Source organism: Stenotrophomonas sp. 1337 (assembly GCF_031455455.1).
GTDB lineage: Bacteria > Pseudomonadota > Gammaproteobacteria > Xanthomonadales > Xanthomonadaceae > Stenotrophomonas > Stenotrophomonas indicatrix.
Genome location: NZ_JAVDSR010000007.1, coordinates 115,344 through 172,297, shown reverse-complemented (window position 1 = coordinate 172,297; position 56,954 = coordinate 115,344). Strand labels below are relative to the sequence as shown.

The window sequence follows — 56,954 nt, the reverse complement described above, 5'->3', positions numbered from 1 at the left end:
AGAAACGGGACGAGCCCGGGTCACCCTGGCGGCCCGAACGGCCACGCAGCTGGTTGTCGATACGACGCGATTCGTGGCGTTCGGTGCCGACGATGTGCAGGCCGCCGGCCGCCTTGACCGCGTCATGGCGCTTCTGCCACTCGGCCTTGATCGCGGCCTTCTGCTCGTCGGTCGCGCCTTCGCCCAGCTCGTGGATTTCCGCTTCCAGCGAACCGCCCAGCACGATGTCGGTACCGCGACCGGCCATGTTGGTGGCGATGGTCACGGCGGCCGGACGACCGGCGTTGGCGACGATGGTCGCTTCGCGGTCGTGCTGCTTGGCGTTGAGCACTTCGTGCTTCACACCCGCCTTGCGCAGGTGCTCGGACAGCATTTCCGAGGTTTCGATCGAGGTGGTACCCACCAGCACCGGCTGGCCGCGCTTGGCGCACTCTTCGATGTCGGCCAGCACCGCATTGAACTTGCCCTTGCGGTTGAGGAACACCTGGTCCGGGCTGTCCTTGCGGATGGTCGGGCGGTTGGTCGGGATCACCACCACTTCCAGGCCATAGATGCTCTGGAATTCGAACGCTTCGGTATCGGCCGTACCGGTCATGCCGGACAGCTTCTTGTACATGCGGAACAGGTTCTGGAAGGTGATGCTGGCCAGCGTCTGGTTCTCGCGCTGGACCGGCACGCCTTCCTTCGCTTCCACCGCCTGGTGCAGGCCATCGGACCAGCGACGGCCGGCCAGCGTACGGCCGGTGAATTCGTCGACGATGACCACTTCGCCATCGCGCACGATGTAGTCCACATCGCGCTGGTAGATGGCGTGCGCGCGCAGGGCGGCGTTGAGGTGGTGAACCACGGTCAGGTTCTGCGCCGCGTACAGGCCTTCGGTCTCGGCATCGAGGATGCCCGCTTCCACCAGCAGCTGTTCGGCGTGCTCCATGCCCGCCTCGGACAGGTGCACCTGCTTGCCCTTCTCATCGACCCAGAAGTCGCCTTCGCCGTCTTCCGCTTCCTGCTTGACCAGGTTCGGCACGATGCGGTTGACGCGGATGTACAGCTCCGGGGAATCGTCGGCCGGGCCGGAGATGATCAGCGGGGTACGCGCTTCGTCGATCAGGATGGAGTCGACTTCGTCGACGATGGCGTAGTGCAGGCCGCGCTGGTAGCGGTCAGCCTTGGACAGCGCCATGTTGTCGCGCAGGTAGTCGAAACCGAATTCGTTGTTGGTGCCGTAGGTGATGTCCGAACCATAGGCTTCGCGCTTGTCGCTGTGCGGCATGCCCGGGTAGACCACGCCCACGCTCAGGCCCAGCCAGTTGTACAGCTTGCCCATCTGCGCGGCATCGCGGCGGGCCAGGTAGTCGTTCACGGTGACCACGTGCACGCCCTTGCCTTCCAGCGCGTTGAGGTACACCGGCAGGGTCGCCACCAGGGTCTTGCCTTCACCGGTGCGCATTTCTGCGATCTTGCCCAGGTGAAGCACCATGCCGCCGATCAGCTGCACGTCGTAGTGGCGCATGCCCAGCACGCGGCGACCGGCCTCGCGGCAGACCGCGAACGCTTCCGGCAACACCTTGTCCAGGGCTTCACCACCGGCGATGCGCTGCTTGAATTCCGGCGTCTTGGCCTGCAGCTGCTCGTCGGAAAGCTTCTCGATCTCCGGCTCCAGCGCATTGATCTTGGCGACGATGCGGTTGAGCTGGCGCAGCTGTCGTTCATTACGACTGCCAAATACGCGGGTAAGCAGGCTGTTGATCATTGAGGGAACCGGGTTGGATGGAAATGCCGCACGGCTCCGGGAAGGATCCGTCCGCCGCAAACGAATCAGGGCGCCTGGCGCCCTGTCGATGGCAACACCCATTGTAGCTTGGGATGGGCCGCTGGGGTTTCAACCCTGTGGCGGCATTGGCATCCGAACATTCCGGTAGTGCCGGCCGCTGGCCGGCAATCCGCGATGTTGCCGAAGATCATGAGGTTGCCGGCCAGCGGCCGGCACTACCGCCCCCGGAGTACGGGGGCCCTAATCAACCGCGGGTGATGCGCCCGACCGGGGTATTGCCGCCATCGCCGAGGAACTTGCGCGGGTTGACCACGTTGCCGTTCTCCCACACCTCGAAGTGCACGTGGGCGCCGGTCGAACGACCGGTGGAACCGGCCTTGGCCACTTCCTGGCCGGCACGGACGAGGTCGCCGACCTTCACCACCAGGCGCGAATTGTGCGCGTAGCGGGTGACGTATCCATTGCCGTGGTCCACATCGACCACGTTGCCGTAGCCGCCCTTGACCCCGGAGAAGCTGACCACGCCGTCGGCCACCGACATCACCGGGTCACCGACGCGGGCGTGGAAGTCCATGCCCTTGTGGGTGGCGGCACCGCGACCGAACGGGTCGGCACGGGTACCGAAGCCGGACGTGACGTAGCTGTTGCGGATCGGCATGCGCGAGGGCACGGCGTTCTGCTGCAGCTGGTGGTCGAACATCAGCGATTCCATCACCGACAACTGGCGGCCTGAAGCAGCGAAGCGCTGCTCCAGCACCTGTAAGTCGGCGTTGACGTCCTTCACCGGGATGTCGGCGGTCGGGCCGCCGGCATCGCCGTCACCGAGGCCGGGGGTCTCGTTGAAGTCGAATTCGCCGTCTTCCAGCTTGCCCATCTGGGTCAGTCGCTCGCCCAGGGCGTTCAGGCGGGTGGCCTGCGCCTGCAGCTCGCCGAGGCGGGCAGCCAGCGCGTTGACCTGGGTCTGCGCATCACGCTGGACCTTGGCCAGTTCGGCCTCCTGGCGGTCGACCTTGGCCTGCAGGCGCGAGTCATTGAGCGCGCTGACGCCAATTCCACCGGCAAGGCCGATAATGCAACCTGCGCCGAGCACGCTGCCCAGCAGGGCTCGGGGGCGGTCCTCGAAGTAGAACCGCAAACGCGTGAGCGCCGATTTGGCCTGTCCTTCACGCGTTTTGATTACGATCTTTTTGAATGCCATCAGTGAGTTTTCATGTCTGAGCCGAAATCCAGCGTTCGTCCCGCATCCCGACCGAAACCGGCCCTGGATGCAGTGATGGCGGACAAAAGCGGGAACCCGCTGCGGCGTGCCCTATGGCTCGACGCGCTGGACCGTCAGTTGCGCCCCCAGTTGCCGCCACCCCTGCGCAGCCGTTGCCGGCTGGCCAATGTGGACGGGGAACACCTCGTTTTTCTCGTCGAGTCCCCGGTCTGGCATGCCAAGTTGCGGCTTGCCGAAGCCCAGTTGCTCGACGCGGCCCGGTCCATCGGGCTGAAGGCCACCAAGGTGACCGTCAAGACTGCGTCTCCCACTCCCACGCGCTCCCCAGCGCTCGACAACCGGAATGGACCCCACGCAGTTTCAGCCGCCACGCACAAAGGGCTACGCGACGCCTTGGCAGCTCTGCAGGACCTTCCTTCGAAACCGAAGCGGGAAACCTGAAAGCAGCGGAGCGTCCTGCTCCGCTCCCCGTCGCGCGTGTCACCGCAGCGTGAAACATTTCGGGGGCCGGGTCGCATCCTAGCTGGCCCCGGTGGGCCAGTCGTTAGATTGTTGTTAAAACAACGTTAAATTCAGGCTTCGGATCCAACAGGTTCACAAAACCGTGACCTCGGCCCGGCCGTCGCGTCACCAACTGCGCCAGTGCGTCAAACAACGCCGGAAACGCAGACGCCGCCCTGGAAGGCGGCGTTTTTGCATTAAAATTCAACAACTTGTGAAATCAGGCATAGGCCGGTGTGGCGTACACCACCGGGTCCGGCACGGCCGGCGAGTCGTAAGTGACCCATTCCCAAGCGGTGGCATCGGCCATCAACGCCCGCACCAGCTTGTTGTTGAGCGCGTGGCCGGACTTGAAGCCCTCGTAGGCACCCAGCACCTGGCCGCCGGCCAGATAGAGGTCGCCGATCGCGTCAAGAATCTTGTGGCGCACGAATTCGTCGGCGTAGCGCAGTCCGTCTTCGTTGAGCACGCGGAACTCGTCGAGCACGATGGCGTTGTCCATCGAACCGCCCAGGCCGAGATTGCGCTCGCGCATGTATTCCAGGTCGCGCATGAAGCCGAAGGTGCGCGCGCGGGAGATTTCCTTGGTGTAGGCCATCGTCGAGAACTCGATTTCCTGGCGCGACTGCTTGGCCGGGATCATCGGGTGGTCGAACTGGATGGTGAAGCCCAGCTTGTACCCCTCGTACGGGGTAAAGCGGGCCATCTTGTCGCCCTCGGTCACTTCCACGGTCTTCAGCACGCGGATGAAGCGCTTGGGCGCATCCTGTTCGACGATGCCTGCCGACTGCAGCAGGAACACGAACGGGCCGGACGAACCGTCCATGATCGGCAGCTCGGCCGAGGACAGTTCGACGATGATGTTGTCCACACCCAGGCCGGCCAGGGCCGACATCAGGTGCTCGACGGTCTGGATCTTGGCGTCGTTGCAGGTCAGGCCGGTGCACAGGGTCACTTCGGTGACCAGTTCGGCCTTCGCAGGCACTTCCACGACCGGGTCCAGGTCCACGCGCCGGAACACGATGCCATGGTTGACCGGCGCCGGGCGCAGGGTCATGTAGACCTTGTCGCCGCTGTGCAGGCCTACACCGGTGGCGCGGATCGTGTTCTTGAGGGTGCGTTGCTGGATCATGGGGGACGACCGGAAGTGACACAGTAGATTAACACGCAGGGTCCCCTACCCCGGCTGAAACGCCGGTGGGACGCGCGTGAAGCAGGGCAGCCGGGCCCATCCTGGCCCGGCGCCCGCGTTTTCAGGACATGGTGGCGCAACCCGGGGGGGACAAGCCCCGGGCAGCGTCGATCAGTCCGCCTGGCGGCGCAGGAACGCCGGGATGTCCAGGTAATCGTTCGGCAGTTCCGCCGCGGCCGGGGCCGAGGAGGCCGGAGCCGACGGGGTGGAAGCTGCCACGCTGTCGCTGCTGGCACGACGCAGGCCCAGGCCCATGCCGCCGACGGCCTTGGACACCGCATCGCCGCCGTTGTCAAACTCGCCGAACTCCGGCTGGCCGGTGGTGGCGTTGCGGACCAGCTTGATCGGTGCACGCTCACCCGGACGCTGGGTCTTGCTGGCCGAGACGCGGTTCAGGCCCGTGGCGACCACGGTCACGCGCACTTCGTCCTGCATGTCCGGATCGAGCACGGTACCCACCACCACGGTCGCGTCTTCCGAAGCGAAGCCGTCGATGGTGCGGCCGATCTCGTCGAACTCGGCCATGGTGAAGTCGGCACCGGCGGTGATGTTGACCAGGATGCCGTTGGCGCCAGCCAGGTTCACATCGTCCAGCAGCGGGTTCTGGATGGCCGACTCGGCCGCGGCCTGCGCGCGGTCATCGCCGCGGGCGGTACCGGTACCCATCATCGCCAGGCCCATTTCGGACATGACGGTGCGCACGTCGGCGAAGTCGACGTTGATCAGGCCCGGACGCACGATCAGGTCGGCGATGCCCTGCACGGCGCCCTGCAGCACGTCGTTGGCGGCACGGAAGGCCTGGATCATGGTCGCGTTGCGACCCAGCACGGTGATCAGCTTCTCGTTGGGGATGGTGATCAGCGAGTCGCAGTGCTGGCTCAGCTCTTCGATGCCCTTCAGCGCGACCTGCATGCGGCGGCGGCCTTCGAACGGGAACGGCTTGGTGACCACGGCCACGGTCAGGATGCCCATTTCCTTGGCCAGCTGTGCCACCACCGGCGCAGCGCCGGTACCGGTGCCACCGCCCATGCCAGCGGTGATGAACACCATGTCCGCGCCCTGCAGCGCGTCCATGATGCGCTCACGGTCTTCCAGCGCAGCCTGGCGGCCGACTTCCGGATTCGCGCCTGCGCCCAGGCCCTTGGTGACATTGGTACCCAGCTGCAGCTGCAGCTTGGCACCACAATTCTTGATGGCCTGCGAGTCGGTGTTGGCGGTGATGAATTCCACACCATCCACTGCCGAGTTGACCATGTGCGCCACGGCATTGCCGCCGCCGCCGCCCACGCCAACCACCTTGATCACCGCATTGGGTGCCATCTTTTCGATCAGTTCAAAATGCGCCATGTCCGTGTCCTCGTTGTATCCGCTTTCGATTGCATGGGCGTTCGGGCGTCCTGCCTTCGTGCTGCATGCCGTCGTTGCGGCTGTGTGGGTTATGAGTGTTGCCGGTGTAGCGTCGTGTTGCCGGTGTTGCAGCCGGGCAGCGCCCGGGTGGTACAGGTGCCGCGTCAGAATTCGCCGCGGAACCAGGTCTTGAGTTTCTTGAACATGCTTCCAGCGCGGCCGGTCGGCAGCGACGGCCGGCGCGGATGCTCGATCTGGCTGCCCATCAGCAGCAGGCCTACGCCGGTGGCATGCACCGGGTTGCCCACCACTTCGCCCAGCCCGGTAACGTGCTGCGGGATGCCCACGCGTACCGGCATCTGCAGCATTTCCTCGGCCAGTTCGACCACGCCTTCCATCTTCGAGGCACCACCGGTCAGCACCATGCCGGCGCGCACCAGTTCCTCGAACCCGGAGCGGCGCAGTTCGGCCTGCACCATTTCGAAGATCTCTTCGTAGCGGCCCTGCACGGCCTGCGCCAGCGCGTGGCGCGGCATGCGGCGCGGCGGACGATCACCGACCGACGGCACCTGGATGCTTTCCTCGGCGGTGGCCAGCTGGGCCAGGGCGCATGCATAGCGCACCTTGATCTGCTCGGCTTCCGGGGTCGGCGTGCGCAGCATGTGCGCGATGTCGTTGGTCACGTGGTCGCCGGCGATCGGCAGCGAGGCGGTGTGGCAGATCGCGCCCTGCACGAACACTGCGATGTCGGTGGTGCCGGCGCCCATGTCGACCAGCACCACGCCCAGCTCGCGCTCGTCGGCGGTCAGCACCGCCACGCTGGACGCCAGCGAGGACAGCACCAGGTCGTCCACCTGCAGGCCGCAGCGCTGCACGCACTTGCTGATGTTGGCCGCGGCCGACTGCGCGCACACCACTAGGTGCGCATGCACCTCCAGGCGCACGCCGGTCATGCCGACGGGATTGCGGATGCCTTCCTGCGAATCATCCAGCACGTACTCGCGCGGGATCGCATGCAGGATCTTCTGGTCGGCCGGAATCGCCACTGCCTTGGCCGCATCGAGCACGCGATCCAGGTCGCCCCAGGTCACTTCGCCGTCGCGGATCGGCACGATGCCGGGCGAGTTCTTGCACTGCACGTGGTTGCCGGAAATGGAGGCATACACCGAGCGGATCTCGCAGCCGGCCATCAGCTCGGCTTCTTCGACCGCACGCTGGATCGACTGCACGGTCGATTCGATATCCACCACCACGCCGCGCTTGAGGCCGCGCGACTCATGGGAGCCGATGCCGATCACTTCGATCGGGTTGCCCGGCGAATACTCGCCCACCAGCGCCACCACCTTGGAGGTGCCGATATCCAGGCCGACGATCAGCGATTTGTCACCCTTGCGATTCATGTTCTTTCCTGCGTCCTTCTTGCCGGGGTGCCCGGTGCATTGGCCGGGGCGGCCGGAGTGCCCCAGCTCAGCGTGAAACCATTGGTATATCGGAGGTCGGCGCGCTCGATCGGCGCGGCCTGGTTGGCCAGCTGCGGCAGCACGCGCACGAAGCGCTGCAGGCGCGAGCGGGCATCGTCGCGGCCGACCACCACTTCAGTGCCGTTGCTCAGCAGCAGCGACCAGCTGCCGCGCGCGTCCATCGTCAGCCGGCGCACGTCGACGCCTGCCGGCGCGAACAGCGCGCGCGAATCGTTGTACAGCTTGACCACTTCCTCGGTCTGGCTGTCCGGGCCATCCAGCTCGGGCAGCTGCAGGTCGGCCAGCTTCTTAGGCGTGGGGAACAGCTTGCCCTGCTCGGACAGCAGGCGATCTTCGCCCCAGCGCGCGAACGGCTTGTGCTCGACCAGCGTCACTTCCAGCACGTCCGGCCACTGCTTGCGCACCTGCGCGCTTTCCACCCACGGCAGCTTTTCCAGTGCGTCCTGCGCGTCCTGCAGCTTGACCGCGAAGAAGCCGGCATGCGCATACGGCAGCAGCACCTGCTGCAGCTGTTCCGGCGGCACCCGCTTGAACTCACCGTGCACGCGCAGCTTCGCCAGCGGCCAGCGCTCGGCGCCGACCCAGCCATTGACCACGGCCACCACCGGCAGTGCAACCACCGACAGTGCCAACAGCCAGACGAAGATGCGCAGCACCGCGTTCATGCGTGCGATGCCTCCAGGGTCTGTTCCAGCACGCGCCACACCAGCTCTTCGAAGCTGATACCGGCCTGCCCGGCCGCCTTGGGCACCAGCGAGTGGCTGGTCATGCCCGGCGCGGTGTTCACTTCCAGCAGGAAGAAGCGGCCGCTGCTGCGGTCACGCATCACGTCGACGCGACCCCAGCCACGGCAACCGGCCGCGCGGAAGGCAGCCAGCGCGATGCGGCGGATCTCGTCTTCGTCATCACCGTCCAGGCCCGGGCACAGGTACTGGGTGTCTTCGGCGATGTACTTGGCGTTGTAGTCGTACCACTGGCCCTTGGGCACGATGCGGATCGACGGCAGCGCAACGTCGCCGAGGATGGCCACGGTCAGTTCGTCACCGACCACCATCTGTTCCATCAGCAGCTGGCCGTCGTAGCGCGCGGCCAGGGCCACGGCTTCGTCCAGGCCGGCGTCGTCGGTGACCCGGCTGATGCCCACGCTGGAACCCTCGTTGGCCGGCTTGACCACCACCGGCAGGCCGAGCTCGGCCGCCAGCGCGTGGACATTCTTTTCGGCCGCTCCCGGCATCCTGCCTCCCGCGGCACTCGTACCTCCGTGTACTTCGCGGTACTGCGGGGTCGGCAGGCCCAGCGACAGCCACACCTGCTTGGTGCGGATCTTGTCCATGCTCAACGCCGAGCCCAGCACGTTGGAGCCGGTGTACGGCACGCCGAAGGCCTCCATCAGGCCCTGCACGATGCCGTCCTCACCACCACCATTGTGGCCGTGCAGGATGTTGAACACGCGATCGATGCCGCCGGCCGCCAGCGCCTTGGCCAGCGCCGGAATGCCATCGATGGCGATGGCATCGACGCCGCGCGACTGCAGGGCTTCGAGCACGTTGCGGCCCGAATCCAGCGACACTTCGCGTTCGCTGGAGCTGCCACCGAGCAGCACGGCGACGCGGCCGAACGCGGCCGGGTCGGTGCTGCGCAGCGGCGGGAAGGTCAGCGTGCTCACGCCTCGCCCTCCGCCTTGAAGCCTTCCACGGCAATGTGGCTGGCGACGGCGCCGATGTCGCCGGCACCCATCATCAGCAGCAGGTCGCCGTCCTGCAGCACGTCCGGCAGCACGGTGGCCAGCTCGGATGCCTTGCCAACCACCACCGGCTCGCTGCGGCCGCGCGCACGGATGGCGCGGGCCAGTGCATGCGAATCGGCGCCGGCGATCGGCTCTTCACCGGCCGGGTAGACCTCGCTCAGCACCAGTGCATCGACACTGGACAGCACCGCGGCGAACTTGTCGAACTGATCACGGGTACGGCTGTAGCGGTGCGGCTGGAAGGCGACCACCAGGCGCTTGTCGGCCCAGCCACCACGCGCGGCGGCGAACACCGCTTCCAGCTCGCTCGGATGGTGGCCGTAGTCGTCGATGATGCGGACCTTGGCACCGCTGGCGGTGGTCACTTCGCCCAGGTCATTGAAGCGGCGACCGACGCCAGCGAAGCTGGCCAGTGCACGCGCGATCGTGTCCGGGGCCACGCCCAGCTGCCAGCCGACCGCCGCAGCGGCCAGCGCGTTGAGCACGTTGTGCTTGCCCGGCAGCGCCAGCACCACTTCCTGGCTGGTGCCCTGCGGCAGGCGCAGGGTGAAGCGCATGCGCGAACCTTCCTGCACCACGTTCTCGGCGCGCACGTCGGCCTGCGGGCTCATGCCGTAGCTCATCACGTGGCGCGGGGTCTTGGCGGCCAGTGCGGCCACTTCCGGATCGTCGATGCACAGCACTGCCAGGCCGTAGAACGGCAGGCGCTGCAGGAACTCGGCGAACGCCGCCTGCACGCGGGCGAAATCGTTGCCGTAGTTCTCCAGATGATCGGAATCGATGTTGGTGATGATCGACATCAACGGATTCAGGCGCAGGAAGCTGCCGTCGCTCTCGTCGGCCTCGGCCACCAGCCACTGGCCACCACCGAGCTTGGCGTTGGCACCGGCCGCCAGCAGCTGGCCACCGATCACGAAGGTCGGGTCCAGCCCACCCTCGCTCAGCACCGCAGCGGTCAGGCTGGTGGTGGTGGTCTTGCCGTGCGTGCCGGCCACGGCGATGCCGCGGCGGAAGCGCATCAGTTCGGCCAGCATCGCCGCGCGCGGCATGATCGGAATGCGCTGGCTGCGCGCTTCCATCAGCTCCGGGTTGTCTTCGCGGATCGCGCTGGAGACCACCACGCAGTCGGTGCCCAGCACGTTGGCGGCCGAGTGGCCGCGCATGATGCGCGCGCCCAGGCCGGCCAAGCGGCGGGTCGCGACGTTGTCGGCGTTGTCCGAACCGGACACTTCGTAGCCCAGCGTCAGCATCACTTCGGCGATGCCGCTCATGCCGGTGCCGCCGATGCCGACGAAATGCACGCGCGGGAACGCGCGCACCAGATCGTTGGTGTCATGCAGGCGGCGGATCATGCGCGGCCTCGCGCAGGGCAGGCGCTGGAGCGTGCCTTCTTCATACAGCTTCCTCGAGAATGATATCGGCGATGCGCTCGGCGGCATCGACCTTGGCCAGGGCACGCGCGGCTTGCGCCATCTGCATGCGGCGGGCGGGATTTTCGGACAGATCACGCAGCAGCGCGGCAATGCCGTCTGCCAGCGTTTCGTCCTGCTTCAGCAATACGGCTGCATCGCGCTCGACCAGGTACTCCGCATTGCGGGTCTGGTGATCGTCGACAGCAGCGGGGAATGGCACCAGCACGCTGCCGATGCCGACCGCACAGAGTTCGGCCAGCGTGGACGCGCCGGAACGGCACACCACCAGGTCGGCCCAGGCGAAGGCTTCGGCCATGTCGGCGATGAACGGTGTGACCTCGCCCTGCACGCCGGCCTTGGCATAGGCCTCGACCGCTTCGGCATGCAGCTTCTCGCCGCTCTGGTGACGCACCACCACCGGCACCTGCGCACCCAGGCTGGCCAGTGCCTGCGGCACGCCACTGTTGAGCGCGCGTGCGCCCTGGCTGCCGCCCAGCACCAGCAGGCGCAGCGGACCGCTGCGATCGGCCAGCCGCTGCTGCGGCGGCGCGACGGCGGCGATTTCGGCGCGCACCGGATTGCCCACGAACTCTTCGCGTGCAGCGAAGGTGCCCGGGAAACCGGTCAGCAGGCGGCGCGCGTAGCGCGACAGGATGCGGTTGGTCAGGCCCGGCGCGCGGTTCTGTTCGTGCACGACCAGCGGTAGGCCGTGCAGGCGCGCGGCCATGCCACCGGGGCCGGAAGCGAAGCCACCGAAGGCGACCACCGCACGCGGCTGGCGATCACGAATGATCAGGCCGGCCGCACGCAGCGCGCGCATCAGGCGCCACGGCGCGGCCAGCAGCGCCAGCTTGCCCTTGCCGCGCAGACCGGTGATGGCCAGCGTATCAATGTGGATGTCGTGCTGCGGAACCAGGCGGGTTTCCATGGCGCCATCAGCGCCCATCCAGGTGACCGGCACGCCACGCGCGCGCAGCACGCGGGCCACGGCCAGGCCCGGGAAGATGTGCCCGCCGGTACCACCGGCCAGGATCATCACCGGCCGGTTGTTGTTCTGGGCCGCGCTCATCCGAGCCTCCCGAAGGTGGGTTCGACGCGCGACTGCAGGCGGCTGGTGCCACGCACGGCGGCCGGCTCGGCCGCGGCCGGTTCGGCAGCCATCGGCACGTTCTTCGCCACCGGTGCAGCAGAAGGCTCGGCGGCGGCAGGGCCGGCAACATCGTCGGCAGCGCCCATGCGCACGGCCTGGCGGCGCTCGGCGCGCTTGAGTTCATAGGACACGCGCAGCAGCAGGCCCATCGCCACGCAGGTCATCAGCACCGACGAACCACCCGACGAAATCAGCGGCAGGGTCAGGCCCTTGGTCGGCAGGATGCCCAGGTTCACGCCGATCGAAACGAAGGTCTGCATGCTGATCCACAGGCCGATGCCGAAGGCGATGTAGCCGGAGAAGTGGCGCTTCATTTCCACGCAGCGCATGCCCAGCCAGAAGGTGCGGCCGACCAGCAGTGCGTACAGGGCCACGATCACGCAGGTGCCCAGGAAGCCGAATTCCTCGGCGGTGACCGAGAAGATGAAGTCGGTGTGCGCCTCGGGCAGGTAGTACAGCTTCTGCACCGAATTGCCCAGGCCAACGCCGGTCCACTCGCCGCGGCCCACCGCCATCAGCGCGTTGGACAGCTGGTAGCCGTCGCCCTGCTGGTCGGCCCACGGGTCGAGGAAGGAGGTGATGCGGCGCATGCGGTACGGCTCGATGATCGCCAGCGCGCTCATGCCCACCAGGCCGATCACCACCGGCATCGACATGCGCGGCATGTTCACCCCGCCCAGCACCAGCATGCCGGCGGTGATCGCCAGCAGCAGGGTGGACGAGCCGAAGTCGGGCTGCAGCAGCAGCAGCACCACCAGCGCACCGGCCACGCCCAGCGGCTTGAGCATCGCCGGCCAGGTCGCGTTGACCTCGTCGCGGAAGCGCACCAGGTAGCTGGACAGCCAGACGATGTAGAGCACCTTCACCGCTTCGACCGTCTGGAACTTGGAGATGCCCAGGTTGATCCAGCGGCGGGCACCGTTGACGCTGCTGCCCAGGCCGGGCACGAACACCACCACCAGCAGCGCGAAGCAGCCCAGCAGCAGCATCTGGTTGTACTGCTCGATGGTCTTCAGCTCGGTACGCGCGGCGAAGATGGCCAGCACGATGCCGACCGCCAGGAAGATCAGGTGGCGGTTGAGGTAATAGAACGGGCTGCTCATCAACGCGATCGAGCTGGACGCCACCATCACCACGCCCAGCCCGGTGAGCGCGATCATCGCGCCGAGCAGCCACTTGTCGTAGCTGCCACCGATGGCCTCAAGGCGTGTTGCCTGGTGCGACAGGTCATTCATCAGCGTACCTTCAACGTGGCCAGGCCGATCAGCACCAGCACGACGGAGATGATCCAGAAGCGCACGATCACGCGCGGCTCCGGCCAGCCCTTCAGTTCGAAGTGGTGGTGGATCGGCGCCATGCGGAACACGCGCTTGCCGGTCAGCTTGAACGAGGCGACCTGGATCATCACCGACAGCGTTTCGATGACGAACACGCCGCCCATGATCACCAGCACCAGTTCCTGGCGGGTGATCACCGCGATGGTGCCCAGCACCGCGCCCAGCGACAGCGCGCCGATATCGCCCATGAACACCATGGCCGGATAGGTGTTGAACCACAGGAAGCCCAGCCCCGCGCCGGCGATCGCCGCACAGATGATGACCAGCTCACCGGCGCCCGGAATCTGCGGGATCTGCAGGTAGTTGGCGAACACCGCGTTGCCCGACGCATAGGCGAACACGCCCAGCGCGCAGGCCACCAGCACCGTCGGCATGATCGCCAGCCCGTCCAGGCCGTCGGTCAGGTTGACCGCGTTGGAGAAGCCGACGATCCAGAAATAGGCGATGGCCACGAAGCCGATGCCGGCCAGCGGCAGCGCCACCGACTTGAACATCGGGATGTAGAAGGTCAGCGCCGCCGGTACGTCGGCGGTCTGGAACAGGAAGATGCCCGCAGCCAGGCCGAAGATCGACTGCAGCAGATACTTCCAGCGCGACTTCAGGCCGTTCGGGTCGCGACGGACGATCTTGATCCAGTCGTCGTACCAGCCGATGGCGCCGAAGCACAGCATCACCGCCAGCACCAGCCACACGTAGCGGTTGCGCAGGTCGGCCCACATCAGCACCGACAGGGTGACGGTGAGCAGGATCAGCGAACCACCCATGGTCGGCGTGCCGGCCTTGGAGAAATGGGTCTGCGGACCATCGGTCCGGATCGGCTGGCCGCCCTTGAACTGGGCAAGCTTGCGGATCATCGCCGGGCCGAGCCACAGCGACAGGAACAGCGCCGTCAACGCGGCAAGGATGGCGCGGAACGTCTGGTAGTTGAACAGCCCGAACAGGCTCTCCAACTGCTGCAACCATCGAGCCAGTTCATACAACATGCGGGGATTCCTCTCCTTGCGCCAGCAGCGCTTTGACAATCGTGTCCATGGCGCTGCCACGGGAACCCTTGACCAGGCAGCGCACGCCGGCGTGCAGCGCTTCCTTCAGCGCCTGCGACAGCGCGTCATGGGTGGTGAAATGATGTCCGCCCTCGCCAAACGCAGCGGCGGCAGCGGCGCTGAGCGGGCCCAGCGCATACAGGCGCTTGAGGCCGGCGGCACGCGCGCGGATGCCCGCCTGTGCATGCAGCGCCTCGGCGTCGGCGCCCAGCTCGCGCATGTCACCCAGCACCAGCCAGCCCTCTTCCGGGGCGGCGGCCAGTGCGTCGATGGCGGCGGCCAGCGAACCAGGGTTGGCGTTGTAGCTGTCGTCCACCAGCACCGCGCCGTTGTGCAGCTGATGGGCGATCTGGCGGCCCGGCACCGGCTGCGCTTCCGCCAGGCCGGTGGCCACCAGTGACAGCTCGATGCCGGCGGCAAGCGCCAGGCTGGCGGCGGCCAGCGCATTGCTGATGTTGTGGCGGCCCGGCAGGCCCAGCACCACGCCCGCCTCGCCCATCGGCGTGACCAGGGTGAAGCGGCTGCCCTGCGCACCGGCGCGGATGTCGCGCGCGGTGACGTCGGCGGTGTGTTCCAGGCCATAGCGCAGCACCCGGCAACGTGCCGGGGTACCGATGAAATGCTGTTCGAACCAGCGCCCGTAGGCATCGTCGGCGTTGATCACGGCCACGCCATCGGCAGGCAGCGCGGCGTAGATCGCGCCCTTGGTCACCGCCACGCCGAGCAGGCTGCCCATCCGCTCCAGGTGGGCCGGGGCGATGTTGTTGACCAGGGCATAGCGCGGGCGCGCGATGTCGGTCAGGTAGGCGATGTCGCCCGGCTTGCCGGCGCCCATCTCGTAGACGGCGTAGTCGGCATCTTCCGGTGCGTCGATCACCGCCAGCGGCAGGCCGATCTCGTTGTTGCGGTTGCCCGGGTTGGCGTAGACCACCTTGTGCGCGTGCTGGGCCACCTGCTGCAGGATCGCCAGCAGCAGGCTCTTGACGCTGGTCTTGCCGTTGCTGCCGGTGATGGCGAACAGTTCGGTCGCGCGGTCGCGCTGCATGCCGGCGGCGATCTTCGCCAGCGCGCGCTCGCTGTCGGCCACCAGCACCTGCGGCAGGTCCAGCGGCAGCAGGCGTTCGACCAGCAATGCGCTGGCGCCACGTGCCTGTGCGTCGGCAGCAAAATCGTGGCCGTCGAAGCGTTCGCCACGCAGCGCCACGTACAGGCTGCCCGGGCCAAGGCTGCGGGTATCGTTGCTGACCGCGTCGATGGCCACGTCGTCGCCGTGGATCTCGCCACCGGCCCAGTGTGCGATCAGCGAAAGCAGGGTGCGCTTCATGCGGCGCCCTCCCCGGCCTGAGCGGCCAACACACCGGCCTTCGCAGCCAGCGCGGCGGCCGATACTTCGGTGTCGTCGAAGTCATGCCGCACGCCATTCACTTCCTGATAGGGCTCGTGGCCCTTGCCGGCGATCAGGATGATGTCGCCGGCACCAGCGCGCTTCACCGCCAGGCCGATCGCACGCGCGCGGTTGCGCTGCACGGTCACGGCCGAGGCATCGGTGAAACCGGCCAGGATGTCGGCCACGATCACGTCGCCGTCTTCGCCACGCGGGTTGTCGTCGGTGACGATGACCTGGTTGGCCAGGCGCTCGGCAATGGCAGCCATCTGCGGGCGCTTGCCGGTATCGCGCTCGCCACCGCAGCCGAACACGCAGAACAGCGTGCCCTGCAGGTGGCCGTGCAGGCTGTCCAGCGCCTGTTCCAGCGCGTCGGGGGTGTGTGCGTAATCAACCACCACGGTCGGCAGGCCATCTTCGCCGCCCAGGCGGTTCATGCGGCCACGGATCGGCTGCAGTGCCGACAGCACCTCGGCGATGCGCGGCAGCGGATGCCCCAGCGCATGCAGGCTGCCAGCCACGGCCAACAGGTTGTCCACGTTGAAGCGGCCCAGCAGCGGCGACTGCACCGCAGCGCGCTGGCCGTCGATGACCAGTTCGAAACCGATGCCGCGGCCATCCAGCTGCAGCGCTTCGGCGCGCACGCTGGCACCGTCGGCACCACGCGAGCTCAGGCCGATGGCCTGCACGCCCGCCGGCAGGCCGGCGAACAGCTGGCGACCGAACGCATCGTCAAGATTGATGACCGCCGCCTTCAGGCCCGGGCGATGGAACAGCCGCGCCTTGGCCGCGCCGTAGCTGGCCATGTCGCCGTGGTAGTCAAGGTGATCGCGGGTGAGATTGGTGAACACCGCCACGTCGTAGTGCACCGCATCCACGCGGCCCTGGTCCAGCGCATGCGAGCTGACTTCCATCGCCACCGCGCGCGCGCCATCGTCGCGCAGCTGCGCCAGCAGCGCATGCATCTGCAGCACCAGCGGGGTGGTGAAACCGGTCGGCTCGACCGCACCATAAAGTCCGGCGCCCAACGTGCCGATACTGCCACTGGGCGTACCGAGCAGGTGCCAGGCCTGGGCCAGCAGCTGCACGGTGGAGGTCTTGCCGTTGGTGCCGGTCACGCCAACCATGGTCATCGCCCGCGAAGGCGCGCCATGGAACTGGTCGGCCATTGCCCCCAGACGCGCGCGCAGGTCCGGCACGGCGATGGCATCGGCCGGTGCAGGCAGCTCGGCAGGCGCCGGCGCTTCGAACAGGATGGCGCCGGCACCGGCAGCACGCGCCTGCTCGACAAAACCCAGGCCATGCGCGCCGAAACCGGCGATGGCAACGAAGGCATTGCCGGGGCGCACGGCACGGCTGTCCAGCACCAGGCCGGTCAGAACGGGATCATGGCCCGCCAGGGCCACGTCCGGAAGCAACTGCGAAAGCAACATCGAAGGGCTCATTGCGTGCCTCCCGTGGCGGGCGGCACATGGGGGTGCGCGCTGGGCAGCGCGGCATCGAATTCAGCGGCGGCATCCACCGGCAGTGCGGCTTCGGCCGGCGGCACCGGCAGCACCGAGGCCGAATGTCCGATCTTTCCGGACTGCTGGGCAGCCAGCCACGACTGCAGGTCATCCAGCGGCACGTCCATCAGGCGCAGGGTGCCTTCCATCACGTTGTGATAGACCGGCGCCGACACCAGGCCGCCGTAGAACTTGCCGCCCTGCGGATCGTTGATGACGATGACGGTGGCAAAACGCGGATTGGTGGCCGGCACCACGCCGGCGAACAGCGCGTTGTAGTGGCCGCGCTCGTAGCCACCGGGGCCGGTCTTGCGCGCGGTGCCGGTCTTGCCGGCCACGCGGTAGCCCAGCACCGCCGCCTGCTTGGCGCCGCCCTGGGTGACCACCGTTTCCATCATCGCCACCACCTGCTTGGCGACGTTCTCGTCGATGATCTGCTGGCCTTCGTTGCGCTGGCCCTTGACGAAGGTCGGCGCGATCAGCTTGCCGCCGTTGGCCAGCGCCGAGTACGCGGTGGCGATCTGCAGCGGCGTGACATTCAGGCCATAGCCGTAGGACATGGTCGTCTTGGTCGCGCCGTCCCAGTTGGCGGGGCGCCGCACGACACCGCCGGACTCGCCGGGGAAGCCACTGTGCGGCACCGAGCCGTAGCCGAAACGGCGCACGCCGTCGTAGAACACCTGGTCGGGCATCTTCGCGGCGATCTTGGCCGCGCCGATGTTGGAGCTGCGGGTGATCACACCGGTGACGTTCAGCACGCCGTTGTTGCGCGGCACATCGCGGATGGTGAAACGGGCAACCTGCATGTAGCCCGGGTTTGTATCGATGATGGTGTCCTTGGTCACCACCCCGGACTGCAGCGCGGTGGCGATGGTCAGCGGCTTCATCGTCGAACCCGGCTCGACCAGATCGGTCACCGCGCGGTTGCGGCGCGTGTCCGGCACCGCGCCGTTGAGCGAGTTCGGGTTGTAGGTCGGCAGGTTGACCATGGCCAGGATCTCGCCGGTGGTCACGTCCATGATCACCATCGAACCGCCGGCCGCCTTGTTGGCCACCAGCGCGTTGCGCAGTTCCTTGAAGGCCAGGTACTGGATGCGGCGGTCGATGCTGAGGGTCAGGTCCTTGCCCGGCTCGGCCGCACGCAGCAGATCGCTTTCGACCGTCTCGCCCTTGCGGTTGCGGATCACCCGCTTGCCGCCGGGCTTGCCACGCAGCCATTCGTCGAAGGCCAGCTCCAGGCCTTCCTGGCCACGGTCGTCGATGTTGGTGAAGCCCAGCACGTGCGCCATCGCTTCACCCTGCGGGTAGAAGCGACGGAACTCACGCTGTGCCGCCACGCCCGGAATCTTCAGCGCGACCACGCGCTCTGCCTCGTCCGGATTGATCCGGCGACGCAGGTACATGAATTCCTTGTCCGACTTCTGCGACAGGCGGCTGCTCAGCTCGTCCACCGACATGCCCACCGCCTGTGCCAGCTCGGGGATGCGCTCGGGCGAACGCAGCAGGTCCTGCGGGTTCACCCAGATCGAGGCGACCGGGGTGGACACCGCCAACGGCTCGCCGTTGCGGTCGGTGATCATGCCGCGCGAGGTCTTGATCGGCAGTTCGCGCAGGTAACGCGCTTCGCCCTGGCGCTGGTAGAAGTCGCTGTTGATGATCTGCACGTAGGCGGCACGACCCACCAGCGATACCGAGCACAGGCCGAGCGCCAGGGCCACCCAGCGCAGGCGCTGGCGCAGGTTGAAGGCGTTGCGGGGACGGTTGCGGCCGGTCTTGCTCATGGGCGCACCACCACCACGTCGGCGGCTTCGGGGAACTTCATGCCGAGCTTTTCGCGGGCGATGCTGTCCACGCGGTTGGCTTCGGCCAGGGTCGCCTGCTCCAGCTGCAGGCGGCCGAATTCGATGTTCAGGTCATCGCGTGCACGCTCGGCGCGCGACAGCTCGATGAACGTCTGCCGGTGACGGTGACGCACGAACACGACGCCGATCGCCGAGGCCACGGTGCAGGCCAACAGGATGATCAGCAGCAGCCGGCTCATGCATCGGCCTCCCGCTTCTGGGCCACACGCAGCACGGCGCTGCGGGCGCGCGGGTTCATCGCCAGCTCTTCGTCGGTGGCCTTGATGGCGCCGCCGATCAGGTCCAGGGTCGGCACGAAGGCCTGCGCCTCGGGCAGCCGGCGGTTGGCCGGCGGCGCCTTGGCCAGGCGGTTCATGTACTGCTTGACGATGCGGTCTTCCAGCGAGTGGAAGCTGATCACCGCCAGCCGGCCACCGGGCTTCAGGCGCTCCACCGCCGCGTCCAGGCCGGCTTCGAGGTCGGCCAGTTCGCGGTTGATGTGGATGCGGATGGCCTGGAAGCTGCGCGTGGCCGGATGGATCTTGTCCTTGCCGCGCGGCATCACCGAGGCGATCAGCTCGGCCAGTTCGGCGGTACGGGTGAACGGCTGCCTTTCGCGGCGGGCCACGATGGCGCGGGCGATGCGCCGGCTCTGCCGCTCTTCGCCGTAGGTCCACAGCACGTCGGCGATCTCGCGATCTTCCACGCGGTTGATCCACTGCGCAGCGCTTTCGCCACTGTCCGGGTCCATGCGCATGTCCAGCGGGCCGTCCTTGCCGAAGCTGAAGCCACGCTCGGCCACATCCAGCTGCGGCGAGGACACGCCAAGGTCGAACAGCACGCCATCCAGGCCTTCGGCGGTCTCGTTCCACTGCAGCAGCTGGGCGAAGCTGCCACGGAAGATCGACACGCGCGGGTCCGGCGCGAAATCGCGCTCGGCAACGGCAATGGCTTCCGGATCCTTGTCCATGACCAGCAGGCGTCCCTCGGGACCGAGCTGGGTGAGCACGCCACGTGCATGACCGCCACGACCGAACGTGCCATCCAGATAACGTCCGTTTTCGATCACCCTCAGGCCTTCCAGGACCTGGGTGTACAGGACCGGCAGATGCACCGCCGGCGACTGCGACACCGGAAGGTGACCGGTCTGCGCTTCTGGGCGCATCCGGGCACCCCGGCTCACAACTTCAGGTCGAGCAACCCATCACCCAGATCCTCATCAGACAACGTCTGCTGGATCAGGGCCCGATGCGCCTGCTCGCTCCACAATTCGAATTTGTCGCCCATACCGAGCAATACCGCCTTCTTCTCAATGCCCACCGCACCGCGGTGGCTGGCGGGAATGCTGATGCGACCGTTGCCGTCCAGCTCCAGGTGGGCGGCTGAACCGACCAGCTTCTGCTGCAGCAGACGTACGACGCGCTGTGTGTTGGGTTTGGACATGACGTCGTCGCGTACCCGCTCCCATTCCGACTCGGCGTACAGCCACAGGCAGCCGGATTCGAAGGGGTTGTAGGTCAACACGAGACGGTTGTTGCTGACGCGCGCAACCAGGTCGCGGTGAGCGGTGGGAACCGCCATGCGTCCTTTGTCGTCAACTGTGATGGCCGTCTCGCCCTGGAACACGACGCCTGCACCTTATCCTTCGCCCGGTGAAACATTGAACCACGAAAATCCACAAAACACCCGGATTTCCCTCTGATGCCCACCTTAGCAGCGGCCCAAGGGTTGTCAACAACTTTTCAGCAGGGAAATCGCCAGCCGCATCAATGGTTTGCGCCGATGTTTAGAGAGTTGTTCAAGGTTTATCCACAAGTTGCTGATCCGTCTCAATTTTTGAGATTGAACGGAAGTTCAGGGGTGTGGAGGGCGCGTGAAACATGGGCTGCGCATTCATCCGGAACGGGCCGAAAGCGACGTCGGACTGCGCAAACCGGGCACAATGGCGCCATGTGCCTGCTTGCTATTGGCTGGTTGCACCACCCGCGCTGGCGGCTGGTGATGGCCGGCAACCGTGATGAGTTCCACGCCCGCCCGACCGCGGCCCTGGCCCCCTGGCAGGATGAGACGTCGGTCATCGGCGGACGCGACCTGCGCTCGGGCGGCGGCTGGGCCGGGGTGGGTGCCGGCGGCCGGATGGCGGTGGTGACCAACGTCCGCGATCCGCAGGCTTCCCAGACCGGGCCATCGCGTGGCGCCCTGGTGGCCGACTACCTGCGTGGCCGCGATCCGGCGGGCATACATATAGAACGCCTGGCCGGGATCTCCACTGCCTATGCCCCGTTCAACCTGCTGCTGGCCGATGGCCACAGCCTGGAGTATCTGGGCAACCACCCGGCCGAGCGGCAGACGCTTGGCCCGGGCGTGCATGGCATGTCCAACGGCGCGCTTGATGCGCCCTGGCCGAAGACCCGGCGGCTGATGGATGCGCTGTCCTCGTGGCTGGAACAAGACGGGGTCAGATTCCTTTCCCAACGGGAAAGGAATCTGACCCCGGACCTGACCCCACTGTGGGATGCCCTGGCCGATGAACATCGCCCGGTCGACAGCGACCTGCCCGATACCGGCATCGGCCTGGAACGCGAACGCTGGCTCAGCCCCGCTTTCATCCGTGGTGACGATTACGGCACCCGCGCCAGTACCGTGCTGCTGATTGATGGCAACGGCCACGGCGAAATCCATGAGCGCCGCTTTGGTCCGCAGGGCGTACCCAGCGGACAGGGTCACGTCATTTTCTGACTGGAACGGTAGTGCCGGCCGCTGGCCGGCAACCTCTGGATCTTCGGGCAGGTCACGCGGTTGCCGGCCAGCGGCCGGCACTACCAGGTCCACACACCCTGCGTGGAGGGCGATAGGTAGATCCACGCCATGCGTGGATGGACGTTGGTAGATCCACGCCATGCGTGGATGGACGTTGGTAGATCCACGCCATGCGTGGATGGGGTAGATCCACACCCTGCGTGCATGGAGGTTGGTAGATCCACGCCATGCGTGGATGGATGTGGATGGAATGAAGGGGCGGAGCCGGCCGATAAGCCGGGTTCTGTCGTGGACAGTCATTCCTCTAGGCGTTACGTCGCCGCAACGCTCAAGCAACCTACCCGGATCCAACGCGGGCCGCGCCAATGGATCCCTATTTGGTCTTGCTCCAGGTGGGGTTTGCCGTACCGGTCTGTTGCCAGACTCGCGGTGCGCTCTTACCGCACCATTTCACCCTTACCGGCCTTCCGAAGAAGACGTAGGCGGTATCTTTCTGTTGCACTTTCCGTCGGCTTGCGCCGCCCAGGCGTTACCTGGCACCTTGCCCTATGGAGCCCGGACTTTCCTCGGCACCCCCGAAGGGATGACGCGACTGTCTGGCCGACTCCGCCGCGCGCATTCTAGCGTATGCGGGCCCGCCCTGCCGGTTTGATTGCGGCGTGCGGTTCATCTGCCCCCGCAGTAGAGCCACGCCACGCGTGGCTGCGCACCGCACCTGCAGGCTCAACGGGCCAGCAGCGCTGCCCGCGATTGGAGCACCAGCGCGATATCCAGCTCCTGCGACGAGGCCCCGGTTGCCAGATCCAGCACCGTGCGGCGCACCTTCAGCTGGATGCGATCACCGGGCGCGTACGCGCGAAGGACCTGTTCGATGCCGTAGGTCGTCGCCACGGCGGTGCCCTGCACCGACAGCACCTCGTCATTTGCCTTCAGGCCGGCCCGCTCGGCGTTGCTGCCGTTGAGCACGTGATTGACCAGCGTCCCTCCCGCCATCCCCAACCCCAGCACGGGCCGCAACGCGTCGGCGCGATCATCGACGGCACCGTTGGCCGAGCGCGACATCTCGGTGTGGGCGAGCAGGCGCCCCGCCATACGTTCATCGAAATGCGGGGCCTGCATGGCGAACGCGCCACATTCCAGCACGCCACGCAGCGGCGGCTGCTTGTAGCTGCCGTGCAGCGCCTCGCGCAGCCGCGTCCACTGGCGCGCACTTACATACCGGTGCTGGCTGGCCGCCATCTGCTGGTAGGCCTGCTCGATCGCTTCGCGCGCAGCGGGATCCACCTGCGGGCAGCCCTCGGCCAGGTCCACCGCCTCCCGTGCGGCGGTGTAGATGACGATCGCGTGGTTGCCTTCCACATACGGGCCCTGCCGCAACTGCACCAGGCCAGGATCGAACAGCTCATAGCCGGTGAAGCCACGCCCCAGATCCGATGGGTCGATCTCCTCGCCCGCCCACGCGTGGGCGGAAACGACCAGAGCCAACACCAGTGAAAGTCCTTTTGCCGACATCGTCCTCATCCTTGTCCAGGGCCACTTCATCCACGCATGGCGTGGATCTACTGCATTCCGGGGTGTTTTCATCCGCGCATGGCGTGGATCTCCTTCACCCGCTCAACTGCCATACAACGCCTTGCGCGGTGCGCCGGTCAACTCGGCCGCCAGCTTGGCCGCGGTCGACGGTGGCAGGTGCTCGCTCAGCTTGGCGTAGACGTGCCGGCCATGTGCCAGCTGCGCCTCGGCATCGTCGCCAGCGCCCTGCACCATCACCACGAACTCGCCCTTGCGCTGGTTGTCATCGGCTTCCACCTGCGCCAGCAGCCCGGCCAGGTCGCCATCCAGCACGGTCTCGAACAGCTTGGTCAGCTCGCGCGCGAGCACGGCCGGGCGCTCGCCGCCAAAGATCGCCGCCATGTCGGCCAACGACTCGGTGATGCGGTGCGAGGATTCGTAGAACACCATCGTGCGCACTTCGCCGGCCAGCCCCTGCAGGCGATCGCGGCGGCCGCTGGCCTTGGCCGGCAGGAATCCCTCGAAACTGAAGCGGTCGCTGGGCAGACCGGCCACGCTCAGCGCAGCGATGGCCGCGCAGGCGCCGGGAATCGGGCTGACCTTGATGCCGGCAGCACGCGCGGCACGCACCAGCCGGAAGCCCGGATCGCTGACCAGCGGGGTGCCGGCATCGCTGACCAGCGCCAGCGACTCGCCCGCCTGCAGCCGCGCCACCAGGCGCTGGGCGAGGGCCTCTTCGTTGTGTTCGTGCAGGGCCACCAGCGGCTGCTGGATGCCGAAATGGGACAGCAGCTGGCCACTGCGGCGGGTGTCCTCGGCGCAGATGGCCGCCACCGAACGCAATACCTCCTGCGCGCGCGGGCTCAGATCGGCCAGGTTGCCGATCGGCGTGGCGACGACATACAGGGTTGGGACACTCATTTCAGCGGTACTCACGGGGCAAGGGTAGAATCCTAGCGTGTACCTGGCCAAGGCCGCTGCCCTCATCGCATGGACCCGATCATGAACAAGCCCGCCGCACGCATCTCTGCCCTGTCGCTGTCGTTGATGCTGCTGGCCGGTTGTGCCACCACCAGCCTCGTCAGCACGCCCGAATCGCCGGCCCAGAGCCAGGCGCTGGCGCTGATTGAACAAGGCAAGCCGCGCGACGCCGCCCTGCAACTGGAAGCGCTGGCCGCGACCCTGCGTGGCGGTGCCCGCAGCAACGCACTGGCCGATGCGGCCTGGGCCTGGCACCTGGCCGGCGACAGCGCACGCGCGCGCAGCCTGCTGGGCCAGGTGACCGCCCGCCAGCTGACCGGCGCCAGCCTGCAGCGTTACCAGCTGGCCAGCGCCGAGCTGGCGCTGGCCGACAAGCAGCCGGCGCAGGCACTGGCCCTGCTGAAGGATCATGCCGACAGCGTGCACCCGAGCCTGCGCACGCGCTGGTCACTGGCCCGCGCCAGTGCCCTGCAGGCCACCGGCGATGCCTTTGGCGCCGCCACCGAACGCGCCCGTGCGCATGCCGGCCTGACCGGCACCGCGCGCAGCGAGAACCAAGCCGCCATCTCCGGCCTGCTCGGCACCCTCGACGATGCCACCCTGCGCAGCCGCGCCGCCGCCTTGCCGGCCAATGACCCGCTGTACAACTTTGCAGGCCGTGCACTGATCGCCCGTGGCCTGCCGCTGCCGCGCCCGTTCGATCGCGATGGCGCCGCCCAGTTCGACACCAGCAAGCGCCCGCCGGCGATGAGCGATGGCTACCGCCCGCCGGCCAAGCTGGCCGTGCTGCTGCCGCTCAGCGGCCGCCTGGCCACCGCCGCACAACCGGTGCGCGATGGCCTGCTCAGCGCCTACTACGGTGAAACCCGCCGTCGTCCGGAGGTCAACTTCTTCGACACCGCTGGTACCCCGGCCGGTGCGCTGGCCGCGTATGACAAGGCCGTGGCGTCCGGCGCCGACTTCGTGGTCGGTCCGCTCGGCCGCGACGAGGTGGATGCCGTGTACGGCCGCCAGCAGCTGCCGGTACCGGTGCTCGGCCTGAACCGCGGCAAGGATGCACCGCCCGCCGGCAGCGCCGGTTTCTCGCTGGCACCGGAGGACGATGGCATCGTCGCCGCCGAATACATGCGTGGCCGCGAGCGCAGCAAGGCGCTGGTGATCAACAGCAGCGACGACACCGGCCGTCGCGCCGCAGCCGCCTTCGCCCAGCGCTTTGCCCAGCGCGGCGGCAGCGTCGCCGCCACCATCGCGATCAGCGAAACGGTGGGGGATATCAGCGCGCAGGTGCGCAACGCCGGCGCGGTCGATGCCGTGTTCCTGGCCGTACGTGCACCGCAGGCCCGCCTGCTGGCCCCGCAGCTGGCGCTGGCCGGTGCCGGTGGTGCCACCCGCGTGGGTACCTCGCAGCTGACCACCGGCAGTGGCAAGGTCGAAGAAGACGTGGCGCTGGACGGCATCATCTACCCGAACGAAGCCTGGAACGTGCGCAGCGTGTCCGGCGTGCCGTCCGCTGCCCAGGTCGCGCAGACCCTGCCCAGCGCGCGCGGCGCCGCCAGCCGCCTGTTCGCCTTCGGCGCCGATGCGTGGAAGATCAGCGCCTACCTGGACAAGCTGGCCACCGAAGGCGGCCTGGACGGCGCCACCGGCACGCTGTACCTGGACAGCAACGGCAACATCCTGCGCCAGCCGGCATGGTCGACCTTCAGCGGTGGCCGGCCGATGCCGATCGCCGGTGGTCGCTGAGCACCTGCAACGTGGCTCGGCGGTGGAAGCCGCCGCCGAGCAGCATCTGCAGCAGGCCGGGTTGCGGCCGCGCGCACGCAACGTGCGTTATCGCGGCGGTGAACTGGACCTGGTGATGGATGACGCCGGCACCGTGGTGTTCGTGGAAGTGCGCTACCGCGCGCGACAGGACTTCGGTGGCGGCGCGGCCTCGGTCGATCCGCGCAAATGCCGGCGCCTGATCCACGCGGCGCAGCTGTACCTGCAGGAACACCCCGCCGTGGCCGATGCGCCCTGCCGCTTCGACGTGGTTGAAGCCACGGGCGAACCACCGCAGCTGCACTGGCTGCGCGATGCGTTCCGGTTGGATGATTGCTGATGGGTACCGTCCGCTCTGGTAGAGGCCGACCTTGGTCGGCGCTCCTGTGCCAACCAAGGTTGGCACCTACCAGAGCGCAGCCTGGCCGGCACTACCACGGTGCGTGACTGATGCCGTCGATCATCACCCACGCGGCGGTGCCACTGGCGTTGTGGTGCGCTGCTGATCGCGGCCGCATTCCGCCGCGCCTGCTGGGCGCCGGCGTGATCGCGGCGATGCTGCCCGACGCCGATGTACTCGCGTTTGCCCTGCACATTCCCTACGCCGATGCGTTCGGCCATCGCGGAGCCAGCCACTCGTTGCTGTTCGCCCTGGTGCTCGCCGTGTTGGCGGCGGTGTTGGCGTTCTTTGGTAGCCGCCGACCTGGGTCGGCGCCGCTCAGCTCCGGTAGTCGCCAACCTTGGTTGGCGGTGCTGTGCCAACCAAGGTTGGCAGCTACCACGGCAAAGCCAACCTTGGCATCTACCGTACAAGCGGCGGCGTTCGTGTTCGTCTGCGCCGCCAGCCATCCACTGCTGGATGCGTTGACCTCCGGCGGCCTTGGCGTTGCGCTGGCCTGGCCCTGGAGCGAACACCGCTTCTTCGCACCCTGGCGGCCGATCCGCGTGTCGCCGTTCGCGCCGCAGTTCTTCAGCGCGCGCGGCCTGGCCACCCTGCTGTCGGAACTGCGCTGGGTGTGGCTGCCGCTGGCCGGCGCTGTCATCGCCTGGAAACTGATTCACCCCGCCCCCGCTGCCCCACGAGATCTGTCATGAGTACTGCCCTGCCCTCCTCATTGGTTGCCGAACTGACCGCCCTGCTGGGCAGCGACGGCTGGCGCATGGATGACGGCGCACTGGAGGCGAACGCGCAGGACAACTCGTGGCGCCACCAGCGCCCGGCTGCGGTGGCATTGCCGGCCGACATCGAACAGGTGCAGGCGCTGGTGCGTGCCTGCCGCGCGCATGGCGTGGCCCTGGTCGCGCGCGGTGCGGGCACCGGCACCACCGGCGCCGCCGTGCCAGTGCCCGGCAGCATCGTGCTGTCGTTCACCCGCATGGATCGCATCCTCGAGATCCGCGCCGGCGACCGCTGCGCGGTGGTGCAGCCGGGCGTACTCAACGGAACGCTGCAGCAGGCGCTGGCACCGCACGGCCTGTTCTGGGCACCGGACCCGTCCAGCGCCGAGATCTGCAGCATCGGCGGCAACCTGGCCTGCAATGCCGGTGGTCCGCGCGCGGTGAAGTACGGCACCAGCCGCGACAACGTGCTGGGCCTGGTAGCAGTGACAGGTACCGGCGAGGTGATCCGCTGTGGCGGCGCCTACACCAAGGACGCCACCGGCTACGACCTCACCCATCTTCTGGTGGGCAGCGAAGGCACACTGGCGCTGATCGTGGAAGCCACGCTGAAGCTGACCCCGCTGCCGGTCAGCCAGGCCGGGCTGCGCGTGCTGTACCGCGATGCCGACGCGGCCGCCGCTGCGGTGTCGCGGCTGATGTCGCAGCCGGTCGTTCCCACGCGCTTGGAATTCATGGACGCACGCAGCCTGGAGCTGCTGCGCCTCAATGGTGCCGACGTACCCGACGCTGGCGCGATGCTGCTGGTCGAGGCCGATGGCGACCACGACACCCTGCCCTATCTGCTGCAGGCATTGGCGACCGCCGCCGAAGGTGACGGCATGATCGCACTGGACGTGGCAATGGAAGGCCGCGCGCGCGACCAGCTGTGGGCCGCACGCAAGGCCTTGTCGCCCGCGCTGCGCAGCGTCGCCCCGGGCAAGATCAACGAAGACGTAGTGGTACCGGTATCGCGCATCCCCGATCTGGTGGCCGGCGTGCAGGTACTGGCCCGCGACTATTCGCTGACCATCGTCACCTTCGGCCATGCCGGCAACGGCAACCTGCACGTCAACATCCTGTACCACCCGGACGATGCCGACGAGAACGCACGCGCGCATGCCGCGCTGCCGAAGATCTTCGAGCTGACGCTGGCGCTGGGCGGCACGCTGTCGGGCGAACACGGCATCGGCCTGGCCAAGCGTGATTTCATGGCGAAGGCGTTCACCGCGGAAACGCTGGCGGCGATGCGCGCGATCAAGGCCGCGCTGGATCCGGATGGCATCCTCAACCCGGGCAAGGTGCTGCCGCCGGCATAGGCCGCGGACAACTGTTGAGCCGAGCCATGCTCGGCTCGCCGCGTTCCGCGCGGGCTTGCGCGAGCGGAACGGAGAGCAGCAAAGCGCGGACCCGGCGCTACAGTGGATTGTCGCTCGCAACATCGATCAGGGTCTGCCGGAAGCTGGGCAACAGCACGCGGTTGCCATGGCCGCTCAGGTGATCGTTGTCGAAGAACAGCGGTTCACTGTCCTGCACGGCTGAGCAGGTATCCGGCCCGCACAGCAGCGGCAGCGGATCCCACACGGTCAATGACGGGTAACGCGCGGCCAGCTCGGCCAGCAGTGCCATCTGCGGCGCACGCAGCCTCTGCAGATCCGTGCGCGACATGCTCAGGCCACCGACGCACGCCGGATTGCTACGGTTGAACCAGTCCGAGCAGCGGTAGGCCCCGGCCTTGAACAGCGGCAGCGGTGCATCGATGACCACGTGCACACCCAACCGCTGCAGGCGGCCCAGCACACGCTCGGCTTCATCATGTGCCGCCTGCGCATGCGCGGGCGTGCGTTCGGCCAGCAACTGCCGATAAATCTGCTGTGCGTCCTGTTGCTGCCAGTCGAACCCTCGCAGCTCCGGCATGCGCAGCGCCGCCAGCAACACGATGTCACCCGGGCGCGCGTCGCGTTCGATGGCCGACAGGCTGTCCTCGATGAAGTCCTGGCAGTCGGCCGGGCTGGCCCGCAGCAGATTGACGAAGCTGCAGCCGCCGCGATCCTCCTGGCGGATCTCCATCCCGGTCTGTCGCGCGACCATGCTGGTCATCGTGCGGTAGGCCGCCGCATGCGAGTCGCCGACAACAAACAGGCGTCGCCCTTCAAGCGCCGGTGCACCCACCGGTTCCAGCGGTCGCCACGCCGGGTAGCGACGCGCCTGCCATGCGTAGCCATCACGGGTGACGCTGAGCGAGATCTGCTCGTGGTACTCCACCGTCGCCCAGGCACCGGCGCCGCACAGCGCCACCACCGGCAGCGCCATCGCCAGCACCTTCGCCGGCGCCAGCCGCAACAGCGGCCGGGCGCTGCGCAGCGGACGTTCAATGTAATGGTAGGAAGCGGCCGACACTGCCAGCAGCAGCACCGGATACAGCCACAGCGCAGCGCCCTGCAGCCCGTAGGTCCAGCGCAGCAGCACCAGCAGTGGCCAATGCCACAGGTACAGGGAATACGACAGGCGCCCCAAGTAGGACAGCGGTGCCCAGCCCAGGGCGCGGCCGACCCGCGATTGGCCATGCCCGGCTACCGCCGCCAACAGCAACAGGGTGCCGACCACCGTGGCCAGCACACCCGGCACCGGCATCGCCAGTTGCGGCGCGACAAGCACGCCCGCCAGCAGCAGGGCCAGGCCGGACAGTGCGAGCGCATCCCCGCGCTTGCCGGGACCGCGCGTGCTCATCCACTGGTACAACAGCGCACCGGCCGCCAGTTCCCAGAACCGCGACGGCAGCAGGTAGAACGCCGACGCCGGGGCCGTCTTCGCCTGCCAGGCCGCCCACGCCAGCGACAGCACCGTGAGCGCCGGCAACAGCACACGCGACCACGGCCAACGGTCGCGGCCGCGCAACCAGACGAAGAACAGCAGCGGGAACACCAGGTAGAACTGCTCCTCCACGCCCAGCGTCCAGGTGTGCAGGAACGGATTGAGTTCCGCGCCGGGCGAGAAGTAGTCATCCTGCTGGCCGGCCAGTACCACGTTGCTGAAACCCACCAGCGCCGCCCAGCCGGTCTGGTCGAACTGCTCGTTGCGCCAGGCGCGGGGAATGAACAGCGCCGACAGCACGAAGGTAGCCATCAGCATCACCAGCAGCGCCGGCAACAGGCGCAGTACGCGGCGCCGGTAGAAATCGAGCAGCAGCCCGCCCAGTGGCATGCCTGCACGCGCAGCCAGCGATTGGCTGATCACGAAGCCTGAGACCACGAAGAACAGGTCCACACCGGTGAAACCACCGGGCAGCCACGCCGCGTTCGCATGGAAGACGATGACGGCCAGCACGGCCAGTGCACGCAGGCCATCGATGGCAGCGTTGTGGGAGCGTTCGGGGTGAAGCATGCGGGCGACCGTCAGCGAGCGATCGGGCAGCATGGCCAGCGCTGGCGCAGTCATTCAATGGACAATCGCGACAGACGTGGACATCGTTCATGTCCCGTCCCTGCTCGCCGCAGTTGTAGAGCCGAGCCATGCTCGGCTGCTCTTCGTTCAGATCGCGATGAGCCGAGCGTAGGCTCGGCTCTACAGCAGCAGCCAGGGGTCAGAGCCCATTGCCGTGGCAATGGGATCCGAGCCCCGCTGCACGCCCGCTTACCAGGCCATGCGCAGACCCACCTGGCCGCCCACGTTGCGGTAAGCATGGTCGCCGCGCTGCACGCTCAGGCCACCCCATGCGTTCCAGCGCTGGCCCAGCTTCAGCTCGGCACCGGCCTGCACTTCGTAGCGGTTGCGCGGCACATCCGCGCCCAGCGTGTCACCGTTGAACTGCAACGCGCTGGTGCCGCTGCCACGCAGCCAGTTCACGCCCAGGTAGGGCTGCACGATGTTGCCGGCTGCGGTGCCATGGCCGAACACGCGCGCGCCCAAACGCCCGCTCAGACCACCGGCCTCGGCATGGTCGATAACAGTGCCATTGGTCTCCACGTGACGATCCGCGCGGTAGTCTGCATACGTCAGCTGCATCTGCGGCTGCACATACAGCGCACTGGCGGCGCCCTGCCACACATTGAAGGTGTAGCCGGCCTCCAGCGACGCACTGGCCACGCGCGAATCATAGTGCTCCGGCTCCAGGCCGATGCCCTGCACCCGGTTGTCGAAACGGCCGTACTGCAGGTTCGCATCGATGTAGGCACCCTGCGTGCCATCGGCATCCTGCATCCAGGTGCCGTACACCCCTGCCGCGTTACCGCGCACGCGCCCCTTGGCGCTGTAACCGGTCAGCTCGGACACCACACTGCTGTCGGCACGGCCACTGCCCAGCATCACGCCAAAGGCCGCGTTTCCCCGACGCAACAGATCACTGCCGATCTGCAGTACCGACGTATTGCCGTCCACCGACAGCTGACCACCCACCGCAGTGAAATCTGCATTGCTGCGGCCTACGCGCGCCCACGCAGTGCGCTCGCTGCCGATGGCGCCGGTGCGCTCATGCATGCGGTGGGCAAACATGTTGATGGCGGCCGACTGATTGGCAAGATAGGCACCTGCCTCGGGGCGCAACACCGGCGGCGGCCGGATCGGGTCCACCGGCCCCACGCCCTCGCCACCGTCCCCGCCCTCGCCCGGGTCCGGGCCCGGGTCCGGGCCTGGATCAACCGCACAGCCCGGCGCCGCCGGATCGTCCTGGCACACATCGAACCATTCCGAGCGCAGGTACCAGTTGCCGTCGGAAGGATCGGCAAGACCACCCTGGAACAGGAAGTACTCGTACGAACCGCCCACCGCGCGGCCGGCCAGCGCGTAGCGCGCCAGTGATGCACCGTCCACTTCGATCAACGGGATGCCATCGGTCGTCTGAGCGCCGACACCGCCGATGTTCTTCACCGCGATGTTGGCATCACCCGAGGTATTCCCCCGCACATGCAGGCGATCGATCGCACTGTCATCGCCCGCCAGTGCGCCCTGGAACAGGAAGGTGGCACCTTCGCTGTGCAGGTCGCCGTCTACGGTAAGCGTGTTGAAGCGGCCGATGCCGTCGGACAACGCCAGCCCGCTGTTGAGCACCTGCAGTTCATTGACCGCGGCGTCACCGACCAGCGTCCAATGGCTGCGGCCTTCAATGACCATGGTTTGCACCAGGCCGGAAGAACCCTGCCACAGCGAGCCATCGGTCAGTCTTACGTGCACATCGGACTGTGGCACCAGGCCGGCATCCTCATCCTCCGGAGTAATCACGATGTCGCCAATCATCTGCGCATGCTCTTCCAGCAGCACATCGAAGCGCCCCGCCACAGCCGCATCCAGCGCCAGTGCAATGCCATTGCCGCCAGACACCAGCGCACCGCTGGTCAAGGTCAGTCCCGGGTCACGGCTGCTGCGCAGCCACACACCGCCATGCTGTGCACTGACCAGCGAGCTACCGTGGATGCGCATGCGGCCGTTGTCATTGATCACCGCTGCCCACGCGCCTTCGCCTTCTGCGTAAACCTGGGTGTGATCCAGCGTCATCTCGCCAACTCCACCGGACAAGACGCCGTGCGAGTTGACGCCGGTAGTGCGCACCACGCTGTCGGCCAGATGCACGGTGCCGCCCAGGCGCGCAATGGCACCGATGGCGCCGGCGCCTTCGGTCAGGATGTCGGTCAGCTTGGCAGTCGCTACCGGGCGAGCACCGGGGCGACCTTCGGCATACAGGCCATGACCATTGAGGCCTTGGGTGCGCAGCCGGCTGGACGCGATCCGCGTCGTTCCCCCGTACAACGCCACTGCCTGCCAGCGGTCACCTTCGGCAGTGATCTGCGAACTTTCAATCTCCAGTTCACCGTCATTCATCAGTTGCACACCTTTGCCATCACGCGCGGTGATGACCGATCCAACCACAGTGGCCTTGCCATCAGGCTGGTTGACGTCGATGCCAATGCTGTTGCTGAGCAACTGGCTGTTGCGCAGGGTCAGCTCAGAACCTTCGGTCATGCTGATGCCGAAATGACCGGACAGATCTACACCGTCCAGCAGCAGCGTGCCGCCGCCACCGGTTTCAAAGCTGACCGCACTTGCGCCGTCGCCGCGAGCATGGACGCTGCCGCCCCGCATCTGGATTTCGCCACCGACATACAGCCCTATACCGGAACGCTCATGGCTCAGCTCGATGTCCACATCCTCCAGCACCGCCCTGCTACCTGCCGCCACCAGCACCCCATCGGCGCCTCCGCCCGTGCCATTGATCTGCACCGACCGCAGGGTGGCATCAGCTGCCCCCTGCACCCAGACGCCGGTGCCGCTACCGCCCAGGTCGATACGTACGCGTTCGGCCTGCAGCGTGCCGCCACGAAGATCCAGACCACTGGAACTTCTACCGTTGATTTCGATCACGCTGTCCGAAACTTGCGCCGCACCACCGCTTACCGACACCCCGTGGGACGCACCGCCATCGGTGGTGATGTTCACCCGGTCCAGCATCAGCCTTCCATCGATGGACTCGGCGCCATTGGCCGCGTCACCCTGGGTATGCACACGGGTGCCGATCGCCTGTATCACGCCGCCATTGGCAGCAGACAGCCCTGCGGCGCCGTAACCGGAGGTCAGGACACTGCCCTGCTGCAGCTCAATGCGGGAGCCGGCGCCCTCCGCGCGTGCACCTGCCGCGCGCAGGCCTTCGGTGCGCAGGTTGACCTCACCGGCCGGCACCAGGGTTCCGCCGTTGATGGCATAGAACGCATAGCCGGACGCGTTGCCAGGCTCGACCGGATCGGTGGTGTGGTAGTCGCCGGCCGGCGGCGTCAGGTCATCACCATCGGCGATGATCTGCTGGGACGCGGCGGAAAATGCGGTACTGAACACACTGGCCAGCGCCAGCGACAAGGCGTGGTGGCGGGGGGTGAAACGCTGCATGGCAAACCTCGACAGAGAGCGCGCCATCGTGGCGGCAGGTCAGGACTGCCACCATCGAATGCATTGCAAATTGCCCTGCAACCTTCCGCCGCAGGTTCGATCGCGTGCCTGAATCGATCGTATCCAAGCGCTGCTGGCCGGCCGGCTTTACAACTAATTGCATGGGATGGCCCTGCAGCGGGGCCGACACTGGCGGCCGAAAGAGACACGCACCTTCGCAACCAGCACGAATGCATTCACCCCCGCATCACGTGCTTTCGGCCTTTCTAACCCTGGCTTTACCCCGGGCAACGCTGCGTGTAGCACCGTTTCCACACAGAGGACACCCGATGAACACTCTCCCGATTCATAGCAGCCGGCCGGTACCCAAGGCGCTGGCGTGGGCACTGATGTCCGCCTTGGCGGGCGCGCCGCTGCCTGCCGCATTCGCTGGGGATCTGGACAACCAGACCGCGGAAGTCACTGCGGGCGACCCGGTTGAGGCCTGGACCTTGGTCAATGGCTCGAAGCTGGCGGTCCGCAATGCCAAGACCGCAAGCATCTATGCCGACAGCGGCTCGGAGGTCGTGCTCACGGGCGCCACCGTAACCCGTCCTGTGGGCGATTCAGCACACAATTATGATGCCATGCAGCTTTTCGACGGCGCCACACTGCGGGCCAACGACAGCCATCTGGTCAACGGCGGGTTGCTCCTCAATGGCGGAGCCTCTGCAGAACTGGTGAACAGTTCCATCGTAGTGACCGCGGCCAGTCTGCCGTCGTCGCGCACTCGCTCGGTGGGTGTCGATCTGGCCCCACTAGCCGGTGGTGGCGCGCCCGATGCCTCCGCCCGCCTGGATGGCACGCTGGTGCAGGTGGAAGATGCCCCGGACCTCAGCCAGCCGTTCAATAGCGGGTTGGGGGTCCGCATGCGGTACGGCCGTCTGGACATTGTCAATGGTTCGCGCGTGATTGGCGCCAATGTCGCGGCGTTCCTGTTTGCCGGATCGGCGGTCGGACACGTCGTGCTCAACGTCGACAACTCGACCTTGCAGTCCGGCCGAGGCGCAGCTATCCACGTGATGCCGGGCGGTGAGGCAACTTATGACATCAGCATCGCCAATGGCTCGCAGCTGTCAAGCGCCGATGGGCATCTGCTGCGGGTGCGCGATGAGGCCGGCAGACCGCCCACGTCCTTCAGCACAGTCAACTTCGCGGTCGACAACGCCAAGCTCTCCGGCGATATCTCCCTCGACCCCGCGCTTGTGGGAATGGCCAGCATCGATGTCACGCTGCGCAACCAGGCGCAGATCGATGGCCGTTTCATCAATGTCACCAGTGCCACCATCGGTGGCGACAGCACCTGGCTGATGACCGGCGACAGCAACGTCGGTGCGCTCACCCTGGGTGCCGGTGGCACCGTTGCACTGGGCAGCGGCAGCAGCTTCAACACGCTCACTGTGGATGAATTCACCGGCAACGGCGGCACCCTGCTGTTCAACACCCACCTGGGCGATGACAGCTCGGCCACCGACAAGCTGATCATCAACGGTGATGCCAACGGCCAGGCCAACGTGCGCGTGCTCAATGCCGGCGGCGCCGGCGCCAAGACCGACCGCGGCATCGAGCTGATCGATATAGGCGGTGCGTCGAACGCGCAGTTCGACCTGGTCGGCCGCGCCGTGGGCGGGCAATATGAGTACTTCCTGGTGAAGGACGCCAACGGCAACTGGTATCTGCGTTCGGAACTGGGCGGCGCGCCGGACCCGTGCCTGGTGGACCCGACCCTGCCGGAGTGCAAGCCGATCGACCCGGTGGACCCGGTGGATCCGCCGCCCCCGATCCTGCGCCCGGAAACCGGGGCCTACCTGGCCAACCAGTTCGCGCTGGACCAGATGCTGCGCCATCAGTACCGCGACCGCCAGGGCGGCGCCGCAGCGGCGGATGGCATCCGCGGCTGGGCCCGGGTGGATGCCACGCAGAGCAAGCTGGGTGCGGTGGATGACCAGCTCGACCTGCGCGTGGACCGCTCGCGCCTGCAGCTGGGTGCGGACGTGGGCGTGTTCGATGACGGCCGTGGCCGCATCGGCGTAATGGGTACCGCTGCACGCAGCAGCGCCACCTCGCGTTCGGACGTGACTGGTTTCAACGCACGCGGCAAGGTGGAAGGTGGCGCGCTGGGCGTGTACGGCAACTGGGCCAACGACGCCATGTACGTGGATGCCAGCGTGCAGCGCGGCCAGTTCCGCAACCGCGTGCAGGGTGAAGGCCTGGCCGAGGAGCGTTACGACTCGGATATCTGGCAGTCGTCACTGGAAGCCGGTTACCGCTTCGGCATCGGCCAGATCGGCACTACCGCGCTGAGCCTGCAGCCGGAACTGCAGCTGGTCTACACCGATGCAAAGACCGACGTGCATACCGAAGCCAACGGCACCGTGGTGCGTGCAGCGGGCAACAGCGGCCTGTCCGGCCGTGCTGGCCTGCGCCTGCAGGGTGAAGGCCACTCGGCGGCGGGTGCCTCGGTCAGCCCGTATCTGGCGGCCAACTGGTACCGCGATGGCGCCGGCAATGGCATCGCCTTCGACGATGAGGTGCTGAGGGCCGGCATCCCGCGAAACCGCTATGAACTGAGCGCGGGTGCGCGCGTGGAATTCCGTTCCGGCTTCAGTGCCTGGGGCGGGTTCGGGGTGATGCGCGGTGACAGTGGATACCGCGAAGCGACGGCGAACCTCAGCGTTGCTTACAAGTGGTGATGTAATCACGAACGGCGCCGGAGAGATCCGGCGCCGTTCTGCTTTCTGTAGCGCCGAGCATGCGCTCGGCGCCACAACAAATGTCGCAACTGGCACGCGCAGGCGTGCTCGGCTTCGCGCAGCGCGTTCGATATGCATCTGCAACGTTTTCGAAATTGAAACTTTTCTGATTGGTACAGCAGCACTTGCGTGCACATCATGGCGCGCCACCGACAACGGGTGGCACGGGCTTGCAATCCCGTTTGGCAAAGGCGTTGTTTACGCTTGCCTGTCGGCGTCGCTCTTTCCTTGTTGGGCGGCGTCGGCAGGCAATCCGTCCGTGCCCTATGGCGGGCGGTGCGTGGGGGCCTCGTGCCCGCCGGCGTTTCGCGCTTTTGCCACCGGTATTGCAACCACGCACCGTCCGCCGCCCTCGCCCAACGCGAGGGCGGCCCCTTGCTTCACACTCAAGGACGCCGCCATGACTTCTTCGCTCTATCCCTATCTGTTCGCCACATTGGGCGACGCCGTCGAACGCCTGCCAGACGATCTGGCCAAAGCACTCGAAACCACATTGGGCAGTACGATGCGCGCCCACGCCGACGAAGGCATCACCCTGCTCGGCTGCCTGCAACGCATCCGCGAGGTGGACGCTGCCGACGGCCAACCGTGGCCGGACAAAGGTCGCAAGTGCTTCGGCTTCGCGATGGCACGCATCGACCGCGCCAATGCCGGGCTGACCTTGCTGCTGGAACTGCTGCACGCCATCGAGCGCGTACGCGTGGACGGCGATGCCGACCAGCAGGCGGGCGATGACGTGCGCGAAGGGCTGCTGCTGGCCTGCCGTGGGCTGGCCGAGTATGTGGATGTGCAGTTGCGGGTGGCGTGATGCAGCTTCCGCGGCACCTCGGCCGCGCCAATCCCTGCCCCAGGCTCAGGGATTGGCGTCGAACAGCACGGTCATGTCTCCTTCCCAGCGCGAGCCCGGTGTCTTCACCATCTCCAGCACCGCTTCACGCCCGGCGGTGAAGCGCAGGGTCGAACGGCGCTGCATCAGGTAGCCATCGGGCGTGAAGCGCGGTGCCTGACCGTCATCGGCCAGCAGTACGGTGTTCTGCGCCGGACGACCATCGCGCAGGTTGTTCATGCCCGGAAGGGTGACGTCCACCTCCACCGGCACCTGCTTGTCCGCCTGCGGATCATGAATGCCGCATTGGTCGCCGACGTGGTGCTGGCAGCGCAGCTTCATGCTGAAGTCCATCGACGTGGTCAGATGAAACGGCAGCTCCTGGCGCAGCCTCGCCGGAGCAGTGCCATGATCGATCCAGGGCGACCAGCCCCCTTCGGGCGCCAACTGTACGCGCGGCGCCTCGGTGGCGAAGCGCACCTGGAAATCGTGGATCACATCGAACACGAAGTTCATGCGCACGGCCTCGACACCGGTGATGTTGTCGCCCAGATCGATGTCGGCCCCGGCGCCGCCGGTGGTCCAGGTTTCCTGGGCTACGTAACGGCCGTCCTGCAGCGTCATTGCATTGGGCAGGGTGACGTGGATGCCGAGCCCCACGTTCCTGTAGGAGTAGGTGCGGGCATACCGCGTGTTGGTGCTGTAGCACTCGGTGGGGCTGGCTGGCGTCCGCGCCGCCCAACCGCCCAGCGACCATCCAAGCCCACCGGCGCCGCGGATGGCCGTGCAACCTCCACTGACGCCGTAGTACCAGGGATCGGCGCCACCACCGAAGTTGATGCGCATGGACAGCGCCGCAAAGCTGATGGTCGCCTCGAAGGTGCGTCCGCTCGACACCTCCTGCAGGGTGATCGTACGCGGTGGCGGGAAGCGGACGTAGGTGGTATCACGCCTTGACGTGTCGTCGCTCGGCCCTTCCTTGCGCCAGTACTCGCGGTTGCCGAGATCGAAGATATAGGCCCCGTTTCTATCGCATTCGGCCGGCCTCCAGTTGCAGAAGCTGCCCCGGGGTGTCGTGTTGCGGAATGCGGTATCGCCCGGATCCAGGGCGTTGGGCCTGAATTCGCCGGTGACGTTGACGTCCACCACCTGTGCGGTGGCAGGCAACGCCGCCATTACGGCCAGCAACGGGAACAGCCGGATGCCAATAGTCATGCTTTAGACCTGCCTGGTTCGTCGGAACAATGGGCTAGTGCGCGACCACCGACGGCGGACAACCGATGCCGCCCACCATCAGTACATCGCCTTCGCGGGGGTGACGGCCCTCCTCCATGGTCAGCACACAGCTGATCCGGTTCGGGTAGCGCAGCTCCACCACCGGCGCGCGTGCGCTGAGTTCAAGGGTGAAGAAGCCTTCTTCCTGGCTGACGCTGCGGCCGGCGTGGTTGATCACCTGCACCCCGCGGATGCCGTTGCCATCGGCATCCAGTACCTGCCCCATCACGGTGAAGGTGCGCAGTACATCCACCGTGGTATGCACCACGCCGCCCTTGTTGAGGTGGTAGCTGATGGTCGACGGCTGCAGCGCCGCCGCAGGTGCGTGCCGGCCGTGGAAGTCGAACTGCACCTGTCCCGCACGATAGGCGGTGACCGGAACGAAGTTGCGTCCCGGGCGCAGCTGCACGCCACCGCCACGACTGTCGTCGGCACGCAACGTGACATCGGGGAAGTCACTGCGCACGTCGACGATGATGCCGGTGTCCACGCTGCCGCTGCGTCCCTGGCCCAGCACGGCAGCATGTCCTCCCCCGATCACCACGGTGCTGTCCAGGTTGGCGCTGCCGCCAACGTGGCCGGAACCGGCACCGCGATACAGCTGCACATCGCCTTCCAGCAGTGGGCTCTGCAGATAGGCGCCCGCGCCGGCGCCAATGCCGCTGCGTTCAGCTGTGACCATGCCATTGACGCTGCGCAGGATCTTCCCATCCACACGCTGGGTGGCGACCGCGGTGACGTAGCCGTCGCGCTGGCCGGCTTCGCCGGTCCGGCTGCCCAGGCTGCCGCTGTAGCTGCGGCGCTCGCTGCCGAGTGACACACTGACGGTCAGATCGATGCCGCGCTGGCGGCGATAGTGGGTGAAGCGGCTGCCCGGACGGTCGTAGGCCGAGACACGCCAGTTGACGTCATGCCTGCCGAACAGGGTCTCGCGGCGACCGTAGGAAACGTCGATGCCGGTGCCACGGGTGAAGCCGGAACTGCGGGCCACGCGCAGGCTGGCATTGTCGCGGTGACTGAAGCGATGGGTGATCGATACCGCCGTGGTGTCCTGCCAGCCTCCCCGGGTTTCCCAACGTGGCGGCGCACCCTCGCTGGCGGGCAGCCGATGACGCTGCTCTGCCCAGCTGCGCGCGTGGTTGGCGACCACCGAACCGGCACGGTAGCGATACAGTCCCTGCAGGTCCACGCCGCGCCCGGCATCGCTGGAGGTGTAGAAATTGGTGTAGGCGCTGAAGCGATCACTGGCCTGCCAGTCCATCGACAGGCCGGTGGCGCGGCGCGTGCCGATCTGCTGCACGGTGGCACCGGCCACTGCGCGCGGGTGCAACAGGTAGTTGACCACCGCACCGGCGGCGATCTCGCCCTCCTGCATTGAACGATCGCTGTCGAGCAGGCTGCGCTGCTGGCCGGCGAACGCGCTGTAGCGCCAGCGCCGGGTGGGATCACGCCAACGGCTGGGTTTGTGGATCGAGGCGGTTTCGCGCGAGGCCTCCTGGCCGTCTTCAATGACCCGCAGTACCACGTCGTAGATGCCGCCTGGCAGGCGACGCGTGTCGATCTCCTGCACGCCGGGCTTCACAGCCTGTGTGGCCAGCAGGTTGCCGTCGCGCAGAATCTCCACCACACCGTCGCGGTTGGCGGTGACGTACACCGGGTAGACGCTGGCGCTGCGCGTGTCGGCCAGCAGTACATCCGACGAACCGAACATCACCCCCAGCGCGGTGTCATTCTGCGTACCCGGCGCGCGTGGCTGGCGGATGATGCCCTCGAACGTGGGCAGGAAATAGCCCGCGCGGACGAAATGATCGCCGAGCTCGCGTTGTGCATACAACGCACTGAGATAGTGCTCCGTGCTGCCGGGTTGGGCGTAGTACTGGTAGCTGCCAACCGTACTCCACAGACCGATGCTGCCACTCAGTTCAGCGCTGTAACGGGCGCTGGCCGGCTGGTCCTGGCCGCCATGCACGGCCAGGCTGTTACGTACGATCAAGCCATGGCTGCCGGACGCCGGCAGGGCAATGTTGCGTTGTTCCGCACTGGCAGTTGCCGGCGTCAACAGGCTCAGCAGCGAATTGGCCAGGCTGTAGTGCAGCGCGGCCAGGCCACGGCACTGCGGCGCGCATATGCCAAGCGGCAGCGGTTCGGCCAGCTGCTCGGCCCAGCGCGTGCGCTCGCTCTGCGGCCACGGGCTGTCGTTGCTTTCGACGAAGCCGATCAGCTGTACGCGGTTGTCTTCATGCAGCAGTACTTCGGCGTCGCCCAGGTACTGCCCGTCCAGTTCCACGCGTACGGTCAGCGGATTGCCGAACAGATGCTCGCGGAACTCCGCAGGCATGCGGTCGCGCTGCTCCAGCAGGCTGACCTGTGCGTCTGGCGCGCCTGCGGTCGCCTGCGCCGAGGCAGCAGCAAGCATGGCGGCAATGGCAACAGCCAGTCGCATCGGAACCGGTCGCGGAGGTAGGTGTGAAAGGCGCATAGATGGCATTGGCCCTCCTGCCGCACGCGCGGTGGGGCAGGAAGGCACAGAGCTCGGCAGGCGTCAGATGTCGCTTTCGAAGATCATGTGGAACTGACCGCCGTAAGTACCCTGCTTGTAACCGCCGCCCGGTTCGGTAGGCGCGATGGCGAAGGCCAGAGACTTGCCGGATGCGGCCTGGGCTGCGTTGGCAACGGTGATCTTGGCGGCGGCCGTTGCCGGCACGACCACGTTGTCCAGTTTCACCGCCAGATCCACGACGTCCGCGGCCGATGCCATCTGCGCCGGGGCGGACAGATAGGCGGTGATGGCAGCCGGCGACTTCACGTTGATAACGCGACCGGTCAGTTCGCCGAGCACCTGGCGTGCGGTATCCCACGGCAGATTCTGCGGCAGGCCTTCCCAGCCGTCCGGCGTGGACACCTGCAGGCCGGCAACGTTGGGCACGTCAGCCGACACGTTGACGGTGATCGATTTGGTTTCGGTAGCCGCAAAGCTGACGGCCGGGGTGATGAGCAGGACTGCCGCAGCCGCCATCGCGTGTTTCAAGAAGGACATTCAGATACTCCTGGGTGAGTGGGTACAAAAGCCAGGACAAGGGCAAAGCTGTCCCATCGGACTCCTGGCGGGCCCGGGCGGGACAATGGCGTTGGTGGGGGACGGACGGTCAGCGGCGGCTGTCGATGCTGCGCTGGCGTTCGCCCTCCTTCAGGTCGTAACGGATGAAATGCGTATCGTCAGACGCCAGCACGTGAGAGCGGCCGGGGCGTACGTGCACGATGATTCCGGGCATACAGGCGTCGACCTTGGCCCGCTCGCACTGGCGCAGGTTTTCCAGAACAATGGTGGCGTTGCCGTGGTTGTGGATCTGGCCGGACTCGATGCGCGTGTCATAGCGCGGGTGTTGTGGCGCGATGAACAGCACGGTGCCGAAGCCGGTGAACACGCGGATGGCCGAGGAAAGCTCTGCGGCCTGCTGTGCCTGTTCCTCGCTGAGCGAGAATTCCTCGGCACTGGGCGCCACCGGCACGAAGCGCAGGCGGTAGTAGCGTTCCTCGTCGCGCAGGCCCCGATACACCAGACGTGTGGCCTGCTGGCCGTTGCCTGCGATGATCAGGCGGCTGGGACTGGCAATGACCCCATGCGCCCCAGGCGCGTTGCGCACCAGCGATGGCGCATCCACCGGAACTTCGACGGGCTTGTCATCGGCATCGAAAACGATCTCTGCCACTTCCACCCGGACATAGGCGGTGCCGGCGCCGGTATTGCGGATGCGTTTGAGCAGGTTGCTGCTGCCGGGCTGCAGGTAGTCGAAGAGGACGCCGACATTGATCTGCGGTGCGCTGGCGTGACTGGGGAAAGCCAGCGCACACAGCAGCAGGACATGGACGACACGTGACATGGCACCGCTCGTTTTCAGGAGCGTGAAGTGTGTCGTCGCGTCAAACGCCCGGCTATGAAAATAGTTGTAAGCCGAAGCGCGCAGCGTCGAATTCGGAGGATTCCTAAATGCTCATCGCCCGTGCTGCCAGCATGGCCGGCCACCAAGGCCCCCTGCCCGCAGCCGCGTACCGGCAGGACACAAATCCCTGCCGCACTCAGGCGAAGTGCTCGTCTCCGCTCGTATCCGCTCGGGCCGTCGTGGCCTTCGGTGTGCACGCCTTGCCCTTCCATGATGCGGCCGATGCGGGTGGTCGGCACGCTCAGCGATTCGGCGACGTAGTGCAGCGCGCAGTACCGACGACATCGGCAATGCATCGGCATCGACTTCGGCGCGTACGCAGTTGCGGGTGGCGTGAGCCCCTCACGTTGAGATCTATGGGGGAGCGCCTGGTTGAATTGAATGCCGCTCTCATTCGCAATGATTTCTATGGCTCATATCCATCCTGGAGCCGATAGTGCGCGCTTCTTTCCAAGGAGTGTACCGATGCACAAGATGATGGCTCCACTGAAGCGCTATGCACAGTTCAGTGGCCGTGCCAGCCGCAGCGAGTTCTGGTGGTTCCAGCTGTTCATCGTGATCGTTTCGATCCCGCTTTACATTGTGAGTTTCTATGCCGGCTACAGCGGTTCTCAGGGCCTCATCCTGGCATCGAGCGGGTTGAGCTTGGTGATGTGGCTGGCCTTCGCATTGCCCGGCATTGCTGCCACCGTTCGTCGCCTGCACGATACCGATCGCTCGGGCTGGTGGCTGCTGTTGGCAATGGTCCCGTTTGCAGGCTTGGTGCTGCTGGTGTTCCTGCTGCTGCCCAGCACGCCGGGCGGCAACCGCTTTGGCGCACCCGTTCCGCACGTTTAAAGGTTACGCCGGGCAACGCCGATGTGCCCCGCGTTGGTAGGCGTCGACCTTGGTCGACGCAGCGTCGGCACGAAGGCCTGACATATCCGTGCCAACCAAAGTTGGCACCTACCAGAGCAACACGGTAGCGCCGGGCCATGCCCGGCGTTCTGGTAGGCGTCGACCTTGGTCGACGCAGCGTTGGCGCGCAACCCTGACACATCCGTGCCAACCAAGGTTGGCACCTACCAGAGCAACGCGTTAGCCCCGGGCCATGCCCGGCGTTTGGGTAGGCGTCGACCTTGGTCGACGCAGTGTCGGCACGAAGGCCTGACACATCCGTGCCAACCAAGGTTGGCACCTACCAGAGCAACGCGGTGGCGCCGGACCATGCCCGGCGTTCTCGTGTATCAGGCGAAATGCTCGTATCCGCTCGGGCCGTCGTGGCCTTCGGTGTGCACGCCCTGCCCTTCCATGATGCGGCCGATGCGGGTGATCGGCACGTCCAGCGATTCGGCCACGTAGTGCAGCGCGTCGCGCTGGTCGGCGGCGGCGGTGAAGCACAGTTCGTAGTCGTCGCCGCCGTGCAGCGCGCAATCACGGGCGCCGTCACGACCGAGCAGTTCGCGCAGTGCCGACGACATCGGCAATGCATCGGCGTCGACTTCGGCGCGTACGCCGCTGCGTGCAGCGATGTGGCCCAGGTCGGCCAGCAGGCCATCGGAGATGTCCACGGCGGCATGCGCGAATGCACGCAGCCGCAGGCCCAGGGTGACGCGCGGGGTGGGACGCAGCAGGCGCAGGCGCAGGGTTTCGTAGTCGGCCAGCAAGGTGGCGGCAGTGACGTTCAATGCGCCCTGCTGCCACAGGCGCAGCGCACCGGCAGCATCGCCGAGGGTGCCGCTGACCCAGATGTCATCGCCAATCTGTGCGCGATCACGACGCAGCGCCTGGCCGCGTGACACCTGGCCCATCGCGGTAACCGACAGCGACAGGGGGCCACGCGTGGTGTCACCGCCGATCAGGGCGATGTCGTGCTGGTCGGCCAGCGCGAAGAAGCCATCGGCGAAGGCATCGATCCAGTCTTCGCTGGCTTCGGGCAGCGACAGCGCCAGCGTGCACCAGGCCGGGCGCGCGCCCATCGCGGCGAGGTCGGACAGGTTGACGGCCAGCGTCTTCCAGCCGATGTCGAACGCCGGGGTCTCGGCCGGGAAATGCACGCCGCTGTTGAGCGTGTCGGCGGTGACCACCAGTTGCTCGTTCGGGCGCGGCTGCAGCAGCGCAGCGTCGTCGCCGATGCCGAGCACGATGTCGTCGCGCTCGACGGTGCGGGCGCGGATGCGGTCGATGAGGGCGAATTCGGCCAGGGACATGGGGCGCTCCCGCGTTTGTACGTGCCGCGCCGTGCGCGGTGGGCGGTAGTGCCGGCCGCAGGCCGGCAACCTCAGAATCCCTGCAGTTGCCGGCCAGCGGCCGGCGTTACCACAGGCGGGTCAGTGACCCGATTCGACCTTGCGCCATTCCACGGCGGCACGATCCAGCACGCCGTTGACGTAGGTGTGGCCATGTTCGGAACCAAAGCGCTTGGCCGATTCGATGGCTTCGTTGATCACCACGCGGTACGGCACGTCCAGGCGGTAACGCAGTTCGTAACCGGCAAGGCGCAGCACGGCGCGTTCGATCGCGTCCACTTCGTCGATGCCACGGTCCAGGTACGGACCGAAGGCTTCGTCGATGTCGCGACGGTTGTCGAGCACGCCATGCACCAGCGCTTCGAAGTACGCCAGGTCGGCGATTTCGCGGGCCTGTTCGTGGGCGAACTGGGCGATCAGCGACTGGCCGTTGCCGCCGGAGATCTGCCAGGCATAGATGGCCTGCACGGCACGACGGCGCGCGCGCGAGCGCAGCACCGGATCGATGCCATCGCGGCGGACGGGTTTACCGGAGGGCTTGCCCTGGGTGTTCTTGTTCATGGCAGCTGCTCCAGAAGGTTGACCATTTCCAATGCGGCGAGCGCGACTTCCTCGCCCTTGTTGCCGTGGCTGCCGCCTGCGCGGGCCTCGGCATCTTCCACGCGCTCCACGGCCAGCACGCCGTTCAGCACCGGCACGCCGAAGTCCAGCTGCACGCGCATCAGGCCTTCGGCACAGCGGTCGGCCACGTGTTCGTAGTGGCGGGTGTCGCCACGGATCACGCAGCCCAGGGTGAGGATGGCGGCGTGTTCGTGGGCGGCGGCCAGGCGCGCGGCGACCAGCGGCAGCTCCCAGGCACCCGGCACGCGGATCACGTCGATGTTGGCTTCGGCAATGCCGTTGCCGGCCAGGCTCTGGCGGGCGCCAGCAACCAGCACATCGGTGATGCGGGCGTTCCAGCGGCTGGCCAGGATGGCGAAGCGCGCCGATTCGGGAGTGCGAAGATCGCCTTCGTAGTGGCTCATATGCGGCTTGGGATTCGATTAAGGGGTAATTCTACCGTGGATGGGCCCCGGCCGTGGCTGGCGGGGGCCCGGGGCGTGCCGACCAACGGTCGGCACCCACCAGCTGCAGTGGGCCGCCCCTTTGTGGGTGCCGACCGTTGGTCGGCACACCGAGCGGGTTACGGGGTGACCGTCTCCACCACTTCAAGGCCGTACCCGGCCAGTCCGATCTGGCGGCGGGGCGTGCCCAGCACGCGCAGCTTGCCCAGGCCCAGGTCGGACAGGATCTGCGCGCCGGCACCGTTGCGGCGCCACTGGCCCACATCCTTGTCCTTGCCCGGCACCACCGGCGCCGGCTGCTGGCGCAGGCGGGCCAACATCGCTTCGCCGTCGCGCGGGGCCGACAGCACTACCATCACGCCACTGCCTTCGGCGGCGATCGCGCGCAGGGCATCGGTGGCCGCCACGCCGAAGTCATCGCGGCGCCAGTGCAGCAGGTCGGCCAGCGGGTTTTCCACCTGCACGCGCACCAGGGTGGGCGTGTCCGCATCCGGGGTGCCGCGAACCAGGGCGAAATGCAGGTCGTGGGCGATGCGGTCGCGGTAGGTGACCAGCTTGAACGGGCCGAACTCGGTGTCGATATCACGCTCGTCCACGCGCTCGACGGTCTTTTCGGTGGCCAGGCGATAGGCGATCAGGTCGGCGATGGAGCCCATCTTCAGGCCGTGCTCGCGGGCGAACACTTCCAGCTCCGGGCGGCGCGCCATGCTGCCGTCCGGGTTGAGGATCTCCACCAGCACGCCGGCCGGTTCCAGCCCGGCCAGCATGGCCAGGTCGACGCCGGCTTCGGTGTGGCCGGCGCGGGTCAGCACGCCACCCGGCTGGGCGATCAGCGGGAAGATGTGGCCCGGCTGGTGCAGGTCCGACGGCTTGGCATTGGGCTTCACCGCGGTGCGGATGGTGTGCGCGCGGTCGTGTGCCGAGATGCCGGTGGTCACGCCCTCGGCCGCTTCGATGCTGACGGTGAAGTTGGTCTGGAACTGCGCGGTATTGGCCTGCACCATCGGCGCCAGGCCGAGGTCGGCGGCGCGGGTGCGGGTGAGCGGCAGGCACACCAGGCCGCGGCCATGGGTGACCATGAAGTTGATGTCGCTGGCCTTGACCAGCTCGGCGGCCATGATCAGGTCGCCTTCGTTCTCGCGGTCTTCGTCATCGACGATGACGACCATGCGACCGAGGCGGATGTCTTCCAGGATGTCGGGAATGGGGGCGAAGTTCATGGGGTATCTCCCTGTGGGTGCTGACCGTTGGTCGGCACTCCGATCAACCGCTCGACATAACGAGCGACCAGATCGATTTCCAGGTTGACCGCGCTGCCCACGCCGGTGGCGGAGAACGCGGTATTGGCCACGGTGTGCGGGATCAGCGCCACTTCAAAGCCTTCCTCGTCCACTTCGTTGACGGTGAGGCTGACACCGTCCACGCAGATCGAGCCCTTCTTGGCGATGTAACGGCGCAGGGCGGCCGGCGCGGCGAAACGCCAGCGCTGGGCACGCGCATCTTCATGGATGGACAGGACCTGGCCGAGGCCGTCGACGTGGCCGCTGACCAGATGGCCGCCGAGGCGGTCGGTCGGGCGCATGGCACGTTCGAGGTTGATGACCGCACCTTCGGCCAGTTGGCCCAGCGTGGTCAGGCCCAGGGTCTCGGTGGACGCATCGGCCTGGAAGCTGCCGGCGTCGAACGCGATGACGGTGAGGCAGACGCCGTTGATGGCGATGCTCTCGCCCATCTGCACGTTGTCGAACGGCAGGCTGCCGACGTTGAAGGTGAAGCGGACATCGCCGCCGATGGATTCGCGTGCGGCCAGACGGCCGACGCCTTCGATGATTCCAGTAAACAAGTAACGTTCTCCGCGAAAAGTGAGCGAAAAACGCCGCAAGGCAAACAGGCGGGCGCAGGGCCGCAAAGGCCCTGTGGCACCGTCTTCTTTCATCCGGACTATGACCGTCGGCTCCGGCATTGGACCGGATCTGCTGACCCCCGACGGTAAGGCCGGGGCGCTCGCGGGCTCGTGCTTGCGCACCTACCGCCGGTGGGGAATTGCACCCCGCCCTGAAGACGTTTGTGTACCGGCGAACCGGCCCGCCAAGTGTAACAGCCCGGGCTGAACGGGGCCGGATGCCCCCGGGGGTCGGATCCCTTTCCGCCGGAAGGGCTCTGACCCCACCCGGGCGCGTCCGAGCCTGTGACGGCCGTCGCTCGCATTTCGTAAAACTTTCATTAAAATCGGCGGTCGGACGACATGAGGTCGCCACGGACTGCCGCACAGGTGGGCCGCCAATGGACTGAAATTCACAGGAATTCCCATGCGCAAGATCCTGATCGTGGCCGCCCTGCTGGCCGCTGCCCCGTTCTCGGCCTCCGCCGACGCCCTGAGCTACACCTACGTCGAAGGCGGCTGGACCCAGGTCAAGACCGACGACGACGTGTTCAACGACCCGAAGGTTGATGGTGGCTACGTGCGCGGTTCGATCGCGCTGGCCGAGCAGGTGCACGTGTTCGGCGGCTGGAACTACGGCAGCAAGTCGTACGACTACGACTACGGCTCGATGAAGCTCAAGCTGAACCAGCCGGAGCTGGGCATCGGTTACCACATGCCCTTCAGCGACCGCGTCGACTACACCGCCGACATCGCCTGGGTCCGCCAGCAGGCTGAAATCACCGTCAAGGACGTGGACTACGGCCGCTTCAGCGTGAAGGACCACACCAACCTGGTGCGCGCCACCATGGGCCTGCGTGGCAAGCCTTCGCGCATGACCGAAGCCTGGATCAAGGCCGGTTACATGGACGGCGGCAACGAATTCAAGGGCACCTGGGTCGGCACCGTCGGCGGCCAGATCAACTTCACCCGGACCTGGGGCCTGGTGGGCGAGATCTCCGGCTACCGCGACGTCACCCAGTACTCGGCCGGCGTGCGCGCCAGCTTCTGATTGCCCGATCCTCGTCGTGCGATCGAACGGGTCCCGCAAGGGGCCCGTTTTTTGTTGGCCGTCGCGCGCAATATGCTTGGCTGCGGCACGCCATCGAATGCAATGACAATTGCGCTAGGCTTGCCGCCCTCTGGAACAGGAACACCGTCATGAAGACCCCGATCCGCGGCCTGCTGGCCACCGCACTGCTGTGCGCCCCGTTGTTCGCCGCGGCTGCCCCGGCGCAGCTGAGCCCCGAACAGACCTTCGATCTGTACGCACGCGCATTGCTGGAAGACGATGCCGCCGCCACGCGCACGCTAAACGATGCATTGAAGCCGGCCTTCGACGGCCAGGACTCGGTAACGCCGGTGCCGGGCATGATGGCCCAGGCGTTGGCCGAGCCGTGGCAGATCGTGCTGGACGTGGCCGGAGTGAAGGGCGATCCTGCAGCGGCGGAAGCGATGTACGCCAAGGTGCTGAAGGCCTCGCAGTGCCGTGCCACGCGCAGCACGGTGGAAGACAACGAATTCGTGGACGACCAGAAGATCGCCAAGGTCGATTTCAGCTGCCAGCTGGCCGACCTGGGCAGCGTGCAGCCGTTGTTCCTGGCCAGCCTGACGGGTGAGGACAAGGCTCCGCGCGCGCGCTTCACCGAGGCCTATACCCAGGCCCTGCAGAGTGGCCCGCGCAAGGCCATGACCGGCACCCTCACCCTGTACACCGCCAAGGACAAGAGCTACTGGTACAGCAGCAACTTCGATGATCTGGTGGGCCCGGTGCTGGATGCGCTGGCGCCGTTCGATGGCTGGATGCAGGACGTTGAAGCAGCCAAGGCACCGAAGGTGACCGGCGTGCCGGCCTGCGATCTGCTGCTGCAGCAGCACCGCAGCTGCGTGGCGAAGATCGCACCGGACCAGATCAGCGGTGTGGATGCGATGACCGAAGAGTTGAAGGCCAAGACGCAGGTGATGTCGGCCGAGGAAATGACGCAGGAGTGCAAGGCACTGCGTCCGATGGCCGAGATGATGTGGACCGATGCGTGCGCGTGAGTTCACTGCGCTGAAGCGACTGGGACTGGCTGCATTGCTGGCCCCGGTTGCGGCACTGGCGGCGCCGCCTGTGCCGACGCCCGGACACGTGTTCGAGCTGTACGCACAGGTGATCGTGCACGGCGATACCGCCGCCCAGGCCGAGCTGGGCCGCTATCTGGATACAGCCAAGGGCCCGGCGATCGCGGCGGCGCTGGCGAGCGTAAGCCACCTGGAGCAGGCGCCTGAAATGGCCGATTGGCCGCAGGCCGCCGCGGCCCTGCGCAGGCGCCAGACCTCGGTGCGATGCAATGTCGGCAGCGTGCACCATCCGCAGGCAGACATTGCCGATGTTGACTACCGTTGCCACCTGCCGGACCTGACGGCCCTGCTGCCCGTCTATCGGCAGCACCCGGTGCCATTCAACGGACCACATCCACCGCAGATGGCGAGCGAACTGGCTACGACGTATACGCAGATGATCGCGACGGCACCGGACCGGGAGAGGATCATCACCGTTTCCTTCGAGCGCGATCATGACGGCGGCGCCTGGCGCGTACAGAACCCCTCGCCGCTGATGGGCGAACTGGCCGATGCGTTCCTGCCGTTCTTCGAGTGGAACGAGCACCCGCCTGGCGAGGATCGTTGAACTGAAAAAGGGGACGGAGGGGATTACGGCGTTTTTGCCACAAACGACGTAATCCCCTCCGTCCCCTTCTTCATGGCCGCAGCAGCAACCGCAGATCCTCACCCACCTGGCGCTGGTCGACCACGCGCAGGCGGCGCTGTTGGTCCATCACGTCAATGCCGAGGTCGGCCAGCAACGGGCGGCCGCTGTCGCCCAGCAGTGTTGGCGCCTGGTACATCAGCAGTTCGTCGACCCAGCCACCACGCACCAGCGCGCCAGCCAGGGTTGCACCGGCTTCGGTGTGCACCTCGTTGATGCCGCGCTCGGCCAGCAGTGCCAACACCGCGCCCAGATCAAGGCGACCGTGGCGGACGGCTACGCTGGCAAAGGCCGCGTCGGCGGCGTCGGGCGGGCTGATCATTGCATCGTGCAGGTACAGCGTGGGCGCCCCACCCTCGCGCACACGGCTGCATTCCAGCGAGCGCAGGCGGGAATCGAGGACGACGCGCAGGGGCGGCATGACTTCAGTGTCAGCCAGGCGCACGGTCAGCATCGGGTCGTCGGCGATGACGGTGTCGGCGCCGGTGAGGATCGCGCCAGCGCGCGCGCGCCAGTGCTGCACATCTTCGCGAGCGGCGGGGCCGGTGATCCACTTCGAGCTGCCGTCGGCCATCGCGGTACGGCCATCGAGGCTGGCGGCCAGCTTCACCCGCAGCCACGGACGACCGCGCTCCACGCGCGACAGGAAGCCCTTGTTGAGTTCGCGCGCCTGCGCCGCCATCAAGCCCTCGGCGACCTCGATGCCGGCGTCGCGCAGCAGGTCGAAACCACCGCCATCGACTTTCGGGAACGGGTCGCGCATCGCCGCGACCACGCGCGACACGCCGGCTTCGATCAGCGCCAGTGCGCACGGCGGCGTGCGGCCGTAATGCGCGCAGGGTTCCAGGGTGACGTAGGCGGTGGCACCACGCGCGTCGCTGCCGGCTTCGCGCAGGGCGAACACTTCGGCATGCGGGCCGCCAGCGCGCTGGTGCCAGCCCTGCCCGACCACGCGCTCGCCATGGGCGATCACACAGCCGACCATCGGATTGGGACGGGTGGTATAGGCACCGCGCTCGGCAAGCCGCAATGCGGCAGCCATGTGCAGGTGGTCAAGAACGGTGAACGATATGCTCATGCCGCCATGGTACCGCCGTCAGCACGGTGCCAGCCAAGGCCCAGTAGATCCACGCCATGCGTGGATGGGCGGCACGGCGCCAACCAAGGTTGGCAGAGCCCAGTAGATCCACGCCATGCGTGGATGGGCGACACGGCGCCAACCAAGGTTGGCGGCTACCGAAGCAGAGGCCGTCAGCCCTTCTTTTTCTTGGTCAGGGCAATCACATCGCCCAGCAGTTGCAGCTGCTCGGTGCTGGAAGGCAGGTCGCGTTCGAGCTTCTCGATTTCCTCGCGGAAATCGGCGACATCCTCAAAGCTGCGATAGACCGAAGCGAAACGCACATAACCGACATGGTCAAGCTTGCGCAGTTCGTTCATCACGAACTCGCCCACTTTGATCGACGGCACTTCGCGTTCGCCGCTGATGCGCAGCTGATGCACCACTGCGCGCACCGCCGCTTCAATCTTCTCTTCCGGCACCGCACGCTTCTGCAGCGCGCGGTCAAAGCCGGCGCGGACCTTGCGGGCATCGAAGGCTTCACGGGTGCCATCGCTCTTGACGATGGCCGGCAGCTTCAGTTCAACGGTTTCCAGCGTACTGAAGCGCTCGTTGCACGCCTCGCACTCACGCCGACGGCGAATCGTCGCGCCGTCTTCGGAGACGCGCGAGTCGATGACCCGTGTATCGGCATGCTGGCAGAAGGGGCAATGCATTGAACGCCTGGCTCAGGGAAATACCTGCTGCCACGGTCGTGGTAGCGTCGCAACGGTACCTGAGAAGGGGTTTTGCAGCAAATGCAGGCGGCAATCAGCCTTGTCCGGCAAGGCCCGGAGCGCGACGCAACCACACCAGATGCGCAGCCGGCACCAGCAGCGGCACGCCCAGCACCAGATAGCCCAGTACCTGCCAGGGGCTGCCGGCAAACAAGCTGAAAAGCACCACGCCGATCACCGCCAGCGCCGCCATGGCGCCCAGCGCCAAGCCGATCCAGGGAATACGGGCGGTGCGCCGCAGGCCATCGCGCCCTAGCCGCAGGTAGCGGATGCTGAGCCACAACCAGGCCAGCAAGCCGATCACACCCGCCAGCGCCCACAGCAACAGCACCGCCCCTTCGTCGCCGCGCATCAGGCCGTGGCGCGTCAGGAAGGTGTAGATACCGAAGCCGGCGACGCCGCCACCGGCCACCAGTGCAGGCAACCCCAGCAGCAGGCATTGGGCGATATACAGGCGTTTGTGCAGGCGCTCATCCATGCGTTCGAATCTCCTTGCTGGCCGCTTGCTTCACGTGCATGGTCGCAGCCACAACAGCATGGCGGCCGGGACCAGCATCGACGGCCCCAGCAGCAGCAGTCCGAAGCCTTCGGCGTGAACCTTGACGCTCCACCACGCCGCCAGCCCCAGCGGCGGCAAGGCGGCCAGACCTCCGGCCAGCAACATCCACCACCAGACCGGCCGCACCCGCAGGCCGGCACGTCCGTGCATCAGGTAACCCGCACTGAGCCACAGCCAGGCCAGGCAGCCGGCCAGGCCGGCCAGGCCCCACAGCGGCATCAGCGTCACCGATGCCAGGGTGCCGTGACCAAACTGGCCCAGGCCCATCAACAGCAGCAGCATCGCTGCGGCCCCGCCGCCTACCAGGCTGGGCAGGCCGAAGAGCACAGCCAAGGCTGCATAGAGATACCTGAGGCGGCGCTCATCCATGCGCGGGTACTCCGGTGCCGGGGTCAGAACCCTTCCCACAGGGAAGGGCTCCGACCCCAGTGCCCGATCAACCGTAGACCGGGTACTTGCGGCACTGCGCGCTGACCGCATCACGCACGCGGGCGATCACGGCCTCATCGGCCGGGGCGTCGAGCACGTCGGCGATCCAGTTGGCCAGGTCCACGCAGTCCTGTTCCAGGTAACCGCGGGTGGTCACCGCCGGGGTGCCCAGGCGCAGGCCCGAGGTCACGAACGGCGAACGCGGGTCGTTCGGCACCGAGTTCTTGTTGACGGTGATATGGGCCTTGCCCAGTGCGGCTTCCGCGTCCTTGCCGGACACGTCCTTGCCGATCATGTCGACCAGCATCAGGTGGTTCTGGGTGCCACCGGAGACGATCTTGTAGCCGCGTGCGATGAGCGTGTTGGCCATCGCCTGCGCGTTCTTCACCACCTGCTGCTGGTAGGTCTTGAAGCCCGGCTCCAGCGCTTCCTTGAAGGCCACGGCCTTGCCGGCGATGACGTGCATCAGCGGACCGCCCTGGATGCCCGGGAACACGATCGACTGCAGCTTCTTGACCAGGTCTTCGTCGGCGCCCTTGGCGACGATGATGCCGCCGCGCGGGCCGCGCAGGGTCTTGTGGGTGGTCGAGGTGACCACGTGCGCATGTTCCAGCGGGCTCGGGTAGACGCCAGCAGCAACCAGGCCGGCGACGTGCGCCATGTCGACGAACAGGTAGGCACCGACCTTGTCGGCGATGGCGCGGAAGCGCGCCCAGTCGATCACCTGCGAGTAGGCCGAGAAGCCGGCCACGACCATCTTCGGCTTGTGCTCCAGGGCCAGGCGCTCGACTTCGTCGTAATCGATCAGGCCCTGGTCGTTGACGCCGTACTGCACGGCGTTGAACAGCTTGCCCGAGGCGTTGACCTTGGCACCGTGGGTGAGGTGGCCGCCGTGGGCCAGGCTCATGCCGAGGATGGTGTCGCCCGGCTGCAGCAGCGCGAAGTACACGGCCTGGTTGGCCTGCGAACCGCTGTGCGGCTGCACGTTGGCGTAGTCGGCACCGAACAGCTGCTTGAGGCGGTCGATCGCCAGCTGTTCGGCGATGTCCACGTACTCGCAGCCGCCGTAGTAGCGCTTGCCCGGGTAGCCTTCGGCGTACTTGTTTGTCAGCTGGCTGCCCTGGGCTTCCATCACCGCCGGGCTGGTGTAGTTCTCGCTGGCGATCAGCTCGACGTGGTCTTCCTGGCGCTGGGTTTCGGCGGCGATGGCCTTGGCCAGTTCGGGATCGTAGGTTTCGATGCGGACGTCACGCGGGAACATCGGTTACTCCAGCAGGCGGGGAAAGGGATGCGGCTCAGCCCTTGATTGTAGCCCCGCCCCGGCCTGCTGGGGCCGAAACGACCGGGGCCGGATTCGACGAACGAATCCGGCCCCGTATGGTGTCGAATGGCGGTGTGGGGTCAGAGCCCTTTCCGTTGGAAAGGGATCCGACCCTGGCGCTGCATCAACGGTTGTTGATGATGTAGTCGGCGATGATGCCGGTTGCCACGGCCACCAGCAGCATGTTGCCGCGGTCATCGCGGATCCAGTGGTGGCCGGACGGCGGGCGGCGCAGGTGGTAGCGCGGGTAGTCGTTCACCACGTAGATCGGGCCGCGGTAGTAATCGCGATAGCGGTGGCCGCGCTGCCAGCCATAGCCATAGCCGGGCCGGTAGCCCGGGCTGTAGACCACGCGCGGCGGCGGCGGTGCCGGGCGGTAGTAGCCATGGTCGTAGCGGCGGTCGTGGCGGTAGTCACGGCGCGCTTCGCGGCGGTCGCGTTCCCAGTCGCGACGGTCGTGGCGCCACTCGCGGCGATCTTCGCGCCATTCACGGCGGTCATGGTCGCGACCACGGTGGTCGTTGTCGGCGAAGGCCGGGGCGATGGCGCCCAGCGCCAGTACAGAGGCCACGGCGCCGGCCATGAGTCGATGGATGTGCATGGGAGACCTCTGCTGGGTGGGTGGTGAGCCCATATTGCGCATTCGATCTGAACGGTTTCCGGCTGGAAACGCTTCCCGCTGCGGGACTGTGACGGCCCATTCAGTCCTCGGCCAGCCCCGGGCGCTGCGGACGGCGCGGGGCGTAAGCGGTTCCGGCTATAATTGGGGGTATTCCATTCAGTCTGTGCCCGCTGCCGCAACGGGAAGTTCCCCGTGACGGACCGGGCGCAGGGTCGCGCCTACGGAGACCTCATGTCCTCGCAATACATCTACACCATGAACCGCGTGTCCAAGGTGGTCCCGCCCAAGCGGCAGATCATCAAGGACATCTCGCTGTCCTTCTTCCCGGGCGCGAAGATCGGCCTGCTGGGCCTGAACGGCGCCGGCAAGTCCACCGTGCTGAAGATCATGGCCGGCGTGGACACCGATTTCGAGGGCGAAGCCCGTCCGCAGGCCGGCATCAAGGTTGGCTACCTGGCGCAGGAACCGGAGCTGGACCCGACCAAGACCGTGCGTGAAGCGGTTGAAGAAGGCGTGGGCGAAGTGCTGCAGGCACAGGCTGCGCTGGACGCGGTCTACGCCGCCTATGCCGAAGAAGGCGCCGATTTCGACGCGCTGGCCAAGGAACAGGAGCGCCTGGAGGCGATCCTCGCCGCCGGCGATGCGCACACGCTGGAAAACCAGCTGGACGTGGCCGCCGATGCGCTGCGCCTGCCGCCGTGGGATGCCATCGTCGGCAAGCTGTCCGGTGGTGAAAAGCGCCGTGTGGCGCTGTGCCGCCTGCTGCTGCAGAAGCCGGACATGCTGCTGCTCGACGAACCGACCAACCACCTCGACGCCGAGTCGGTGGAATGGCTGGAACAGTTCCTGGCGCGCTACACCGGCACCGTCGTGGCGGTCACCCATGATCGCTACTTCCTGGACAACGCCGCCGAGTGGATCCTGGAACTGGACCGTGGCCGCGGCATTCCGTGGAAGGGCAACTACACCGACTGGCTGACCCAGAAGGATGAGCGCCTGAAGCAGGAAGACAACCAGGAAAAGGCTCGCCAGAAGGCGATCCAGAAGGAACTGGAGTGGTCGCGCCAGAACGCCAAGGGCGGCCGCACCAAGGGCAAGGCCCGTCTGGCCCGCCTGGAAGAGCTGCAGTCGGTCGATTACCAGAAGCGCAACGAGACCAATGAAATCTTCATCCCGCCGGGCGAGCGCCTGGGCCAGGCGGTGATGGAATTCAAGAACGTCTCCAAGAAGTTCGGCGACCGCCTGCTGTTCGACAACCTGAACTTCCTGGTGCCCTCGGGCGCCATCGTCGGCATCATCGGCCCCAACGGTGCCGGTAAGTCGACCCTGTTCAAGATGATCACCGGCCAGGAAAAGCCGGACACCGGCGAGATCGTGGTCGGCCCGACCGTGCAGCTGTCCTACGTGGACCAGAGCCGC

Annotated in this window: 48 protein-coding genes, 1 other RNA gene, 1 pseudogene and 1 riboswitch (2 of these 51 cut by a window edge); of the genes and pseudogenes, 13 read left to right on the top strand and 37 right to left on the bottom strand. The window is 66.9% G+C overall.

Translation table 11 applies throughout. From position 1 onward, the window contains the following. Together secA and J2X70_RS12080 are read right to left on the bottom strand one after the other, a co-directional pair. Positions 1–1,750 carry the 5' portion of a preprotein translocase subunit SecA gene (gene secA, locus J2X70_RS12085; RefSeq protein WP_025876568.1) on the bottom strand. The gene continues 983 nt to the left of window position 1, outside the view, so the window shows 1,750 of its 2,733 coding nt (coding positions 1–1,750); it begins with the start codon at positions 1,748–1,750; the stop codon falls past the left edge of the window. Between the two features lie 265 nt (positions 1,751–2,015). Then, positions 2,016–2,969 carry a M23 family metallopeptidase gene (locus J2X70_RS12080; protein ID WP_025876571.1) on the bottom strand — a complete coding sequence of 318 codons (954 nt, stop codon included), beginning with the start codon at positions 2,967–2,969 and terminating at the stop codon, positions 2,016–2,018. 12 nt (positions 2,970–2,981) lie between these two features. Between J2X70_RS12080 and J2X70_RS12075 the strand changes: the two genes are divergently transcribed. Further along, positions 2,982–3,431 (top strand): DUF721 domain-containing protein, encoded by a 450-nt coding sequence (locus J2X70_RS12075; RefSeq protein ID WP_025876573.1) that lies wholly within the window; start codon positions 2,982–2,984, stop codon positions 3,429–3,431. Between the two features lie 280 nt (positions 3,432–3,711). On the opposite strand, the gene lpxC is transcribed toward J2X70_RS12075, so the two are convergent. The 15 genes and pseudogenes from lpxC to mraZ all read right to left on the bottom strand — a co-directional run bounded on the left by lpxC (position 3,712) and on the right by mraZ (position 20,556). Then, positions 3,712–4,623 carry a UDP-3-O-acyl-N-acetylglucosamine deacetylase gene (gene lpxC, locus J2X70_RS12070; RefSeq protein WP_025876575.1) on the bottom strand — a complete coding sequence of 304 codons (912 nt, stop codon included), beginning with the start codon at positions 4,621–4,623 and terminating at the stop codon, positions 3,712–3,714. Between the two features lie 171 nt (positions 4,624–4,794). Continuing rightward, positions 4,795–6,030, bottom strand: a complete 1,236-nt coding sequence (gene ftsZ / locus J2X70_RS12065; protein WP_025876577.1) for a cell division protein FtsZ — start codon at positions 6,028–6,030, stop codon at positions 4,795–4,797. 164 nt (positions 6,031–6,194) lie between these two features. Continuing rightward, positions 6,195–7,430, bottom strand: a complete 1,236-nt coding sequence (ftsA, locus tag J2X70_RS12060) for a cell division protein FtsA (RefSeq protein WP_025876580.1) — start codon at positions 7,428–7,430, stop codon at positions 6,195–6,197. A 68-nt stretch (positions 7,431–7,498) separates the two neighbouring features. After that, positions 7,499–8,176, bottom strand: a pseudogene (locus J2X70_RS12055) (cell division protein FtsQ/DivIB); the annotation flags it as partial. Next, positions 8,173–9,177: a D-alanine--D-alanine ligase gene (locus J2X70_RS12050; protein WP_059066018.1), complete on the bottom strand. Its 1,005-nt coding sequence runs from the start codon at positions 9,175–9,177 to the stop codon at positions 8,173–8,175. The pseudogene J2X70_RS12055 and the gene J2X70_RS12050, both read right to left, overlap by 4 nt. Then, entirely contained in the window at positions 9,174–10,610 is a 1,437-nt protein-coding gene (gene murC, locus J2X70_RS12045) for a UDP-N-acetylmuramate--L-alanine ligase (RefSeq protein ID WP_025876586.1), read from the bottom strand. Before murC ends, J2X70_RS12050 begins: the two co-directional genes overlap by 4 nt. 40 nt (positions 10,611–10,650) lie before the next feature. Then, entirely contained in the window at positions 10,651–11,739 is a 1,089-nt protein-coding gene (gene murG / locus J2X70_RS12040; protein WP_080150008.1) for an undecaprenyldiphospho-muramoylpentapeptide beta-N-acetylglucosaminyltransferase, read from the bottom strand. Then, a complete protein-coding gene (gene ftsW / locus J2X70_RS12035; protein WP_025876590.1) occupies positions 11,736–13,055 on the bottom strand; it encodes a putative lipid II flippase FtsW in 1,320 nt (439 codons plus the stop codon). The genes murG and ftsW overlap by 4 nt, the downstream gene beginning before the upstream one ends. Continuing rightward, positions 13,055–14,140 (bottom strand): phospho-N-acetylmuramoyl-pentapeptide-transferase, encoded by a 1,086-nt coding sequence (gene mraY, locus J2X70_RS12030; RefSeq protein WP_025876592.1) that lies wholly within the window; start codon positions 14,138–14,140, stop codon positions 13,055–13,057. The genes ftsW and mraY overlap by 1 nt, the downstream gene beginning before the upstream one ends. Further along, positions 14,130–15,524 (bottom strand): UDP-N-acetylmuramoyl-tripeptide--D-alanyl-D-alanine ligase, encoded by a 1,395-nt coding sequence (gene murF, locus J2X70_RS12025; protein ID WP_032974908.1) that lies wholly within the window; start codon positions 15,522–15,524, stop codon positions 14,130–14,132. The genes mraY and murF overlap by 11 nt, the downstream gene beginning before the upstream one ends. Then, a complete protein-coding gene (locus J2X70_RS12020) occupies positions 15,521–17,029 on the bottom strand; it encodes a UDP-N-acetylmuramoyl-L-alanyl-D-glutamate--2,6-diaminopimelate ligase (protein WP_025876596.1) in 1,509 nt (502 codons plus the stop codon). The genes murF and J2X70_RS12020 overlap by 4 nt, the downstream gene beginning before the upstream one ends. Next, entirely contained in the window at positions 17,026–18,870 is a 1,845-nt protein-coding gene (locus tag J2X70_RS12015; RefSeq protein WP_025876598.1) for a penicillin-binding protein 2, read from the bottom strand. The genes J2X70_RS12020 and J2X70_RS12015 overlap by 4 nt, the downstream gene beginning before the upstream one ends. After that, complete coding sequence (ftsL, locus tag J2X70_RS12010; RefSeq protein WP_025876599.1) at positions 18,867–19,130, bottom strand: cell division protein FtsL; 264 nt, start codon at positions 19,128–19,130, stop codon at positions 18,867–18,869. The genes J2X70_RS12015 and ftsL overlap by 4 nt, the downstream gene beginning before the upstream one ends. Continuing rightward, positions 19,127–20,095, bottom strand: a complete 969-nt coding sequence (rsmH, locus tag J2X70_RS12005; protein ID WP_263929421.1) for a 16S rRNA (cytosine(1402)-N(4))-methyltransferase RsmH — start codon at positions 20,093–20,095, stop codon at positions 19,127–19,129. Before rsmH ends, ftsL begins: the two co-directional genes overlap by 4 nt. 14 nt (positions 20,096–20,109) lie before the next feature. Beyond that, positions 20,110–20,556 (bottom strand): division/cell wall cluster transcriptional repressor MraZ, encoded by a 447-nt coding sequence (gene mraZ, locus J2X70_RS12000; RefSeq protein WP_025876601.1) that lies wholly within the window; start codon positions 20,554–20,556, stop codon positions 20,110–20,112. A 324-nt stretch (positions 20,557–20,880) separates the two neighbouring features. Here mraZ and J2X70_RS11995 point away from each other — a divergent pair, with 324 nt between their 5' ends. Beyond that, positions 20,881–21,669, top strand: coding sequence for an NRDE family protein (locus tag J2X70_RS11995; RefSeq protein WP_059066017.1), 789 nt, complete (start codon positions 20,881–20,883; stop codon positions 21,667–21,669). A 277-nt stretch (positions 21,670–21,946) separates the two neighbouring features. Here J2X70_RS11995 and rnpB read toward each other — a convergent pair. From rnpB to rsmI, 3 genes are all read right to left on the bottom strand, one after another. Beyond that, positions 21,947–22,298, bottom strand: an RNA gene (gene rnpB / locus J2X70_RS11990) — RNase P RNA component class A. A gap of 115 nt (positions 22,299–22,413) precedes the next feature. Continuing rightward, a complete protein-coding gene (locus J2X70_RS11985; RefSeq protein ID WP_032974904.1) occupies positions 22,414–23,202 on the bottom strand; it encodes a PDZ domain-containing protein in 789 nt (262 codons plus the stop codon). Between the two features lie 102 nt (positions 23,203–23,304). Continuing rightward, a complete protein-coding gene (gene rsmI, locus J2X70_RS11980; protein ID WP_025876607.1) occupies positions 23,305–24,123 on the bottom strand; it encodes a 16S rRNA (cytidine(1402)-2'-O)-methyltransferase in 819 nt (272 codons plus the stop codon). Between the two features lie 81 nt (positions 24,124–24,204). On the opposite strand from rsmI, the gene J2X70_RS11975 reads away from it, so the two are divergent. From J2X70_RS11975 to J2X70_RS11960, 4 genes are all read left to right on the top strand, one after another. Next, positions 24,205–25,926: a penicillin-binding protein activator gene (locus J2X70_RS11975; RefSeq protein WP_025876609.1), complete on the top strand. Its 1,722-nt coding sequence runs from the start codon at positions 24,205–24,207 to the stop codon at positions 25,924–25,926. Continuing rightward, positions 25,916–26,284 (top strand): YraN family protein, encoded by a 369-nt coding sequence (locus tag J2X70_RS11970; RefSeq protein WP_032974901.1) that lies wholly within the window; start codon positions 25,916–25,918, stop codon positions 26,282–26,284. Before J2X70_RS11975 ends, J2X70_RS11970 begins: the two co-directional genes overlap by 11 nt. 110 nt (positions 26,285–26,394) lie before the next feature. Further along, entirely contained in the window at positions 26,395–27,039 is a 645-nt protein-coding gene (locus J2X70_RS11965) for a metal-dependent hydrolase (RefSeq protein ID WP_218788686.1), read from the top strand. Next, a complete protein-coding gene (locus J2X70_RS11960) occupies positions 27,036–28,421 on the top strand; it encodes an FAD-linked oxidase C-terminal domain-containing protein (RefSeq protein ID WP_309910503.1) in 1,386 nt (461 codons plus the stop codon). The genes J2X70_RS11965 and J2X70_RS11960 overlap by 4 nt, the downstream gene beginning before the upstream one ends. 97 nt (positions 28,422–28,518) lie before the next feature. On the opposite strand, the gene J2X70_RS11955 is transcribed toward J2X70_RS11960, so the two are convergent. Both J2X70_RS11955 and J2X70_RS11950 read right to left on the bottom strand, forming a co-directional pair. Further along, positions 28,519–30,540, bottom strand: coding sequence for an acyltransferase family protein (locus J2X70_RS11955; RefSeq protein WP_309910501.1), 2,022 nt, complete (start codon positions 30,538–30,540; stop codon positions 28,519–28,521). A 195-nt stretch (positions 30,541–30,735) separates the two neighbouring features. After that, complete coding sequence (locus tag J2X70_RS11950; RefSeq protein ID WP_309910499.1) at positions 30,736–33,975, bottom strand: autotransporter outer membrane beta-barrel domain-containing protein; 3,240 nt, start codon at positions 33,973–33,975, stop codon at positions 30,736–30,738. Between the two features lie 329 nt (positions 33,976–34,304). Here J2X70_RS11950 and J2X70_RS11945 point away from each other — a divergent pair, with 329 nt between their 5' ends. Both J2X70_RS11945 and J2X70_RS11940 read left to right on the top strand, forming a co-directional pair. Next, positions 34,305–36,707, top strand: coding sequence for an autotransporter outer membrane beta-barrel domain-containing protein (locus J2X70_RS11945; protein WP_309910497.1), 2,403 nt, complete (start codon positions 34,305–34,307; stop codon positions 36,705–36,707). A gap of 460 nt (positions 36,708–37,167) precedes the next feature. After that, positions 37,168–37,575 carry a hypothetical protein gene (locus J2X70_RS11940; protein ID WP_309910495.1) on the top strand — a complete coding sequence of 136 codons (408 nt, stop codon included), beginning with the start codon at positions 37,168–37,170 and terminating at the stop codon, positions 37,573–37,575. A 45-nt stretch (positions 37,576–37,620) separates the two neighbouring features. Here the strand turns inward: J2X70_RS11940 and J2X70_RS11935 are convergent, their stop codons facing one another. The 4 genes from J2X70_RS11935 to J2X70_RS11920 all read right to left on the bottom strand — a co-directional run bounded on the left by J2X70_RS11935 (position 37,621) and on the right by J2X70_RS11920 (position 42,749). Continuing rightward, positions 37,621–38,808 carry a hypothetical protein gene (locus J2X70_RS11935; protein WP_309910493.1) on the bottom strand — a complete coding sequence of 396 codons (1,188 nt, stop codon included), beginning with the start codon at positions 38,806–38,808 and terminating at the stop codon, positions 37,621–37,623. A 34-nt stretch (positions 38,809–38,842) separates the two neighbouring features. After that, positions 38,843–41,311, bottom strand: coding sequence for a TcfC E-set like domain-containing protein (locus J2X70_RS11930; RefSeq protein WP_309910491.1), 2,469 nt, complete (start codon positions 41,309–41,311; stop codon positions 38,843–38,845). Between the two features lie 99 nt (positions 41,312–41,410). Then, positions 41,411–41,905 (bottom strand): CS1 type fimbrial major subunit, encoded by a 495-nt coding sequence (locus J2X70_RS11925; RefSeq protein WP_025876629.1) that lies wholly within the window; start codon positions 41,903–41,905, stop codon positions 41,411–41,413. Positions 41,906–42,014: 109 nt separating this feature from the next. Next, complete coding sequence (locus J2X70_RS11920) at positions 42,015–42,749, bottom strand: CS1 fimbrial subunit B flags: Precursor (RefSeq protein ID WP_309910489.1); 735 nt, start codon at positions 42,747–42,749, stop codon at positions 42,015–42,017. Between the two features lie 525 nt (positions 42,750–43,274). Between J2X70_RS11920 and J2X70_RS11915 the strand changes: the two genes are divergently transcribed. After that, a complete protein-coding gene (locus tag J2X70_RS11915; protein WP_025876633.1) occupies positions 43,275–43,646 on the top strand; it encodes a DUF805 domain-containing protein in 372 nt (123 codons plus the stop codon). A gap of 389 nt (positions 43,647–44,035) precedes the next feature. On the opposite strand, the gene thiL is transcribed toward J2X70_RS11915, so the two are convergent. From thiL to J2X70_RS11890, 5 genes are all read right to left on the bottom strand, one after another. Further along, on the bottom strand, positions 44,036–44,998 hold the full coding sequence (thiL, locus tag J2X70_RS11910; protein WP_051562411.1) for a thiamine-phosphate kinase: 963 nt from the start codon (positions 44,996–44,998) through the stop codon (positions 44,036–44,038). Between the two features lie 120 nt (positions 44,999–45,118). Continuing rightward, positions 45,119–45,598 carry a transcription antitermination factor NusB gene (gene nusB / locus J2X70_RS11905; protein WP_025876637.1) on the bottom strand — a complete coding sequence of 160 codons (480 nt, stop codon included), beginning with the start codon at positions 45,596–45,598 and terminating at the stop codon, positions 45,119–45,121. Further along, positions 45,595–46,062 (bottom strand): 6,7-dimethyl-8-ribityllumazine synthase, encoded by a 468-nt coding sequence (ribH, locus tag J2X70_RS11900; protein ID WP_025876639.1) that lies wholly within the window; start codon positions 46,060–46,062, stop codon positions 45,595–45,597. The genes nusB and ribH overlap by 4 nt, the downstream gene beginning before the upstream one ends. A gap of 158 nt (positions 46,063–46,220) precedes the next feature. Beyond that, on the bottom strand, positions 46,221–47,321 hold the full coding sequence (ribB, locus tag J2X70_RS11895) for a 3,4-dihydroxy-2-butanone-4-phosphate synthase (protein WP_309910486.1): 1,101 nt from the start codon (positions 47,319–47,321) through the stop codon (positions 46,221–46,223). Further along, a complete protein-coding gene (locus J2X70_RS11890; protein WP_099782812.1) occupies positions 47,318–47,944 on the bottom strand; it encodes a riboflavin synthase in 627 nt (208 codons plus the stop codon). Before J2X70_RS11890 ends, ribB begins: the two co-directional genes overlap by 4 nt. A 77-nt stretch (positions 47,945–48,021) precedes the next feature. Continuing rightward, a riboswitch (FMN riboswitch) is annotated at positions 48,022–48,168 on the bottom strand. 242 nt (positions 48,169–48,410) lie between these two features. On the opposite strand from J2X70_RS11890, the gene J2X70_RS11885 reads away from it, so the two are divergent. From J2X70_RS11885 to J2X70_RS11875, 3 genes are all read left to right on the top strand, one after another. Continuing rightward, positions 48,411–49,034, top strand: coding sequence for an outer membrane beta-barrel protein (locus J2X70_RS11885; protein WP_025876645.1), 624 nt, complete (start codon positions 48,411–48,413; stop codon positions 49,032–49,034). A gap of 149 nt (positions 49,035–49,183) precedes the next feature. After that, positions 49,184–50,065 (top strand): hypothetical protein, encoded by an 882-nt coding sequence (locus J2X70_RS11880; protein WP_309910483.1) that lies wholly within the window; start codon positions 49,184–49,186, stop codon positions 50,063–50,065. Further along, positions 50,052–50,693, top strand: coding sequence for a hypothetical protein (locus tag J2X70_RS11875; protein ID WP_309910482.1), 642 nt, complete (start codon positions 50,052–50,054; stop codon positions 50,691–50,693). Before J2X70_RS11880 ends, J2X70_RS11875 begins: the two co-directional genes overlap by 14 nt. 70 nt (positions 50,694–50,763) lie before the next feature. Here J2X70_RS11875 and ribD read toward each other — a convergent pair whose 3' ends face one another. The 6 genes from ribD to J2X70_RS11845 form a co-directional block, all read right to left on the bottom strand. Next, positions 50,764–51,849, bottom strand: a complete 1,086-nt coding sequence (gene ribD, locus J2X70_RS11870) for a bifunctional diaminohydroxyphosphoribosylaminopyrimidine deaminase/5-amino-6-(5-phosphoribosylamino)uracil reductase RibD (protein ID WP_309910480.1) — start codon at positions 51,847–51,849, stop codon at positions 50,764–50,766. Positions 51,850–52,022: 173 nt separating this feature from the next. Next, positions 52,023–52,544, bottom strand: coding sequence for a transcriptional regulator NrdR (gene nrdR / locus J2X70_RS11865; RefSeq protein WP_025876654.1), 522 nt, complete (start codon positions 52,542–52,544; stop codon positions 52,023–52,025). A 94-nt stretch (positions 52,545–52,638) separates the two neighbouring features. After that, a complete protein-coding gene (locus tag J2X70_RS11860; protein WP_025876656.1) occupies positions 52,639–53,082 on the bottom strand; it encodes a hypothetical protein in 444 nt (147 codons plus the stop codon). A gap of 30 nt (positions 53,083–53,112) precedes the next feature. Continuing rightward, positions 53,113–53,532 carry a hypothetical protein gene (locus J2X70_RS11855; RefSeq protein WP_140228003.1) on the bottom strand — a complete coding sequence of 140 codons (420 nt, stop codon included), beginning with the start codon at positions 53,530–53,532 and terminating at the stop codon, positions 53,113–53,115. Between the two features lie 67 nt (positions 53,533–53,599). Beyond that, positions 53,600–54,853, bottom strand: a complete 1,254-nt coding sequence (gene glyA, locus J2X70_RS11850; RefSeq protein ID WP_088101079.1) for a serine hydroxymethyltransferase — start codon at positions 54,851–54,853, stop codon at positions 53,600–53,602. A gap of 184 nt (positions 54,854–55,037) precedes the next feature. Then, a complete protein-coding gene (locus J2X70_RS11845) occupies positions 55,038–55,514 on the bottom strand; it encodes an RcnB family protein (RefSeq protein ID WP_025876662.1) in 477 nt (158 codons plus the stop codon). Positions 55,515–55,766: 252 nt separating this feature from the next. Here J2X70_RS11845 and ettA point away from each other — a divergent pair, with 252 nt between their 5' ends. Continuing rightward, a protein-coding gene (gene ettA, locus J2X70_RS11840) for an energy-dependent translational throttle protein EttA (protein ID WP_025876664.1) crosses the window boundary here: on the top strand, positions 55,767–56,954 show its 5' portion. Its footprint extends 477 nt past the window's final position; only the first 1,188 of its 1,665 coding nucleotides appear in the window; the start codon lies at positions 55,767–55,769; its stop codon lies beyond the right edge, outside the window.

What these genes read in the sequence shown, in the direction of transcription:
- J2X70_RS12080 (WP_025876571.1), bottom strand. Translation starts at nt 2,969, where the DNA reads ATGGCATTCAAAAAGATCGTAATCAAAACGCGTGAAGGACAGGCCAAA.
- J2X70_RS12075 (WP_025876573.1), top strand. Translation starts at nt 2,982, where the DNA reads ATGTCTGAGCCGAAATCCAGCGTTCGTCCCGCATCCCGACCGAAACCG.
- lpxC (WP_025876575.1), bottom strand. Translation starts at nt 4,623, where the DNA reads ATGATCCAGCAACGCACCCTCAAGAACACGATCCGCGCCACCGGTGTA.
- ftsZ (WP_025876577.1), bottom strand. Translation starts at nt 6,030, where the DNA reads ATGGCGCATTTTGAACTGATCGAAAAGATGGCACCCAATGCGGTGATC.
- ftsA (WP_025876580.1), bottom strand. Translation starts at nt 7,430, where the DNA reads ATGAATCGCAAGGGTGACAAATCGCTGATCGTCGGCCTGGATATCGGC.
- murC (WP_025876586.1), bottom strand. Translation starts at nt 10,610, where the DNA reads ATGATCCGCCGCCTGCATGACACCAACGATCTGGTGCGCGCGTTCCCG.
- murG (WP_080150008.1), bottom strand. Translation starts at nt 11,739, where the DNA reads ATGAGCGCGGCCCAGAACAACAACCGGCCGGTGATGATCCTGGCCGGT.
- ftsW (WP_025876590.1), bottom strand. Translation starts at nt 13,055, where the DNA reads ATGAATGACCTGTCGCACCAGGCAACACGCCTTGAGGCCATCGGTGGC.
- mraY (WP_025876592.1), bottom strand. Translation starts at nt 14,140, where the DNA reads ATGTTGTATGAACTGGCTCGATGGTTGCAGCAGTTGGAGAGCCTGTTC.
- murF (WP_032974908.1), bottom strand. Translation starts at nt 15,524, where the DNA reads ATGAAGCGCACCCTGCTTTCGCTGATCGCACACTGGGCCGGTGGCGAG.
- J2X70_RS12020 (WP_025876596.1), bottom strand. Translation starts at nt 17,029, where the DNA reads ATGAGCCCTTCGATGTTGCTTTCGCAGTTGCTTCCGGACGTGGCCCTG.
- J2X70_RS12015 (WP_025876598.1), bottom strand. Translation starts at nt 18,870, where the DNA reads ATGAGCAAGACCGGCCGCAACCGTCCCCGCAACGCCTTCAACCTGCGC.
- ftsL (WP_025876599.1), bottom strand. Translation starts at nt 19,130, where the DNA reads ATGAGCCGGCTGCTGCTGATCATCCTGTTGGCCTGCACCGTGGCCTCG.
- rsmH (WP_263929421.1), bottom strand. Translation starts at nt 20,095, where the DNA reads ATGCGCCCAGAAGCGCAGACCGGTCACCTTCCGGTGTCGCAGTCGCCG.
- J2X70_RS11995 (WP_059066017.1), top strand. Translation starts at nt 20,881, where the DNA reads ATGTGCCTGCTTGCTATTGGCTGGTTGCACCACCCGCGCTGGCGGCTG.
- J2X70_RS11985 (WP_032974904.1), bottom strand. Translation starts at nt 23,202, where the DNA reads ATGTCGGCAAAAGGACTTTCACTGGTGTTGGCTCTGGTCGTTTCCGCC.
- rsmI (WP_025876607.1), bottom strand. Translation starts at nt 24,123, where the DNA reads ATGAGTGTCCCAACCCTGTATGTCGTCGCCACGCCGATCGGCAACCTG.
- J2X70_RS11975 (WP_025876609.1), top strand. Translation starts at nt 24,205, where the DNA reads ATGAACAAGCCCGCCGCACGCATCTCTGCCCTGTCGCTGTCGTTGATG.
- J2X70_RS11965 (WP_218788686.1), top strand. Translation starts at nt 26,395, where the DNA reads ATGCCGTCGATCATCACCCACGCGGCGGTGCCACTGGCGTTGTGGTGC.
- J2X70_RS11960 (WP_309910503.1), top strand. Translation starts at nt 27,036, where the DNA reads ATGAGTACTGCCCTGCCCTCCTCATTGGTTGCCGAACTGACCGCCCTG.
- J2X70_RS11955 (WP_309910501.1), bottom strand. Translation starts at nt 30,540, where the DNA reads ATGACTGCGCCAGCGCTGGCCATGCTGCCCGATCGCTCGCTGACGGTC.
- J2X70_RS11950 (WP_309910499.1), bottom strand. Translation starts at nt 33,975, where the DNA reads ATGCAGCGTTTCACCCCCCGCCACCACGCCTTGTCGCTGGCGCTGGCC.
- J2X70_RS11945 (WP_309910497.1), top strand. Translation starts at nt 34,305, where the DNA reads ATGAACACTCTCCCGATTCATAGCAGCCGGCCGGTACCCAAGGCGCTG.
- J2X70_RS11940 (WP_309910495.1), top strand. Translation starts at nt 37,168, where the DNA reads ATGACTTCTTCGCTCTATCCCTATCTGTTCGCCACATTGGGCGACGCC.
- J2X70_RS11935 (WP_309910493.1), bottom strand. Translation starts at nt 38,808, where the DNA reads ATGACTATTGGCATCCGGCTGTTCCCGTTGCTGGCCGTAATGGCGGCG.
- J2X70_RS11930 (WP_309910491.1), bottom strand. Translation starts at nt 41,311, where the DNA reads ATGCGACTGGCTGTTGCCATTGCCGCCATGCTTGCTGCTGCCTCGGCG.
- J2X70_RS11925 (WP_025876629.1), bottom strand. Translation starts at nt 41,905, where the DNA reads ATGTCCTTCTTGAAACACGCGATGGCGGCTGCGGCAGTCCTGCTCATC.
- J2X70_RS11920 (WP_309910489.1), bottom strand. Translation starts at nt 42,749, where the DNA reads ATGTCACGTGTCGTCCATGTCCTGCTGCTGTGTGCGCTGGCTTTCCCC.
- J2X70_RS11915 (WP_025876633.1), top strand. Translation starts at nt 43,275, where the DNA reads ATGCACAAGATGATGGCTCCACTGAAGCGCTATGCACAGTTCAGTGGC.
- thiL (WP_051562411.1), bottom strand. Translation starts at nt 44,998, where the DNA reads ATGTCCCTGGCCGAATTCGCCCTCATCGACCGCATCCGCGCCCGCACC.
- nusB (WP_025876637.1), bottom strand. Translation starts at nt 45,598, where the DNA reads ATGAACAAGAACACCCAGGGCAAGCCCTCCGGTAAACCCGTCCGCCGC.
- ribH (WP_025876639.1), bottom strand. Translation starts at nt 46,062, where the DNA reads ATGAGCCACTACGAAGGCGATCTTCGCACTCCCGAATCGGCGCGCTTC.
- ribB (WP_309910486.1), bottom strand. Translation starts at nt 47,321, where the DNA reads ATGAACTTCGCCCCCATTCCCGACATCCTGGAAGACATCCGCCTCGGT.
- J2X70_RS11885 (WP_025876645.1), top strand. Translation starts at nt 48,411, where the DNA reads ATGCGCAAGATCCTGATCGTGGCCGCCCTGCTGGCCGCTGCCCCGTTC.
- J2X70_RS11880 (WP_309910483.1), top strand. Translation starts at nt 49,184, where the DNA reads ATGAAGACCCCGATCCGCGGCCTGCTGGCCACCGCACTGCTGTGCGCC.
- J2X70_RS11875 (WP_309910482.1), top strand. Translation starts at nt 50,052, where the DNA reads ATGCGTGCGCGTGAGTTCACTGCGCTGAAGCGACTGGGACTGGCTGCA.
- ribD (WP_309910480.1), bottom strand. Translation starts at nt 51,849, where the DNA reads ATGAGCATATCGTTCACCGTTCTTGACCACCTGCACATGGCTGCCGCA.
- nrdR (WP_025876654.1), bottom strand. Translation starts at nt 52,544, where the DNA reads ATGCATTGCCCCTTCTGCCAGCATGCCGATACACGGGTCATCGACTCG.
- J2X70_RS11860 (WP_025876656.1), bottom strand. Translation starts at nt 53,082, where the DNA reads ATGGATGAGCGCCTGCACAAACGCCTGTATATCGCCCAATGCCTGCTG.
- J2X70_RS11855 (WP_140228003.1), bottom strand. Translation starts at nt 53,532, where the DNA reads ATGGATGAGCGCCGCCTCAGGTATCTCTATGCAGCCTTGGCTGTGCTC.
- glyA (WP_088101079.1), bottom strand. Translation starts at nt 54,853, where the DNA reads ATGTTCCCGCGTGACGTCCGCATCGAAACCTACGATCCCGAACTGGCC.
- J2X70_RS11845 (WP_025876662.1), bottom strand. Translation starts at nt 55,514, where the DNA reads ATGCACATCCATCGACTCATGGCCGGCGCCGTGGCCTCTGTACTGGCG.